The organism is Sulfuricaulis sp. (genome assembly GCF_041499725.1).
Classification (GTDB): Bacteria; Pseudomonadota; Gammaproteobacteria; order Acidiferrobacterales; family Sulfurifustaceae; genus Sulfuricaulis.
On the sequence record NZ_JBGQKW010000012.1, the window covers coordinates 1 to 45,744 of the forward strand.

The window sequence follows — 45,744 nt, forward strand, 5'->3', positions numbered from 1 at the left end:
CAAGCCACCTCCGTAACAGACCGGCCCGTTTAATAGGGCCTATTTTGCGAGGGGAACAATGCCTTCAGTCCGGGTTAAAGATAACGAACCGTTTGAGATGGCCCTGCGCCGTTTCCGCCGCTCGTGCGAAAAGGCGGGCGTATTCACCGAAATGCGTCGCCGCGAGCACTACGAAAAGCCGACCGAAATCCGCAAGCGCAAGGCCGCCGCCGCACGCAAACGCGAACTGAAGAAGCTCATGCGTCGGAACAATCCGCGTCCTCCCGCACCCGCCGCTGCCACCGGCTCCCGCCCCTGATTTTCATCCTTCCCTTGGGCGATGAGCCTTAAGGAAAAAATCAAAGACGACATCAAGCAGGCCATGCGCGACAAGAACGAGTCGCGCGTGACCACGCTGCGCATGTTGAGTGCCGCCATCCAGCGACGCGAGGTGGATGAGCGCATCCAACTCGACGACGCGCAGATCATGGCCGTGATCGAAAAGCTCGTGAAGCAAGGCCGTGAGTCGATCGAGCAGTATATGAAAGGCGGGCGCCCGGAACTGGCCGACAAGGAATCCGGTGAGATCGCCCTCTTTCAGGCCTATCTGCCGCAGCAATTGAGCGAGGCCGAGATCGACAAGCTTATCGGCGAGGCCGTTGCCGCCACCGGGGCGAGTTCGGTCAAGGACATGGGCAAGGTCATGGGCGCGCTCAAACCCAAGCTCCAGGGCCGGGCCGACATGGGGCAAGTTGGAAGTAAAGTGAAGAATAAACTCGGTGCTGCCTGAGAGACATCGCATAATTTCCCGGTAAAAACGCTTCTCGCTTAAGATTCGTTTCCGCGCCTTACCGGCCTGTTTAGAATACCCGCATGGCCGGCCGCATCCCCAAGCAGTTCATTGACGAGTTGCTGACGCGCAGCGACATCGTCGATGTCATCGATTCTTACGTGCCACTCAAGAAGGCCGGCAAGGACTACAAGGCCTGTTGTCCGTTCCACGAGGAGAAGACCCCGTCGTTTACCGTCAGCGTCGACAAGCAGTTCTACCACTGCTTCGGTTGCGGCGCGCATGGTTCGGCCATTGGTTTTCTCATGGATTACGAACACATGAGCTTCGTGGAAGCGGTCGAGGATCTCGCCGCACGCGCGGGGCTCAAGGTTCCCAAGGAAGCGGGAGTGTTCTCGGGACCGGACAAGGACACCGGCACGGACCTGCTCGAGATTCTGCGTGAAGCGTCGCGCCTCTACCGGCAGCAACTGCGCGAGCATCCGCAGGCCGGCCGCGTGGTGGAGTATCTCAAGGGTCGCGGCATCACCGGCGAAATCGCTCACGAATTCGGACTGGGTTTCGCCCCCGACGGTTGGGACAACCTGCTGCGGGCGCTGGGCAAAGATGACGCGAGCCGCGAGGCGCTGGCACGTGCCGGACTCGTTGTGAAGAAAGAAGGCGGCGGCTATTACGACCGCTTCCGTGACCGCGTCATGTTTCCGATCGAGGACCACCGCGGGCGGGTCGTGGCCTTCGGCGGGCGGGTGATCGACAAGGGCGAACCCAAATACCTCAACTCACCCGAGACGCCGTTGTTCCACAAGGGGCGCGAGCTCTACGGCCTGTTTCATGCGCGCGAGGCGATCAAGCGCGAGAACCGGGTGCTGGTGGTCGAGGGCTACATGGACGTGGTGGCGCTGGCCCAGTTCGGCGTGGATTTCGCCGTGGCTACGCTGGGCACGGCGACCACGCGCGACCATCTCGAGCGCCTGTTCCGCCATGCCCCGGAGGTTATTTTCTGTTTTGATGGAGACCGCGCCGGCCGCGAGGCCGCTTGGCGCGCCCTGGATAACGCGCTGCCGGCACTGCGCGAGGGGTGGCAGGCGAGTTTCCTGTTCCTGCCGGAAGGGGAGGACCCGGACACGCTGGTGCGCAAGGAGGGCAAGGATGTGTTTCTAGCCCGCCTGAAGACCGCGATTCCACTGCCGGAATACCTGTTCGACAACCTCATGCGTCAGGTGGACATGAATCGCATGGACGGCCGCGCCCGGCTGGTGGAACTTGCCCGTCCGCTCCTGTCCAAGATGCCGCAGGGCGTATTGCGCCAGATGATGCTGGACCGCCTGGCGGAATTGAGCCGCATGGATGTGGGCAAGCTCCCGGTGCCGTCAGGCAATACGGAACCGGCCAGTTCTTTCAGACCGGCAATGCGCGGATCCGGGCCACAGGAGCCGCCTTCCATCGTGCGCCGGGCGATTGCCCTGATGTTGCAGCATCCTGCTCTGGCAGAAAAACTGAGCAATGTAAGCGAACTTGTTGACCTTGATCTGCCGGGGATGACGCTGTTTTTGGAGCTGTACGGCATGCTCAAGAATTCGCCAACGATGAATACAGCCTCTATTATTGAGAGTTTTAGTGATAGTGAATACCAACATCATCTCTCCAGACTGGCTGTCTGGGACTATCCGACTCTGGCCGAGAATGTGGAAATGGAATTTAGCGTGGTGATAAATCGTCTTTGCGATGCCTCATCCAAGCAGAGAACGGAACGACTTTTGCAAAAACAGCATGCCCAAGGTTTGAACCAGCCGGAAAAAGACGAATTGGCACGGTTATTGAGTGTAAAGAGAGACAACTCGCGTCTATCTCCTTCTCGCCATTGAAAAATTTGGGGCGAGCAACCACTTAAGCTATACTTTCGCGTTTTGCGCGGTTCTATATTCCAACACAGACTATTTTCAGGCGGCTAAACCCGCCAGACGGTATTTTAATGGATCAGGAAACACAACGTTCGCAGCTGAAAAAGCTGATCATTCAGGGTAAAGCCCAAGGTTTTCTCACGTATCGTGAGATCAACGACCATTTGCCCGAGGATGTTCACGACACCGACCAGATCGAGGCGGTGGTGAACATGATCAACGACATGGGGATCGCGGTTTACGACGAAGCGCCCGATCCGGATACCCTGTTGCTCAAAACCACGGAAACCCCGCCGCCGGCGGAAGACGAAGAAGAGGCCGCGGAAGAGGCCGAGCAGGTGGTGACCTCCGCTGTCGACAGCGAATTCGGACGCACCACCGATCCGGTGCGCATGTACATGCGCGAGATGGGCACGGTGGAACTGCTCACGCGCGAAGGCGAAATCGACCTCGCCAAGCGCATCGAAGACGGCGTACGTCAGACGACCGAAGCCATTGCCGCCTGCCCGGCCGCGATCGCCGAAGTCGTGCGCATGATGGACCTGGTTGAGATCGACCAGATGCGTCTGACCGACCTGGTGGTGGATTTTGTCGATCCCAATGCGACCGACCTGCCTCTGCCTGAAGTCCCGAGCGAGAAGGCCGCCGCCGATGTCGATGACGACGAGGAAAACGGCTCCGCCGACGGCGCCAGCGAAGAGGAGGAAACCGGACCGAACCGCGAGGAGGCGCTGATCCGCTTCGCGCGCATCCGCAAGCTGCACACCAACCTGCTCAAGGCCATCGAGAAGAAGGGTTATGACAGCCCGGAAGTGAAGCGGGTTCAGGCCAAGCTCGCCGACGAATTCATGCAAACCAAATTCGTCGCGAAACAGATCAATCGCCTGGTGGAATATGTCCGTTCGCTGGTGGAATACGCGCGCGAACAGGAAAAAGTCATTATGGACATCTGCGTGAACAAGGCGCGGATGCCGCGCAAGACGTTCATCAAGATTTTCCCCAGTCACGAAACCAACAAGCGCTGGGTCAAAAAGGCGATGAAGTGCGGTGAAGGCAACGCCGCGGTAATCGAGAGCAATACCGATACGATTCACGCGGTGCAGGACAAGCTCAAGCACCTCGAGGAACGTACCGGCCTGCCGATTGCCGAGCTCAAGGAAGTCAATCGCCGCATGTCGATCGGCGAGGCCAAGGCGCGCCGCGCCAAGAAGGAAATGGTCGAGGCCAACCTGCGCCTCGTGATTTCGATCGCCAAGAAATACACCAACCGCGGCCTGCAGTTCCTCGACTTGATCCAGGAAGGCAATATCGGCCTGATGAAGGCGGTGGACAAGTTCGAGTACCGCCGCGGTTACAAGTTCTCGACCTACGCGACGTGGTGGATCCGCCAGGCCATCACGCGCTCGATCGCCGATCAGGCACGCACCATCCGTATCCCGGTGCACATGATCGAGACGATCAACAAGCTCAACCGCATCTCCCGCCAGATGTTGCAGGAAATGGGCCGCGAGGCCACGCCGGAAGAGCTGGCGAGCCGCATGGACATGCCGGAAGACAAGATCCGCAAGGTGCTCAAGATCGCCAAGGAACCGATCTCCATGGAGACGCCGATCGGCGACGATGAAGATTCGCATCTCGGGGACTTCGTCGAGGACGCCAATTCCATTGCGCCACCCGACGCCGCGACCGGCAGCGGGCTGAAATTTGCGACTTCGGAAATCCTCGAGACGCTCACCCCGCGTGAGGCGAAAGTGCTGCGCATGCGCTTCGGCATCGGCATGAACACCGACCACACCCTCGAAGAGGTCGGCAAGCAGTTCGACGTGACCCGCGAGCGCATCCGCCAGATCGAAGCCAAGGCGCTGCGCAAGCTGCGGCATCCGAGCCGTTCCGAGCATCTGCGCAGCTTCCTCGACTAAGTCGTCGCTGTTCTATTCACACCCGCAACGGGCCGGTACAATACCGGCCCGTTGTCATTTAGGGCCTGTAGCTCAGTTGGGTGAGCGGCGACAATAGGAGCCGCGAACGCGAGGCATGGATGCCGAGCTGGGCGGTCCACCAGGGATGGTTGCAAAATTGTACAGCTTTAAATTGGGCCTGTAGCTCAGTTGGTTAGAGCAGGGGACTCATCGTAATGGTGCGCTCATGCTGAGAGGCATGAGATGAACGGGATGAATTCAGGGAAACCGTAGCGCCTGATCGATTTTGATCGGGGTTGCCGGCAATCCTGAGCCAAGCCGGGAGTACACTTCCGGAAGGTGCAGAGACTACCTGGGGACTTAAGCGTCCTTGATCACAGGCTTCGAGCGTCCCGCGCCCTAACTTCTCTTGCTGAATAGAGACGTGGGCGGTGAGATAGTCCACTCCTGCTGGAAACAGCGGGGCAGAGTGAATCCCTTGGTCCTAGGTTCGAGTCCTAGCGGGCCCACCAACATTACGCCCTAGGTTACTTTGTAGTATTGTCTCCGGTTAAATGGTGACTGTTTACCACCGGACTCGAACCTACGGTTCGCTTTCTCGCTGCGCGGTCTTGCTCCGCGAGAAAGCCAGGGTGCGCCTTGCGTGCTGCGCAGTCCTGCTGCGCACGCAAGTCCAGGGCGCACCTACCTGTGCGCCCGTTCACCGGGCAAACGGTCCACCGGACCGTTTGCTGAAACCGGTTCACCCATGGCGCACCTGTTCGCCGGCGCAGAGGTCCACAGGACCTCTGCGAATACCCCGCCTCACCCTAGCGGGCCCACCATTTAGAATCCAGAGATGTCCCCAATATGCTGGATACCATTAATACCCCTGGGCTGAACTCCACGTTGATCGACGATCTGTTGGAACTGCCGGTGGAAGAGATGACGACGCTTTCCAAAGTAGTGTCACGCGAACAACGTTCGCGGGCAGCGTGGGTCAGGCCCTAGCCGCTGCCTCGCTTTTCGCCTTCTCAATACATCCCCAAGCTATTACGGGATGACTAAAGGGTCCATTTGAAACGATCCTGACTTGGGTTGGATACGGAGGACATGGAGTCCCGTGCTGAGCGGGAACGACGCCGTGACCGACGCTGTCTGGCCCGCGGATACATTCCAGGTTTCGGTGACGACGTCGGAGTCGATCAAAAGCTCCGCCGTGGCGCCGCTGGTGCTTGAGATACGCGTCACGAATGAGTACGTACCGGGCGCGGGCGCGTTCACGAGATACATGACGAACGATGTATTGTCATTCCAGCCTTGCTGATTACCGACGGTGAAGACGTTATTCAAGACGTTCGCGTCGAGCGGGAAAAGCGTCGCGGGCAGTGTCTTGCCGACGTTCACTTGCGGCCACGGGCTTGCGTTGATTTGCGATATTGCCTCCCACTTGGGCCCCGTCGGCTGCGTGATGTCGTCGCTCAAACCCCACGATCCGGAGTTCCCCCACTTGCTCGCCAGGCCGACGTACAGGAACAGGTTGCCACCGGCCGAAAACCAATCGTTATAAAGCTGAACGATGAGGTTCTTCATGCGCGGGTCGCGATTGGCAGCGAGCTTGGCGTTCAGACTTTCGCTGCCTGCCAGCCCGGGCCCGCCTTCGTAAGCCATGTTTTTCAGCTTGTAATACTGTGCCCAGACAGTGTGCAGAAGCACATCGTTCTTCAGCGCCGCGACCTGCGCGGGCAGTTCGGCGAAAATCTGATCCACGGTGAGATCGGTTCGCGTAGTGTTGTCGATGTCGAAGTACACGGCCGGCGCAATCGCGTAAAAATACCGGTTCGGCGGACCGAAAACGTTGGCGATGAATTCGAGTCCCTGGGTAATCACGACCGGGCGCCCGAGTTGGCCCGCCAGCACCGGGCGCACGCGCGTCATCATCGCGCTGTTGCCGAACACTGAGCGAAAAATGTCGCTGACCTCCTTCGCCCGCCGCGCCGTGCGACGCCAGGCGAGATAGACCGGGTTGGTCTCGCCATCGTAGTTGAGATTCGACCCGCCGGTCGCGATCTCGGCATTGGTCGCGTCATAATTGCGATGCGTCTGGTCGAAAATATCGTTCCACACCTCGTTGCTCCACTCGACGTACAGCTTGCGTTCGGGCGCGAGATTGTCCTTGAACAGCGTGGCGAGCTGTCGGATGTAATCGTCGGTCGCCTGATCGGGGATATTTATCCACGGATCTTTGCCCGTCAGGTTCGCGAGTTCGATCGCATATTCCCACGCCGCGCCGGCCGGGCGATGCTGTGTTGCGTGGGTGGGCAGCGTGCGATCCGACCAGTTCACTTGTGGATTGTCGATGGTGTTCGAATAACCCACGAAACGCAGCACTTGGAACATCGCAAGCCGATCGAGGAAGGGTTTGGAGAAGGTATCCGTCGGAAGGTATCCGGGGCGCATCAGCTTGACGTTCTTGACGCCGCCCGAGGTCCCGGTAAATGTAAGGAAGATCTGCGTCTCATCCGGCCCGGGCACGAAGTCCGCTGTGCTGGTATTGGTGCCGGCGTCGTAAACCATGTTTTGCACGCGAGTCGTGAGATCGTTGCGCGCGATGGGCGCCACGGTCGCGTGGCCGGTGAATGAAAGTTTATAAGTCCCCTCCATGTGCGGGACACCGATCATGATCACCACGCCGGTGTCGCCGGTCGGCCAGCCATCGGCGTCGACAGGCGCTTGCTCGTCATTCGGTGCATTCACGCTGCCCCAATGGCGCGCGTGCTTCATCGCGTCCGCAAACATGATCGAACGGCCCCAATCCACCACGCCTTCGAGATTAACACCCAGCGGGACCACCGAGGTTGACGGGCTAGAGGTCATTTCATCACCGGCACCACCGCCGCAACCGGCAACGACTGACAACGCGATAAGGAAAACGAACGATAGACGACGGAAAAGCGACTCCATGCTTTCAAACTCCTCCCAACTGCTCATACGCAAAGCCGATGAATCGGCTTGCTGTAAGCAATACTCTTAAACTAGACTGCAAATATTTTTCGGACAAGCCGAAACAGACTGACGGCTGAGTTATCGCGATGTGAGGCATCGAGATTTTTCTGAAGAAAATGACTAATAATTTTTGAGTAATACTTTCATAGCCAGTTTACGTAGGCAGACTTGCTTTCGAGGTCGATGAATAACACTCAGCATCCATGTCACGCACTACTCTGATCCTCTACGCCACCACCGAAGGTCACACCGCGCGCATTGCGGAACGGATCGCTCAACGTCTCCGGGGCAAGGGGCGCAGGGTAGAAATACACCGTACTGATGCGGTTCCAGCAAGTCTGGAGCCGGCTGGCTATGACGGGGTGATCGTCGGCTCCTCTATTCACTACGGGCATCATCCCAATTTTCTACGTGCGCTGGTGCGCCGCTTCCGCGCTGCGCTGACGGCGCAACCCAGCGCCTTCTTCTCGGTGAGCTTGAGCGCCGGCGGTCCGGGCGCGAAGCCCGAAGCGGCACGGCGTTATCTGGAGACTTTTCTGCGCCAAGTCGACTGGCACCCGCTACAGACGGCGACCTTCGCTGGCGCTTTGCAGTACAGCAAGTACGGGGCGTTCAAGCGATTACTGATGCGCATGATCGTCGGCATCGCCGGCGGCGATACCGATCCCACACGCGACTACGAGTATACGGACTGGAATGCCGTTGATCGTTTCGCGGATGAGTTTGCGCAGCGGCTTAAGCAGGCGTGAGGGGAATCCTGGGCCCGGAATTTTTTCTCCCCGGATCAGGATTACGCGAGGAACTGAGGCCGGTTATTTTTTGCCGCCGGCGGGTTGAAAGCCAGCCGGCAGCTTGCCCATATCGCCTTCGCCGAACAGGAACCCGAGCATGTGCTGCTCGATAACCTGGATGCTCCCCGGGTCGGCGGTGCTGAGTTTGTTCTCGTTGATAATCGTGGCCAGGCGTTGCAGCCACTGTTTCCAGCCTTCTTTCGATACGTTTTCAAAAATGCGCTGGCCCAAGGCCCCCGGGTGCGGCGGGCGCTCCAAACCTTCGGCCTCGCGTTTCATTACGGCGCAGCGAACAGTGCGTGCCATGCGATCCTCTCAAATGTGTATCGAATGGCACATTGTATTACGGAATAACGGCCCACGGCTCATTGCCACATGAATTGCGGTGATTTAGCTGCCGGTGGTTTCTTGAATTCGACCAAATCGAGTACCATTCCTAGCATCAGTAATCATGAATGAGGAGTAATGTCATGGGATCAATCGAATATTCCACCCGCATCGGCGATGCCGAGATGCGGCTCACCCCGGCGGCGCAGGCCAAGTTCGCCGAATTACTGAAGGAAGCCGACAGCGACATCGCCGGCATCCGCGTGTTCGTCTCGGGCGGCGGTTGCAGCGGCATGACCTACGACATGACCTACGCCAACAGCGTGGACAGCGCTTACGACAGCGTGCTCGAAGGCCCGGGCTTCAAGGTCTTCGTCGATCCGGTCGCGCTCAATTATCTGCAAGGCAGCGAGATCGATTTTACCAATTCGAGCTTTGTATTTAACAAGGTGTTCCAGGCGGTGGGCGGCAAAGGCACCTGTGGCGGATGCGGCGGCGGCGGTTTCTAGTCCGGTAACGGCTCCCGACCGGAATGCGGCCCCACGCCGCGTTCTGCTGATCGCTCCGCACGACAGTTACCGCACCGCGCCATTCCTGGTGGCGGCCAAGGCCCGCGGCATTGAAGTATTAATCGCGTCCGAGGCCAAATATTCCCTGGTGAGCGCCTATGCCCAGGGACTGCATCTCGACCTCGGCGATACGCAAGCCTCCCTGCAAACCATCCTGCGCGAAGCGCAACGGCGGCCGTTCGCGGCCGTGCTCGGCAGCGACGACGCCAGCACCGAACTCGCCGCGCTTGCGGCCGCCGAACTCGGCCTCCCCCACAATCCCACCGCGGCGGTGCACCTCGCGCGGCGCAAGGACCTGGCGCGCGCGCGGCTGGCGCAGGCCGGGGTGCCGGTGCCGCGTCACTGGCGGCTCGATCTCACGCGCCCCTTAGCCGCGCAGACCGGAGACATTCGTTTTCCCTGCGTGCTCAAGCCGGTGGCGCTCGCGGCCAGCCGCGGCGTGATCCGCGCCGATAATCTAGATCAACTCACACAGGCGGCGGCACGCATTCAGGTATTGCTGGCGCGCGCCGAACTGCGCGAGGCAGAAGAACGCGAGACCATTTTGGTGGAGGAATTCATACCGGGCTTCGAGGTGGCGGTGGAAGGCCTGTTGACGCAGGGCCAGCTCGAAATCCTGACGATCTTCGACAAACCCGATCCGCTGGACGGCCCATATTTCGAGGAGACGTATTACATCACGCCGTCACGGCTGGATGCGGCAACTCAACAAGTCTTGCGCGAAACGATCTCCAGCGCGAGCGCGGCCTACGGGTTGCGCGAAGGGCCGATCCACGCCGAATGCCGTATCAACGACCGGGGTGTGTGGATACTGGAAGTCGCCGCGCGCACCATCGGCGGATTGTGCGGACGCCTGCTGCGCTTCGGTACCGGTTCCAGTCTCGAGGAACTGGTGTTGATGCATGCCTTGGGTGAACGCCCGGAGTTAAACAGCGAAACCGGCGGCGCCGGGGTGCTGATGATCCCGATCCCGCAGGCCGGCATCCTGCGGCGCGTCGAGGGCGTGCTGGCCGCCGGGAAAGTATCGTACATAGATGAAGTGATGATTAATGTGCGTGAAGGCTATGAACTGGTGCCCCTGCCGGAGGGCTCCAGTTATCTGGGATTTATTTTCGCGCGCGCACCCAGCGCCGCGCTGGCGGAGGCGGCGTTGCGTGCGGCGCACGCCTGTCTGCGTGTGGTGGTGATGCCGTTGTGGAAGGGTGTGAGTATATAACGGTTCAACAACTCTGACTCCTTAGATCTACCTTGATCTTAATGCCGGCCTTTCCCCTTCCCGGCCGGGTAGCTCAGTTGGTAGAGTAGCGGACTGAAAATCCGCGTGTCGTTGGTTCGATTCTGGCCCCGGCCACCATTCTTCTTTCAGGTACCATGAAACCATCCTCTGCGCTATGCTACACATAAGACAGGAAGGTAGCTTTTATGGGACATGTTTTGACTTCGACTAGACCCGATCCTCGCGAGGTTCCCACCTATGGCCTTGCAGAAGCAGCTCATTACCTCGGGATTCCCTTCGCAACACTACGCTCATGGGTGGCGGGAAGACCTTATCCAGTCGCTGATGGTCAGAATTTCTTCCATCCTGTAATCGATATCGCTGATAAGAAGGGCAAACGATTATCCTTTATCAATCTCGTTGAAGCTCATGTCCTAGATGCCATCCGTCGTCGCGAGCACAAGATTCAGTTGCCGAAGATTAGGAAAGCGATTGGTTATCTTAAAAAGGAATTTCAATCCAAGCATCCCCTTGCTGATCAACAGCTAGAAACCGACGGTCTCGACCTATTTGTCCAGAAGTACGGACAACTAATCGACATTTCCCACGAAGGTCAACTCGCCATGCGCGAAATGCTTGAGGCGTTTCTAAAGCGAGTCCAGCGTGACCCACGAGGCGTACCGATCAAGCTATATCTCTTCACGCGTCGCGGCGAGATTGATGAACCCCTCAACGTAGTCGTCGACCCCACGATCTCTTTCGGGCGTCCGACTTTGGTAGGCACCAATATCCCCACTTCCGTGCTGGCTGAGCGCTTCAAGGCTGGCGATTCCCCGGAGGAACTCGCGGAGGACTATGGACGGCCCAAAAAAGAAATTGAAGAAGCCATCCGTTACGAACTCAAAGCCGCCTGATGAAGTAACTTTTTTTATCGATGCATCTCTCGGTGGGAAGGTCGTTGCACAAGCACTGCGCGACGCGAGTGCCAAAGTAGAAATACACAACGACCACTTCGCTCAAGGAACGCCGGATCATGAATGGCTCGCGGCGGTCGGAGACAAGGGTTGGGTGGTACTCACCAAAGATGAACGCATCCGCTATCATGAACTCGAACGGCTTGCCCTAATGGATGCTGGGGTACGCGCCTTTGTATTGACTGCGAAGGGGCTGCGCGGAACTGAGAATGCCGAGATACTCGTTAAGGCACAGCCTTCGATGCGCCGCTTGCTTAAAAAACAAGCAGGCCCATTTATTGCGAAAGTTACTCGTGGTATCGAAGTGACGTTAATCGTGTCCGGTTATAAAAAGAAACGCAAAAAGAAATAGTTTCAGAAACCCCGGCTAATCTGCTTCAATCAATGCCACATCTGTAGGCGTCGGCATCCCAGCGTAAGGTTTTTAAAAACTTTGCAGTTGCTGGTGGGTCAGCTCGGCGCAGCAATACCAAATTCGATTAATTGTGTGATCGTGCTACTGCACCGCGCGGTGCACGGCCTCGCCGATCTTTGACGGGTTGCGCACGACGTGCGCGCCGAGTGCCTCGATGCGCTCCATCTTGGCCGCCGCCGTGTCGGCCGGGCCGGCGATGACAGCGCCGGCGTGGCCCATGCGTCGCCGTGACGGTGCTGTAAGCCCCGCGATGAAACAAACCAGCGGCTTGCCCAGGTGGTCCTTCGCCCACGCGGCGGCCTCGATCTCTTGGCTGCCGCCGATCTCGCCGATCATTACCACGGCCTCAGTGTCCGGGTCGTCCTTGAAGGCGCGCATAACGGTGAGAAAATCCGTGCCGGTGACCGTATCTCCGCCGATGCCGACGCAGGTGGACTGTCCCAGCTTGTATTCGGCCATTTGTTCGACCGCTTCGTAATTGAGCGTGCCGGAGCGCGAGACCACGCCGATCTTTCCGGGTTTATAGATATGGGCCGGCATGATACCGACCTTGCATTCATTGGGCGTGATCAGGCCCGGCGTGTTGGGGCCGACGATCACCACGTCGCGCCCGGCGGAGTAACGCTTGACGCGCACCATGTCCTGCACCGGGATGCCATCGGCGACGACCACGATAATGCGGATGCCGGTGTCGATGGCTTCCATGATGGCGTCGGCGGCAAACGGCGGCGGCACGAAAATGCCGGCGACATCGGCCCCGGTGCGCGCCACCGCCTCGTGCACGGTGTCGAACAGGGGGATACCGAGATGCGTCGTGCCGCCCTTGCCGGGTGTCACGCCGGCAACGACCTGGGTGCCGATCTTGATCGATTCCTCGGCGTGGAAACTCCCGTGCTGGCCGGTCAGGCCCTGGATCACGACGCGCGAGGATTTATTAACAAAGATGCTCATGGGCGATAGCTCCGCTGGTGGCGCGCACGGCCATGGCCGCGGCATCGTCGAGATTGTTGGCAGTGAGGAATTTCAGACCGGACTGGGCCAGGACGGCGCGCCCCTGTTCCACGTTGGTGCCGGCGAGGCGCACGACCACCGGCACTTTTACGTTGAGTTCACGCATCGCGCGCACGATGCCTTCCGCCACCCAGTCACAACGGTTGATGCCGGCGAAGATATTAACGAGCACCGCCTTGACGTTCTTGTCCAGCAGCACGATGCGAAACGCGTTTGTCACTTTTTCCGGCGAGGCGCCTCCGCCCACGTCGAGAAAATTCGCCGGCCGCCCGCCGTGCAGGGCGATGGCGTCCATCGTGGCCATGGCGAGTCCGGCGCCATTGACGATGCAACCGACATTGCCCTCCAGCGCGATGTAATTGAGGCCATGCGCGTCGGCTTCGACTTCCTTGGGGTCTTCCTCGTCGAAATCACGCAGGTTGCTGATATGCGGCCGGCGGTAGATGGCGTTATCGTCGAACTGCATCTTCGCGTCCAGCGCGAGCAATTGGCCGTCCAGGGTGACGGCCAGCGGATTGACTTCAATCAGCACGGCGTCGTTGTCGCGAAAGCAGCGGTACAGAGACTTCATCAGCTTCACCGCGGCCGGCAGCTGTTTGCCGCCCAGTTTCAGATGCGCGGCGACCTTGCGGCACTGGAATTCGAGCAATCCCACCGCGGGGTCCACCGCTTCGCGCAGGATACGCGCCGGTTCATGGCGCGCCGTCTCTTCGATCTCGACCCCGCCGCCGTCGCAGGCGATGATTGTGATGCGCTGGCTGGCGCGGTCGATGACCAGGCCGAAATAGGCCTCGCGTGCGATGTCCACGGCCTGCTCGATCAGCACGCGCTGCACGCGTTGCCCCTGCGGACCGGTCTGAGCGGTGATCAGGGATCGGCCGATCATTTCATCGGTCGCCGCGCGCACTTCTTCAACGGTGTGGGCCAGCTTTACGCCGCCGGCCTTGCCGCGACCGCCGGCGTGGATCTGCGCCTTTATCACGAAGCGGCTGACACCGAGCTCTTCGGCCACGGCCTCCGCCTGTTCCACGCTGTGCGCCACGCTGCCCGCGGGCACCGGCACGCCGTATTGACGCATCAATTCCTTTGCTTGGAATTCGTGGATATTCATGCCGGCTGCTCCTGACCCATTTTGATTCGTAGCATCTTCTCCATGACGACCTCGGCCTGACGGATCGAAGCGGCATCGAGCATGCGGCCATCGAGCGTCACCGCCCCCTGGCCGCGTTTGGCGGCGTCCGCCATGGCCGCAATAATCCGCTCGGCGCGCGTGACTTCGGCATCGGTGGGCGTGAACACCTCGTTCGCGAGCGCGATTTGCGAGGGATGAATCGCCCACTTGCCTTCGATACCGAGCGCCGCCGCCGAGCGCGCCGCGGAACGATAACCCTCCGCGTCCTGGATGTCGCTGAACGGCCCGTCGATCGGGCGCAGGCCGTAGGCGCGGCAGGCCACCACGAGGCGCGCCTGCGCGTAGTGCCATTGATCGTTCCAGTGGCGCTCCCGCTTGCCGCCCTCCGGATGCGTGAGCACGGCATAATCCGCGTTGGCCCCGCCCATGTGCGTGACGCGCGCCTGGGTCGAGGCCGCGAAGTCGGCCACGCCGAAGACCAGCGCCTCCATGCGTTCGGGGCAGGTCGCGGCAATATCCTCGACGTTGGCCATGCCGCGCGCGGTTTCGATCAGCGCGTGAATGCCGATGGGTTTAAGGCCCTTGGATGCCTCGATCTGCGACAGCAATGTCGCCACGAAATAAATGTCTTCGGGAGTATTGATCTTGGGGACCAGCAGCGTGTCGAGATGTTTGCCGGCCTGCTCCACGATATCCACGATGTCGCGGTAACAGTAGTGCGTATCGAGCGCGTTGATGCGCACGGAAACGGCGCATCGCGACCAATCGTGATGCAGCAGCGCGTGGATGACATTCTTGCGCGCCTGTTCCTTGTCGGCTGGCGCCACGGCGTCCTCGAGATCCATGAACACGATATCGGCGCCGAGCGTGGGGGCCTTCTCGAGCATGCGCGGATTGCTCCCGGGGACGGCAAGCTCACTTCGATGGAGACGGTCCTTGATGGGCATTAAGGTCCTTTCTTGTGTCGGTAGTAATTGTGGCCCGACTCCCATGGAGCTGCTTTAAGCGCTCAATCGCCGAGCTGCCTAGCGAGATTTCACCGTGGTTATTTGGAGTCAGACTCGATTATTAAGTTACTCTCGCAGTTTTGTATTAACACATCGCTTTTTGTGATCTTTAATAGCTAACCAATACACCGCTTTATGGTTTTTTTTATTACGCCATCATGGCGTCAAGTAGCCCTACCGTCAATCTCCTTCATGTGACGACTTCGGCTTCCCCGACGTTTTCGCAATGTGCCCGGACAATCGCGATGAAGTCCGCGCCGTAGGCCGCGAGCTTGCGCTCGCCGACGCCGGAGATGTGGGCGAGATCGCTCAAGGTCTGGGGGCGACGCTCGACCATTTCTGCCAGCGTGGCGTCATGGAAGACGACGTAGGGCGGGACGCCCTGTTTCCGCGCGAGTTCGAGGCGGCGGACGCGCAGGGCTTCCCACAGGCGGCGGTCGGCGTCTTGGATGAAGGCGCTGCGCGCTGCGCGCATGGTCTTGGTCTTTTTCGTCTTTTCGGGTTTGGCGTCGCGGCGCAGCATCAGGGGCTCTTCGCCGCGCAGCACCGGGCGGCTCAAGTCGGTGAGGCGCAGGCCGCCGTGGCCTTCAAGGTCCACGGCCAGCAGGCCGCGACTGATGAGCTGGCGGAAGACCCCGCGCCATTCTTGTTGGCCAAGCTCCTTGCCGATACCGGAGGTGGTGAGCCGGTCGTGGCCGAAACGCTTGATGCGATCGTCGTCCTTGCCGAGGAGCACATCGATCAAATAATTCACGCCGAATCTTTGCCCGGTGCGATGCACGCACGATAGCGCCTTTTGCGCGGGGACGGTGGCGTCCCAGGCTTCGGGCGGTTCGAGGCAGGTGTCGCAGTTGCCGCAGGGTTTGGACAGCGTCTCGCTGAAATAGGTGAGCAACGCCTGGCGGCGGCAAGTGCTGAGTTCGCACAGGCCGAGCATGGCGTCGAGCTTGTGGCGCTCGACGCGCTTGTGGGCGTCGTCAGAATCGCTGGCTTCGAGCATCTGGCGCAGGGTGATGACATCCTGCAGGCCATAGATCATCCACGCGTCGGCCGGCAACCCGTCGCGTCCGGCGCGGCCGGTTTCCTGGTAATAGGCCTCGACACTCTTCGGCAGGTTGAGATGCGCGACGAAGCGCACGTTCGGTTTGTCGATGCCCATGCCGAAGGCGATGGTGGCAACGATGATGACGCCTTCTTCGTTGAGGAAACGCGACTGGTTGGCCGTGCGCGCGTCCGATCCGAGGCCGGCGTGATACGGCAACGCGGTGAGGCCCTGCGCGGCAAGCCAGGCGGCGATTTCGTCCACGCGCTTGCGCGACAGGCAATAGACGATGCCGGCGTCGTTGGCGTGCTCGTCGCGGATGAAGCGCAACAGTCGGTCGCGGGCGCTGGGACCGTTGCCCGATTGGCTGATGCGATAGCGGATGTTGGGGCGGTCGAAGCTGCTGATGAACACGCGCGCGTCTTCGAGCTTGAGGCGCTCGATGATCTCGCGGCGCGTCGGTTCGTCGGCGGTGGCGGTGAGTGCGATGCGCGGCACCTCGGGGAAACGCTGGTGCAGCACCGAGAGCTGGATGTATTCGGGACGGAAGTCGTGGCCCCACTGCGAGACGCAATGCGCCTCATCGATGGCGAACAACGCGAGCTTGGTGCGCGCCAGCAGATCGAGCGTGCGTTCGAGCATGAGGCGCTCGGGGGCGACATAGAGCAGATCGAGCTCGCCGCGCAGCAGTTGGGTTTCGATCGCGCGCGCTTGGCCGGCATCGAGCGTGGAATTGAGAAACGCCGCGCGCACCCCGGCCTGGGTGAGCGCCGCCACCTGGTCCTGCATGAGCGCGATCAGCGGCGAGACCACGATGCCGGTGCCGGAGCGGGCGATGGCCGGGATCTGGAAGCACAGCGACTTGCCGCCGCCGGTGGGCATGAGGACCAGCGCATCGCCGCCGGCCATGAGCGTGCCGATCACTTCTTCTTGCGGCGCGCGGAAACGCTCGTAGCCGAATACGCTGTGCAGAATCTTCAGGGGCTGGTTGTCCATGTGGCGGCTGTCGGGCTTCCTGATGTGGGGTGAGGATGGTGTCTAGTTCTTATCGCACCGTCAATCTCTGTAAGATACCGCCTAGGGAAGGTCTGAATAAGTCCACCGTTCGTGGTGAGCCCGTCGAACCATGAGCGGAGGACGGCGTCGAATCAACGCCTTGTGCCGTTCACCCTTCGACAAGCTCAGGGCGAACAGCACTTGTTCAGAGTTTCCCTAGATAGTCACCAAAGAAACCTACATGAGCGCGGGGCACACCCAAATCCTGTCTTGGGTCAGAGACGGGGCAGGATTTGGCTCAAACACTCTAGCCTTCGCACCGGGCGACCACGACAAGAAGGCATTGCGAAAAACGAAAGCCGCTTATTGTTTCGTCGCGACGACCCGGCCCTCGGTGTTCAGAAATACGCGGTAGCGGTTGCCGTCCTGACATGTGGCAATGTGATCGTTATCGCCTTTCTTGATCACGCTGACGACCTGACCGCAGGGCAGACCCAGGAGCGCGATCACGGATGTCATGTCCTTAAGGAGCGCTGCGTCCTCAGCCGCCCGCAACGGTCCAATGAAAAATGTCATCATCACCATTGTCAATGTCCAAGCCTTTACACCTTTGTTCATCGCTGTTCTCCTGCTGTCAGTTAGAGAGTGGCAAACTTGGCCGGATCGGCCAGGATGCCCCAGATCGCTTCGCGTGAGGCCACGATCGCGCGCGCCAGCTCCGGGTCGCCGTCCTGCAATAGCGAGAGCACCTTGAGGAGCAGCATATCGTACGGTTGCCGAAGCTCGGCGAGGGTGGTTTTGACCCGTCCCTGGTAATACGCCCGGAATTGACTCAGCAGGTCATCGACCTGATTCTTGAGCGTGATCTTGGTGAACACGCCGATGGCCTTGGTCTCCTTGAGCCGGGTTTCCAGCGCCGTCAGGTCCAGCGGTGGCGTCCCCGGCTTTCCAGAACTTGGCGTGGCGCTTTGCTTTCGGGGCTGCTCCGCGGGTAGCTTTGCCGGAGTCTTGGCGTTCTGCGATTCGACCTTGGCGACGCCCTGCCCTGTGGAACCGATCTTGGACGGCTCGACCGCAGCTGCCTCTGCCGGCGGCGCGCCGGTCGGCGGAGGTGCGCGCTCCACGCCGACGCATCCTGCTGCCAGGAGGAAGAATAAGAGCCCGACGAGACGCATGACATGCATCAACTACTCCTCAGCAAGACTTTCGACTGCATTGTTGCTCATGCACTTCCCTATCTGGGGAAATTTATTCTGCCATCATAGTGTCTATTTCTTAGTGCACCGTCAATCTCGTTAAATACTGCGCCACACGCTCGCCAACCACGGCTGCCGTTCACGCGGCACGCCGGTGGGGCGGTAGTAGTGAGTCAGCTCAACGAAGTCCGCGGCTGACAGATAGCGGCGCCAGGTTTCCAGATCGTAAAACGCGCCGTAGCGTCCGCGGTTCCAGCCTTCCTCGTTATGGCCGTGCGGGTTCGAGCTGAACAGCACGCCACGCGGTTTCAGTGTCGCGTGCAATTCCCGCAACACGCGCGGCAACTCCTGGCTGGGGACATGAAACAGCGCGGCGTTGGCAAACACGCCATCGAAATGGTTATCCGGCAGATCGAGCTTGAGGAAATCCTGCTGCCACACTTCACCGCTGCCGTGGGCGCGCGCCATGTCGACGAAGCGCACGGCGCCTTCCAGACCGACGGCGATGTGCCCGAGTTCGGCAAACGCCTTGAGGTCACGCCCCGGCCCGCAGCCGAAATCGAGTAGGGTGAACGGCGCTTCACCCTCGATGTATTTTAATAGCGCCGCGATGTTCTGGCTGACGTCGTGATCGTGCGTGCCTTCGTGAAAATCCTCGGCATTCTGGTTGTAGTGTTCTAGCGTGCGGCCGGCGATTGTCTTCAGGTCTTGCGGAGTCAGTTTCATGAAAACACTTCAGCTACTCGCAACAAAAGGTATCTCTTACGCTTGTTTGAGACGCTGTGCAAAAGCATCCGCGAAGCATTCAACACCCTGTATCACAGTTCCTAATCCACCGGACATGACTAGGGTGGGGATACGGACAAAACTACACCGCATGCCTATAAAAGCATGTCTCACTTCAAGGCCGAACGTACGGTGATCTCGCCTAGACGACACTTCCGAAACTTTTATCGGTTGCCCCCGCCGGTGCCTTGAGTCCCGCAATCCGGCAACCCTGCGCCACCGGCCCGCCCGGAAAAAGCTTATAGAGGTACTTGATGCCGCCCTTAGCGTGGAAGTTCTCATCGAGCGCATCGTGCAGTTCACGCATGCTGAGAGCGATCTCCTGATGCTTGGTGTAATACTCCTGCAGCGCGCGCACTGCTTCCCAGTGATCCGGGCCGAGCACCAGCCCTTCTTGCCGTGCGGTCTTAATGGCCATCTCCTTCGTCCAGTCGGCCGGTGCATGTGGGAACTTGGGATCCGTATTCGACACGCCTCCATCTGTCTTGATCGATTCTAATAAGCTCATGGGTCGTTCCTCCTTTCTTCAATATCCAGATGATACATGTTTTACTTGCTTAGTTTTCCACGCGTTTTGATGGACATCAACTAGATGATTTTGTATGGCATCAAACCCTGACTATTCCAGCCAATTATGAGGCTTCCATTATCTCGTGAAAAATATTCCCGCCCAGCCACTACGTAGCTATCGCTAATCCCAGCGGTCGTCGCGGATCTGGATCGTGCCGTCCTGCACGCGTAGCGGGAATTTGTATACCGGCTCATAGGCGGGCGGCGCCGTCACGGCGCCAGTCTTGATATTGAACCGGGCACCGTGGCGCGGGCATACGATCTCTTCGCCTTCGACCGTACCGCTCGCGAGTTCCCCACCGTCGTGCGTGCAGATGTCTTCGATCGCGTGGCATTCGCTGCCGAGATTGAATACCGCGACCTTGACGCCATCCAGATACACCAGCTTCGATCCACCCGGCGGGATTTCACCGACCTTGGCGATATCCGCCCAGTCTGACATGGCAGGGTTCCGGTTTTGTGCCGTTCAGACCAGGCCGAGCTGAAGCTTGGCCGCTTCCGACAGGGTGTCCATGCTCCACGGCGGGTCCCACACCAACTCCACCCGCGCCTCTTTAACGCCAGGCACCTGTTTAATGGCGCATTCCACCGTGCACGGGAAGGTCTGGGCCACCGGGCAAGCGGGGCTCGTCAACGTCATGCGGATATGCGCCTTGCCTTCGCGCTCATCCACGTCGAGAGCGTAAATCAGCCCGAGGTCATAAATGTTGAGTGGGATCTCGGGGTCATGAATTTTTCGCAGCGCGTCGATGACCTGCTGTTTCAGACCAGTTTCGGTCCCGGCCTGTTCGCGCGCCAGCTTTATCAGGTCGAGATTCATCGTCCATCACTCCGTGCACACCGTGCCGCTCTCGTCATGCAGCGCCGCACGCAAGGTATGCCACGGTAATGTGGCGCATTTGACGCGGGCGGGGTACTCATGCACGCCCGCCAGTACCTTGAGCTTGCCGACTTCGCCGCTCTCGCCTTCTTGCGTCAGCAGGTTGTGCACGTTCTTGAACAGCGTCTCCGCCTCCTGCACGGTCTTGCCTTGCAGGGCTTCGGTCATCAGCGAAGCGGAAGCCGTGGAGATGGCGCAGCCGGCGCCTTCGAAACCCACGTCTTTGATAACGCCGTCCTCCACTTTGAGATGAACGGTGAAATCATCGCCGCACACCGGGTTGTAGCCGTGCGCGTGATGGTTACTGCCCGCCGGCCGCTTCTGAAAGTTCCGCGGACGGCGGTTATGGTCGAGCACCACTTCCTCGTACAAGACGCGCAGATCCGACATCATTGAAACACCTCCTTGGCTTGGTGCAGCGCCGTCACCCTCAATTTGGCGGCAAGATTGCGTTCCAGTTGCGCCCGCACCGGCTCGAGACGCAGGCGGCTCAGCACATCCCGCGCAAAGGCATAGGTCAGCAGGTCGCGCGCCGCGGCTTCATCCACAGCGCGCGACCGCAGGTAAAACAGCGCATCCGGGTCCAGTTGTCCGACCGTGGCGCCGTGAGAGCATTTCACGTCGTCGGCATAGATTTCGAGCTGCGGTTTGGTGTCCGCCTCGGCGTCGCGCGACAGCAGCAGGTTGTTGTTCACCTGCTGGGCGTCGGTGTGCTGGGCATCGGGCCGCACCACGACGCGGCCGTGAAACACGGCGCGCGAGCGGCCGTCGAGCACACCCTTGTAGAATTCGCGGCTGGTGCCGCGCGGCTTGGCATGGTCGATGTGCGTGTAGTTGTCCACGTGCTGGCGGCCGCCGATCACATACAGCCCATTCAGGTGGCATTCCGCGCCTTCGGCATCCAGCACGCTGCGCAGATCGTTGCGCACCAGCCGCCCACCGAGATCGATGCCGTGCGCCGTAAACCGGCCGTCGCGGTCGAGATGCGCGTGTAAGCCGCCGATGTGGTACGCCTTCGCGCTCTCTTCCTGCAGCCGGTAGTGTTCAATCACGGCATGTGGACCGACCACCACTTCAGTCAGCGCATTCGTGAAATAAGACGCCTCGCCGACGGCCACATAGTTCTCGATCAGGACCGCCTGGCTGTTCTCTTCGGCCACCACCAGGTTGCGCGGCTGGGAGAGCAGGGGGTCGGCCGCGCCGGCGCTGACGTACAACAGGTGTATCGGCTTCGCCAGACGCGTACCACGGCCAAGATGGACGTAGGCGCCGTCGGTGAACAGCGCCGTATTCAATGCGGCAAAGCCGTGGATCTTTTCCGGGACGTAATGGCCGAGATAAGGCTCGAGCCTGTGCGCCTTATCGCGCAGCGCTTCGGCCAGACTCATCACCGTGACACCCTTGGGCCACGCACCCGGCGTCGACAATTTTTCGGAATAATGGCCGTTTACGAAAACCAGGCGATGCGACGGCAGATTTTCAAACCAGAATCCTTCGAGCCGTGCCGGGTCGATGCCATTCACGTCCTCGGCTACCGGTTTGAATTCGGTCTGAACGATCGGCGTGACGTCGGTGTATTTCCACGCCTCATCCCGCGGCGTTGGAAATCCGATCTCCGCGAAACGCGAAGCACCGTCTCGGCGCAGCTCGCGCAGCCAGGACGGCGCTTTAGCGAGTCCTTTCTCCGCCACACCCATGGCGTCGAGATAGGTTTCTTTGGCGGTGCTGTTTGGATTCATATAAACCTTTGTTTCAGGCGATCGCCGGCGCGACTTCCTGGGTGATCCACCCGTAACCTTGCTTCTCGAGTTCGTAAGCCAGGGTCTTGTCGCCGGATTTGGCGATCCGCCCATCCACGAGCACATGCACCTGATCCGGCTCGATGTAGTTGAGCAGGCGCTGATAATGGGTAACCAGGATAATCGCGTGTTCCGGACTGCGCAGGACGTTGACGCCGCGCGCCACGACCTGCAGCGCATCGATATCGAGTCCCGAGTCGGTTTCATCCAGGATGGCGAGCTTCGGCTCCAGCACCGCCATCTGCAGGATCTCGTTGCGTTTCTTCTCGCCACCGGAAAAGCCTTCGTTGACCGAGCGGTACAATAATTCCTCCGGCATCTCCACGAGTTTCATCCGGTCCTTGACCAGCGCGAGAAAATCCATGGCATCGAGTTCCACATGGCCCTGGGACTTGCGGATGGCATTGAGCGCCGACTTGAGCAGATAGATGTTGCTCACGCCGGGAATCTCCACCGGGTACTGGAACGCGAGGAACATCCCCTGCCGCGCGCGCTCCTCGGGCGCAAGCTCAAACAGGTTTCGGCCCTGGTAAATCACCTCTCCTGCCGTCACCTCATACTGTTCACGCCCGGCCAGCACATTGGCGAGCGTGCTCTTGCCGGAGCCGTTCGGCCCCATAATGGCGTGTACCTCACCGGCTTTCACATCCAGGTTGACACCCTTGAGGATCGGCTTGCCGTCAACACTTACGTGCAGATTTTTGATGGACAGCATGGTGTGGTCCTCGATATTCGTAATCAGTTACCCAATCGCGCCTTCCAGGCTCACGCCCAGAAGCTTCTGCGCCTCGACGGCGAATTCCATGGGCAGCTCCTTGAATACCGCCTTGCAGAAACCGTTCACGACCATGGACACGGCGTCCTCGGTGGACAACCCCCGGCTCTGCAAGTAGAACAGTTGATCGTCGCTGATCTTGGACGTCGTCGCCTCATGCTCGACCCTGGCCGTGGGGTTCTTCACCTCGATGTACGGGAAGGTATGCGCGCTGCATTTGTCGCCCATGAGCAGCGAATCGCACTGCGTGTAGTTGCGCGCGTTTTCCGCGCCCTTCAGGATTTTCACCAGCCCGCGATAGGCGTTGCTCCCGCGGCCCGCGGCGATGCCCTTGGAGATGATGGTGCTCTTCGTGTTCTTGCCGATGTGGATCATCTTGGTGCCGGTGTCGGCCTGCTGATAGTGGTTGGTCACCGCCACCGAATAAAACTCGCCCACGCTGTTGTCGCCTTCGAGGATCACGCTCGGGTATTTCCAGGTGATGGCTGAGCCGGTTTCGACTTGGGTCCAGGAAATCCTGGCGTTCGGACCGCGGCAGGCGCCGCGCTTGGTCACGAAGTTATAAATGCCGCCGCGGCCCTGCTCGTCGCCGGGGTACCAGTTCTGCACCGTGGAATATTTGATGCGCGCGTCCCTGAGGGCGACGAGCTCCACCACCGCCGCGTGCAGCTGGTTCTCGTCGCGCATGGGCGCGGAGCAGCCTTCGAGATAACTCACGTACGCGCCTTCGTCGGCGATGATCAGCGTGCGTTCGAACTGGCCAGTCTTGGAGGCGTTGATGCGGAAATACGTGGACAGCTCCATCGGGCAACGCACGCCCTTGGGCACGTACACAAACGAGCCGTCGGTGAACACCGCAGAGTTCAGCGTGGCGTAGAAATTGTCAGTGTAGGGCACGACCGAACCGAGATACTTCTGCACCAGCTCCGGGTGGTTCTGCACCGCCTCGGAGAATGAACAGAAGATGATCCCAAGACTCCCGAGCTTCTCCCTGAACGTGGTCGCCACGGACACGCTGTCGAACACCGCGTCCACCGCCACCCCGGCGAGCAGTGCGCGCTCCTTGAGCGGAATGCCGAGCTTCTCGTAGGTTTCGAGCAGTTTCGGGTCGACCTCATCAAGACTCTTGGGCCCATCCTTCCCGGTCTTGGGCGCGGAGTAATAGACGATGGCCTGATAATCAATCGGGGGGTAATGCACATGGGCCCAGATCGGCTTGGCCATGGTCAGCCAGTGCCGGTAGGCCTTGAGCCGCCACTCGCGCATGAATTCCGGCTCGTTTTTCTTGGCCGAGATCAGGCAAATGACATCTTCATTGAGACCGGGCGGAACCGAATCCGCCTCGACGTCCGTGATGAAACCCGCCTTGTATTCCCGCTTGAGCAGGGTGTCGATCTGTTGCGTCGATGTGGACATAACCACCTCCGGATGCCGGCGGTAACGCGGTATAGAAATACCCGCGCTCCGGGTAATGAATAACATACTAAAATAGTCAGGTATTAAAATACTATTGTTGATATATCCAGTCAACTATTGTTTGGTCAGATAACCATGGTAAAGCAGGGGTTTAGCATCACTGCGTGACATAGCAAATAGATCGTCCCGTGACTGCGCGCACTAAGCAACAAACCATGACCCCGGCAAAGTTCGGCGTGCCGGGCGGATCGGTGGAAGGGCTGTGCCGTGGCCTCGAGCAGACCGCCAAATCCAATGCGGCGGTGCAGTGCGTGTACGATAAACAAAAGACCTGGTTCGCCTGAACAATGCTTTTCCAGGTTCGTGCAGGAGTAACACGAACCCTGAAATGAAAGCGGATACTAAACGGAGCAAGCGGGGGAAATGGTGGCCGGGGTCGGAATCGAACCAACGACACGCGGATTTTCTAAACGGCTGGAAGATGATCCAGAAAAACCTGTCGACACCGATTCAAACATTTAGACGCGATGGTTGCCGCCGTGGATCACGGTGAATCATGCCGGATTCGCTCAGGTTGGTAGCAAAGTGGTAGCAAACGGTAACATCATGGTGACTAACAGGGTGGATGCCATAGCAACTGCAACGTTATCCCGATGCAGCAGGTTGTGACTAAGTAGAGTAAGAAGCAAGTTTATTGATGAAATACGCGCCGCAAGGAATCTGCGAAACAAAGCGGATCGTACTGTTGTCTCATGGCAACGAAGTCACCTCGGACGATATGTTGCAGTAGAGTTCAGTAGGTCTCGGGCCAAAAGAAAAGAATTGCACCCCAGTTCGTAACCTATATCGTCGCGGCCACGCCAGATCAGCCCGCAAGACCTTGCCGCAAGGTCTCTTAGCGACCATGATAGATTCATGCGATGGAACAAAGATAAGACCCAATTCTTGGCATGCCTACTTTTCGCAAGGTAAACAGCCATGGATGCAAACACTGAAACGTCAGCCACCTTTATTTTGCAAGCATAACTCAGACATGGTTGCTATGCCAAAAATAAGTCAGCGCTGGATTGTTTTTATTACCGTGATCCTAATAATATCGTGGAATACATCGGTTTGGTTCATTGCAGATCAATATTATCTGGCCAGAACCAATCGCTTGATTGAGCGAGAAACCATAATCTCCCAACAACGCGCAAATGACTTGGCCGACAGCGTCCGAAGAAACCTGCATTACCTGGACGGCATACCTGACATATTTACCAACATGGTGCCCGTTAAACGGGCAGTCTCTCGATTTGGCGCAGATATTGTCCCTTCAGCCCTGCCGCTCGAAGTGCGCATTAAACAGTGGACGGCCGACCCGGCCTTAAAAGATGTAGACCAGTACCTGGCTATTGTCGGGAAGAGTCTGAATGTCGACATTATTTACGTAGCTAACGCAGCGGGCGATGCGATAGCGTCTAGCAATTGGAATGAAGCGGGAGTCACCGTCGGCACTAATTTTGCCGAACGTGATTATTTTAAAGAAAATAAAATCGGTCAGCGAGGTATGCAATTTGCGGTTGGTAAAACCACCCATATTCCCGGACTGTTTTTTTCAAGCCCCGTTATCGTGGATGGCAAATTCATGGGGGCGGTGGTTGCCAAGTTTGACGTGCCGAAGCTGTCTTTTCTGATCAACCAATTGGACGCATTTGTAACGGACGGCAATGGGGTCATCATCCTTGCGCGAAACAAAGAGATAGAAATGCATGCGCTTCCGAATGCGGAAATCGCCAGAGTAACTGAGGAGGAAAGATTCGCGCGCTACCGGAGAAAAAGTTTTCCCATGCTGAAAATCGAGTACTGGGAAGACAAGGAATTTCCTTCATTGATGAGGATTGAAAACGGAATTATCCCACACATTTTAGTTACCAAAGTACTGCCCGAGTATGGCATCACGGTTCATGTTGCGAACGAATTGCCCACGATTCCCTCGTGGAAAACGGACCGTTACTGGTTTGCGTCGCTGCTTGGAGCAATCGGAAGTTTGTTGATTCTGGTGGCTGGCGGCACGGTGCTTTATTTCCTGGAGATAACGCGATCGAAAGCGCTGCTCTGGAAGAAAGCCAATTTCGACACGCTTACCAGCCTGCCCAACCGCGATTTGTTCCGCGACCGCTTGGCGCAGGAAATAAAAAAATCCGATCGAACCAGTGAGCCGCTGGCACTGCTGTTAATCGACATCGATCTATTCAAGCAGGTGAATGACACGCTTGGGCATGATTTCGGAGACCGCCTGTTGCAAGAGGTGGCACGCCGCATTATGGACTCCGTACGCAAATCCGATACGGTGGCACGCTTGGGCGGCGATGAGTTCGCCGTTGTACTGCCTCAGATTTCCGATGCCCATGACGCTGAAAAAATCGCGCAAAAGGTAATCCTCAAAGTAGCAGAACCCTTTCATCTGAGTGGTACAGTCACCTATGTAACGGCCAGCGTTGGTATTACCTTGTATCCGAATGACACCACCAACATTGATAATGTGATGAAAAATGCAGACCAAGCGATGTATGCCGCCAAGGACACTGGCCGCAACCGCTTCAGTCATTTCACCATTTCGTTGCAGGAAGCAGCACTGGAACGCTTGCATCTGACCAATGACTTGCGCGGTGCCTTGGCGGCAAACCAATTCAGGGTCTATTTTCAACCAATTGTTGAGTTGTCGACTGGGCGCGTCCAAAAGGCAGAAGCGTTGCTGCGTTGGCTGCATCCGGTGCGTGGCATGGTCGGCCCGCTGGAGTTCATCCCGCTGGCCGAAGAAACCAGATTCATCATCGATATTGGTAAATGGGTACGAAAAGAGTCGGCGGTCTGGTGCAAGCACTGGAATGAGGTCAGGCCGGAAGGATTCCAAATCAGCGTGAACCAGTCCCCCATCGAGTTCATGGACGAAAGGGAAGGTAATAGCCTGAAATCGTTGCTTGCCACATTGCATGAACATGGTCTGTCTGGGAAAAACCTTGTCATCGAAATCACCGAAGGGTTGTTGCTGAAAGAGGAACCAAGCATCACAAAGAAACTAACGGAACTCCGTGAAGCCGGTATCGAGATGGCAATCGATGATTTTGGCACGGGTTATTCGTCGCTTTCCTACCTCAAACATTTCAACATCGACTACCTCAAAATCGACCAATCTTTCATTCGCAATATGGAGAGTGGCTCCAATGACATGGTGTTGTGTGAAGCGATCATCGTCATGGCCCATAAGCTCAAGTTGAAGGTGATCGCCGAAGGAGTGGAAACGGAACAGCAGCGTGAGCTGCTGGCCCGTGCCGGCTGCGACTATGCACAAGGCTACCTCTTCTCCAAGCCCTTGCCGCCTGAAGAAATTGATGAATGGTTAAAAGGACGCGGTTAGGAATAAATCGGGGATTGCTCAATTGTATATATCAGCCGTGCCGGCCTTCATCTCCGCACCATTGTTGACGGAATGAGGCAGGCTGAAAAAAAGGAGTACGACGTTTCTATAAAATGTAAAATTGCCTACTAAACAACGTTTCTTCAAGTCTTGTCTTATCCTAATCTGTTAGCCTGCCCCTGGCGAATTTCCCGTCACGCTGCCAGGGGTCTTTGAGACAATCCGCGACCGTGATGTAGCGCATCGTGTAATCCATGGTTTGCCGGCACTGCAGGTATAGTTCTTATATGGATCAAGTGCCGCTGATGTGTAGGACAGAAATGCCTTAAAAAAATATGGTGGCCGGGGTCGGAATCGAACCAACGACACGCGGATTTTCAATCCGCTGCTCTACCAACTGAGCTACCCGGCCTTAAAAGAGCGCCGCATTATAGTGAACTTGACGGGGGTTGTACAAACGGCTGAATTCGCGCACTTGGCTCGCCAAAAAACCACCGGCAGCGCGAGCCAACAGCCATAATTTTTAGCGGGTTGAACTATTCGCGGCCAGGACTTAAGGTCAGGCCTCGCCGTTACCCGCGCCCGCTCGCATGAAAGTCGTCCTGATCAATCCCTACGAAATCGGTCGCCAGCCGTTCGGTCTGGCCGAACCGGCCGCTTGGCTCAAACGCGCCGGTTGTGAGGTGCATTGCCTCGATCTCACGCTGCAACGTCTGGAACCCGAGGTGTTGCATGCTGCCCGCGTGGTGGCGATTTACGTCGCCATGCACACCGCCACGCGTATTGCGGTGGAAGCGATACCGCGCATACAGGCGCTCGCACCCCAGGCGCATCTGTGCGTGTATGGCCTGTACGCGCCGATGAACGAAAAGCGGTTGCGCGACTTGGGCGTTCATACCGTGCTGGGCGGTGAAGTCGAGCCAGCCTTGGTGTCGCTGGTGGAACGGCTGCGCGCCGGCGACGGCCAGGTGCAAACCGAGCCGGTGGTGAATCTTTCCAAGATTGAATTCATGACGCCCGACCGCCGCGCACTGCCGCCGCTGGCGCACTACGCGCATTTGCAATTGCCGGACGGCGGCCGCAAGACCGTCGGTTTCGTCGAGGGCAGCCGCGGCTGCAAACATCTGTGCCGCCATTGCCCGGTGGTGCCGGTGTATCACGGCATGTTCCGTATCATTCCGGTGGATGTCGCGATGGCCGACGTGCGCCAGCAAGTGGCGGCCGGTGCGCAACATATTTCCTTCGGCGACCCGGATTTCCTGAACGGCCCGACCCATGCGCTCAAGCTGGTACAAGCTCTGCACGCTGAATTTCCGGATATTACTTACGACGCCACGATCAAGATCCAGCACATCATTGACCACGCCGAGATGTTGCCGGAATTGAAAGCCACCGGCTGTTTGTTCATCACCGCCGCGGTGGAATCGGTCGATGATCGCGTGCTCGATCTGCTCGCCAAGAACCATACGAACGAGGATTTCGCGCGCGCCGTGGCGCTGTGCCGCGCGGCCGGCATCGCGCTCGCGCCGACGTTCGTGGCATTCACGCCCTGGACCACGCTGGAGGGTTATATCGCGCTGCTCGAACGCCTGCTCGAACTCGATCTGGTCGAAAGCGTGCCGCCGATTCAATTGGCGATCCGCCTGCTCATCCCGCAGGGGTCGCTGCTGTTAGAGCTGCCGGGGTTTCAGGCGCACATCGGCGAATTCGACCCCAAGCTCCTGGGCTTCCCGTGGGAAAATCCCGATGCGCGCGTCGATCGCTTGCAACACGCAATACAGGAACTGGTGGCGCAGGCCGAAGCCCAAGGCTTGAGCCGGCGCGAGATATTCGCGCGCATCTGGGGATTAGCGCATGTGGCTTTGGGCGTGGAGACACCGTCGCTGGCGGATAGCGGCATGGGCACGCCGATCCCGCGCCTGTCCGAGCCCTGGTATTGCTGCGCCGAACCAACCCACCAGCAATTGCAAAGTTTTTAAAATCCGACACCAACATACCGCGTTGACCTCAATTCATTCCTCCGATTAGGTCATGATTTTTTTCGGATAAATTATGTTGTATATCTATTTGATAACTCGATGAATTAGGGAAATAAATACCTGCTATACGGATAGCGGATTTGGCGATACGAGTTGGCTTGATTAGTGTTTAGCTGCCAAAAGGCGCAAGATAATTAGGCAGGATAATTAGAAAAGATGGGGGAGATAGGTCATGAATCGACTCGCTTATATCGCTCTTGGCTGTCTGTGGTTATCGGTTTTTTTAATTCGGTGTATTTGTTTTTCGGTCCGTGCTCTCGGGCAATCTTCCCGATTCGATCAAGACGACTGGCGCGACTAAGAAAAAATGGTGGTCGGGGTTGGGAAAATCTGTTGGGAACAGATTTGAACACGCGTAGCGCGGCTCGAAAACGAGGTCAGCGATCTGGGTGCGCGTCTAGACGACGGAGTCACCCATGATGCGCGAGGTTACCTCGCACTTTGGAAAAAAAGGAGAAATCTGACATGAAAACGAAGAAACTCATCCCGCTGCTGCTCCTTCTATGCTTGTCCGCCTGGGCGCAAGGTGCGAGCGGCGACTGCACGGACAACTGCATCTTCACCGGCACGACGACCGTCACCACGCTGAGCGGAGCAGGCGCGGTCGGCACAAACACGCTAGCGAACTCCGCCGTCACGTACGCCAAGATCCAGAACGAGACTAATAACACGTTGCTCGGGAATATGAGTGGTGGTGCTGCTGCCCCCAGGGAGATTCCCATCATGCCATTCAACGGGACTCCATTTTCTCCGCAAGGAGTAGTCACGAATGGTCCCGCCTTTTATACTGTAATGAACTCCGCAGCGGATTTACGCCAGATTGTTAATGCTGGATTCGTCATAAATTCCGGTGGTACAAACGCATCGCCGGGTTATGCACCGACCATGATTAACGACACGGGTTCGGCTGGATTCTATTTCCTGATTTCACCGCAGAGCGCCGGTTTTTACTTTGAACCGGGAGATATGTCTCTCGTTGAAACCGCCCCCGGAACAACCGCGCTGCCTGTCACTTTTACACGGCTCCGTGCTGTTAATACTTTAGATGTAACCGATGCAACTGCTGGGTATGGGGCATATTCCAGGTCCTATATGTATGGGTCTATAAATAATTCCAGCATCCCGTTCGGTCCTGGTGCTACCGTCGATAAGCCTGTCCAGTATTGGCTCGGCTCCGTCCCTCGAACATCAGGAGGCGTATTCACGGGTGGCCCTGCGGGGGCACAGTCTTTCCTTGGGTTCAAGAACGGCCCGCTGACAATCGGGCTAGACGCCGATAACAGTGGAACCTACTTTGGGCAGATAGACGACGTCACCGGCGTACTCCATTGGACCGTCCCCATAGTCGAGACCTCCGAACAGGTCATCACTACGACCAGCGCGACGGTCTCCAACAACGTGAGCACCGTTTACCTGAACGGGTCCAGCTCCCCGAGCATCACCGTCACTTTTCCCGCGACACCAATCGCTGGTCAGGAACTGACGCTCACGCTCGGGACCGCGTACACGGAGATCACGCTGGACGGGAACGGCAAGACGCTGGTAGCAGGGACGATAGGTGTTACCGTTGGTTCGTTCGGCAGGTGGAAGTACCGCGCCGCCGACACGACTTGGTACCGAGTCGGATAAAGTCTAATGCCTACCGGTCGGCTTGACCGGGAACACCGAAGAAGAAGCCGTAGGGGTTTGTAAAAACGCGTCCGGCGAAACTGAATTCCGGTCAAAACACCGGCGCTATGCGAAAAAGATGGTGTTTATTTACTGGACGGCGGCACGTAACCGGCCGGCAACTGCGAGCCTTCGCCGAAGAAAAATTTTTCCATCTCGCCCTCGAGCATCTTGCGTGCCTTGGGGTCCATGGGGTTGATGCGGTACTCGTTCATCAACATGGTCTGGTGGCCGAGCCACAGCTTCCACGCCTCCTTCGAGACGCTCTCCCAGATGCGCTTGCCGAGTTCACCGGGGTAGGTCGGGTAATCCAGTCCTTCGGCCTCTTTGCCGAGTTTGACGCACTTCACCATGCGGGCCATTAACTTTTCCTCAATTGTTCGAGCAGACGTTTTACCGGCGCGCTGAATCCGCGCTGATCCGGTCGGCGCACGTTATACCAGACTGTTTCTCCATTCTCCATCGCCTGATCCGTTCCCCCCACCACTTGCGCGGGTATCGGCGTGATGTCGAGATGAAAGTGGCTGAAGGAATGACGCAGCGTCGGCCACGGTGCATCGGTCTGGATATTAAGGCCGAGTTGCTTGCGGCACCATAGTCGTGCATTGCCGTTGGTGCATTCGGGAAATCCCCACAGGCCGCCCCATAGTCCCGTCGGTGGGCGCCGTTGCAGCAAGATGCGTCCGCGTTGGTCGCGGATCATGAGCATGCGGGTCGCCTTGACCGGGGTTTTTCGTGAGGCAACGCGCACTGGATAATCCTGCGGCGCGCCGAGCCGACAGGCATGGCAGGCGGTACGCAGCGGACAGGCCGTGCATCGCGGTTTGGCGCGGGTGCACACGGTCGCGCCCAGATCCATGATTGCCTGCGTGTAGTTGGCCACGCGTTTTCGTGGCGTGTGTTTTTCGGCCAGTTGCCACAGGCGATTATCCGTGTCGCGCTTGTTGAGCGGCGTATCGACGGCGTAATAGCGCGCCAGCACGCGCTTGACGTTGCCGTCGAGTATCGGATGGCGCTGGTCAAAGGCCAGCGCCAGGATGGCGCCCGCGGTGGAACGGCCGATGCCGGGTAAATCCGTCACCGCCTCGAAGCGACGGGGGAATATACTGGCATGCTCCTCCGCAATGTGCCGCGCCGCTTTGTGCAGGTTGCGTGCGCGGGCATAGTACCCGAGACCGGTCCAGAGATGCAGCACCTCGTCCAGATTTGCGCGCGCGAGCGCCTTAATGTCAGGAAACCGCGCGATGAAGCGATTGAAATAAGGAATCACGGTGGCCACCTGCGTCTGCTGCAGCATGATTTCCGAGACCCAGATGCGGTACGGATCGCGCCTGCGTTTCCACGGCAGGGTCTTGCGCCCGTGGCGGTCGTACCACGCGAGCACCCGCCGGCTGAGAGAAGGGCTACTCATGGCCGGCCAGCACCTCCACCTGGATCGCGGTGGCCTTGATTTCCTTCTGCAGGAAAGATTTCATCAGCCACGGGCCGATCAGCGGCGGGATAAAAAAGTCCGGCACCATCTCTGCCGAATAATACAGCCGCGTTTTCGCACCCTCCGCGACTACTCGCCAGCGTTCGACGGAATAGCTGAAGTCGCTCAGTGCTGGGTCGCCGATCACGACGATGTCATTCCGTGGCCAGGCTTGGATGTCGACGACCTTTTTCATGGTTTTGCAGAAGATCAGGACGCAGGCGTGTAAGGTGACGCCCACGCGATGCCGGTTCTCGTCCTCCTTCTTCAGGATACGGCTCTCGACAATGACCTTAGAAACCCGCGTCAGTCGATCGTAGTCAGTCATGATCTGCCAGACCCTGTCGCGAGCGGCGTCGAGAACTACTTCGAAGGACACCGTGTAGCGGCCATCGTCATGTACGGCCTCGGTGCGCAGTATGGTGGCGGGGGCCGCGAGGGTCGGAAGCAGCAGGCCGGTGACCAGCAAAACCGATGTACTGCGCTGCGCATTCAACATGTCAGCTAACGCAACTTAAATCTTTCTTTCAGCTTTTCCTGGAACTTTTCTTTTACCTCGGTTTTCTTTTCTTCGGCTTTGCCTTTGAGGATGGCATTCCAGTCTGGCCTGAATCTGAGTTTCGCAAATGGCCCGTCAATGATGATGGGGTATGAACTCACCGAGACGATGTAGTCGAGGGTTTCCTTGGGTAAATCGGCTGAACCCTTGCCGCTGATGCTTAGCAAATTCGGACTCTGAATTTTCAGATCGTTGTTCTGAACGATGCCATTTTTGATCTGTGCCGTTCCGCCCAGCTGGGAAAAGCGGGTTTCATCACCGGACTGGGGCGAGAGCTCGGTCAGCTTCTGATAGGTTTTATCACGCTTGGCGGCCTCGATGGTGGCGGTCATTTTCTTCAGGTCGATGCCCTTGATGGCGCCGTTCAGAACTGCGAACGCGGCCGTGCCGTTGAGCGTTTCCTTGATCTGTCGTGCATCCAGACCCTGGGCCGTGACCTTGGTGCCCAGATTGGCGGTGCCGGTGAATTTGTCGAACTGCAAGGCGTCCTTCAGCATCGGCGCCAGATCCACGCCACTGACCGATTCGTCGATAGCTAGCGTCGGGGTCTTGCCACGCACATCGAGTGTGGTGCGGCCGGCGTATTTGCCGCTGTAGAGCTTGGCCTGATTGGGCCCGAGCGTGATCAGGCCGTTGTCCGCCGCCACCTGTACCACGACGTCGCTCGAATGCAAATTCATGGCCTTGAGTTTCTGAATGTGGAATTTTCCTTGCACGGCCAGTGAGCGCAGCGTCGACAGCGGGACTTCCACCGGTTGGGTGGGCGCGGCCGTACCCGGTTTGGGACCGGAAGCGGCGGCCGGCGCCGCCGGCGGGAGATAACCGTCCAGGTCGATCTGATCGAGCGCGAGATCGAACTGATAGGAAGGTTTGGTGAAGTGACGCACCGCCAGCGAGCCGTTCAAGCGGCTGTCATCGAGGTTGATTGCCAGGTCTTTCAGCTCGATGCTGTCAGCCGTCGCGGAAAATTTTGTCTTGAGCGAAAGTTTGGTGAGCGCAGTCTTGCCGGCCGTTTCAACTTTCACGCCCAGTTTGTCCATGAGTGAGCGTGGGTTGAAAGGACTGATTTCGAGCGTACCACTGACGGCCGGCGCGTCGAAAATATGCGTAGCCTTGAAATTGGTTTGCAGGGTGAGATCCCCCAACGCCAGCGTGAGGCTGTCGACATCCAGTGCCTGGGCCTCGAGGTCGAAATTCATCCGGGACTTCAGATCCACGCGCGTGCGCAGCGGCGGCTGGCCGCTCTCCAGATCGAACGCAAGCTGGACATCGACCGGCTTGCTCGCGACGATCTTGCCGGTCTTGAAGTCGAGGTTGTGCACGGCGTAGTGCGCGCCGTTTTTCTGATCTTTCCAGGTGACGTCCGCCTTGCGGATATCGATCTTGTTGATGCTGACGCCGCCGATGCCGGACTCCTTGCCGGGGGCGGGTTTCTCGGCGGTTTGTTCCGCCGTGGGCGGCTTGACCAGGTCGTCCCAGTTGGTTTTGCCCGCGGCGTTGCGCGCGAGGTTGAGTTTCAGGCCGTCGAGAAAAACGGTATCGACGACCACTTGCTTGCGCAGCAGCGGCAGCAGTTCAACTTTGGCGCCGGCAGCGTCGATGTGTGCAAAGGGGTCGGTGCCAAAGCCGGGTGCGTTGCCCAGCTCGAGCTTGCCGGTTTCAATACCGATCCAGGGAAAAAATGACCAGCCGAGTTTTCCATCGATACGCAGTTCCCGGCCGGTCTTGTCCTTGACCATCTCGATGATTTTCCCCTTGTATTCGTTGGGATCGAAGACCAGTGTCAGGGTGACGGCGAGTATTGCCAGCAGGGCCAACAACCCGCCCAGCAGTATCGCCAAGATTTTTAAGGGTTTTTTCATGGCTTTACTCCGGGTGAAAATGGGGTGGAGCGGGTGATGGGAATCGAACCCACGCTACTTGCTTGGGAAGCAAGAGTTCTACCATTGAACTACACCCGCGATTGGCCCAGCTTATGCATAGATGAAGCAACATACCAGCCGAATCGACCGGTAGGAGAGAGATTCTACCTTGACAGCTCAATACATCAAGCCGCGCCCGCAAAACGACGCTGATCCGTTATTGATCAGTTATCTCGATGCAATTGTGGCGCTGACATGCCAACGGGAGGCGCTGGGATTGACCACGTCCCTGATCGATTCTTTGTGCCAGCACGTGCGCGCGGAACGCTTCCGGCTGCTGGCGATTTCAAATTTCAACAAAGATGACGAATTGGATGGAAGCAACTTCCAGGGTGTCGTCGTGCGCGATTGGCTCGAACCTTTGTCCGTCCCGGTGCCCATACGGTATGACCAGGACCTGCTTGCCTGCGCACGCACGAGAGATCGCGTCAGCCGCAAACTGCCGGGCATGAAAGGTCGCCGACTGATACTGCCCATCATCGGTGCGGGTCAGGCCACGGCGATGCTGGTGATCGAAGGCATGCGGGAGGTGGGCGGTGAAGACGAGGTGCTCGCGCGGCTTCTCCAGATCTTCAGCAACCAGCTGTACCTGCTCTCGCGCAACGAACTGGACGGACTGACCGGCCTGCATAACCGTCAGTCTTTCGACGAACGCATCAAGCATTTGGTGCTCAATGCCGGTCATCGGGAACGCCGCGCGCAGCCGAATGTGACCGCGCAGCAGAACTGTCTGGCGTTGCTGGACATTGATTACTTTAAAATGGTAAACGACAAGTACGGGCACCTGTACGGCGACGAGGTGCTGGTGCAATTCGCGCGACTCATGAGTCGCGCGTTTCGTCATCAGGACATGATGTTCCGTTATGGCGGCGAAGAGTTTGCCGTGGTGCTGGTTAGCATGACCCCCGAGGCTTGCGTGCCGGTGCTGGAATCTTTTCGGCGGACATTGGAGGCTTACGAGTTCCCGCAGATAGGCTGTAGGACCGTGAGTATCGGCGTGGCGTGTATTGCCTCCGGTGAGAGCGTGGACACGATCATCAACCGGGCCGACAAGGCGATGTACCACGCCAAGCTTAATGGCCGCAATCAGGTATGTTGCTACGAGGCGCTGGTGGCGGAAGGAAAACTTGCTCCGGTGACGGTGGCCACGGGCGACATCGAGCTTTTTTGATCGCGCGCCGTGCCGGCGTGCGTTATTCCAGAACCGGGATTACAATAACCGGGCCGACAGCGCGGATATACCTGTTTTTCGAATGTTTATTCACCGTCATGAAGATCATGCTCAACGGTCAGGAAAAGAGTCTCACGGCGCCGCTGACAATCTCGGCGCTGTTGCAGGACATGGGCCTTGGCGAACGGCGCGTGGCGGTTGAGGTCAATCGGGAAATCGTGCCGCGCAGCCAACATGAGGGTTTTCAGTTGCAGGACAATGATCGTGTCGAAGTCGTGTTTGCAATCGGAGGAGGTAGTGGCATGAGCCGCAGAGCAGGGGCCCCACGAAGTGGGGATGCGACCGGCGAAGGCCACAGGCCGCCGACAACGGGAGATATGGTCTTGCAGCGCACTTTATGGAGGCGGCGCGTGTGGCGGTAACTGCTGAAACAATCCGCTCCCCGTCGAAAGATCCGCTGGTCATCGCGGGTCGGACATACTCGTCGCGACTGCTGGTGGGCACTGGCAAGTACAAGGATCTCGAGGAAACCCGACGCGCGGTGGAGGCGAGCGGGGCGCAGATCATCACCATCGCGGTGCGGCGCACCAATATCGGCCAGAACCCGAACGAGCCGAGCCTGACCGACATATTACCGCCGACAAAATATACCTACCTGCCCAATACCGCGGGCTGTTACTCTGCCTCCGATGCCATCCGCACCTGCCGGCTCGCGCGTGAACTGCTCGATGGGCATGATCTCGTGAAGCTCGAGGTGCTGGGGAGCGAAAAGACCCTGTACCCGGATATTCCCCAGACCTTGAATGCCGCCGAGACACTGATCAAGGACGGCTTCAAGGTCATGGTGTACACCAACGACGATCCGATCGTGGCGCGGCGTTTTGCCGAGATGGGTTGCGTGGCGGTAATGCCGCTCGCGGCGCCGATCGGTTCGGGGCTGGGCATCCGCAATCCGTACAACATCCGCTTCATCGTCGAGGAGGCCACGGTGCCGGTCCTGGTGGACGCGGGTGTGGGCACGGCGAGTGACGCCGCCATTGCGATGGAGCTGGGTTGCGACGGCGTGCTCATGAACACCGCCATTGCCGCGGCGCAGAACCCGGTGCTCATGGCGCAGGCGATGCGCAAGGCGGTCGAAGCCGGGCGCGAGGCCTACCTCGCCGGGCGCATGCCGCGTAAGCAGTACGGGTCGCCGTCCTCGCCCCTCGGCGGGACGTTTTTCTGAAAAACTTTTATAGATAGGATTAACAAATTAAAGCTTTAAAGAATTAATCCTGTTAATCCCGTGAACTCGCTTTTTTCTTTCTGTGTCCGAGCCTGACAAGCGCCGGTCGATCCGTAGTTTCGTGCGTCGCGAGAGACGCATCACGCCGGCGCAACGGCGTGCGCTCAAAGATTTGTGGCCGCGCTACGGTTTTGAGACAGGTGAAGCGCTGCTCGACTTCGCCGCTGTTTTTGGCCGCCGCGCGTCGGTGATACTCGAGATCGGTTTTGGCAACGGCGATGCGCTGGTTGCCGAGGCGGGACCACATCCGGAAAATAATTATATTGGTATTGAAGTGCATCGACCCGGTGTCGGCAACCTGCTGCGCAAGCTCGATTCATCGGAATTGAAAAACGTGCGGGTGATACTCGCCGATGCCAAGGAAGTTCTGGCCGCGCAGATCCCGGAGGCATCGCTTTTCGGTGTACATCTTTTTTTCCCCGACCCGTGGCCGAAGAAACGGCACCACAAGCGCCGCCTGGTGCAGCCCGATTTTGCCGCGCTGGTGATGCGCAAGCTCGTACCGGGCGGCTATATCCATCTTGCCACGGATTGGAAGGATTACGCTGAACACATGGTTTCAGTACTGTCCCGCACGCCGGGGTTAGTCGAGGTGAGCGGGCTGGATCAATTCACGACAATGATGGCGTCACGGGGGCAGACCCGTTTTGAGCAGCGTGGACGCAAACTGGGTAACCCGATATGGGATCTGGTGTTTCAGCGAACAATTTAGCGGAATCCGCTCCCGGCGTGTTTACCGCCCGCGCTTGACGAGCTCTTCTTTTTCCTTGCGCGAGAGCAATCGCAGCGAGCATTCGCGGATCAGCGCCTGGGATCGGCTGCCGCAGAGTTCCTGATAGCGAAGCATGACTGGACGGCGGCTGCGGGTGTACCGCGAGGCCGTGCCGTCGTTGTGCTGATCCTGACGGCGCTCGAGATTGTTGGTGACGCCGGTGTAGAACGAGCCGTCGCGGCATTCCAGGATATAGACAAACCAGGGCAGTTCCGCAGCGGCAGCGCCATCCCGGGTGGGTTCGGGTCGGTCATCCATGGCGTGGCAATCAGTTGAGGTTGGCGACGATTTGCTTCAGTTCGGCGATGCGTCGGTGTGCATCGGGCGCATCGCCCGCGCTGGGCCGCAGCGTCAGATAGGATTGATAGTCCTCCAGCGCCGCGCGGAAGCACTCCAGGTGCTCATAGATGCGGCCGCGGTCGCGGATCTCGTCCGGTTGATCTGGCTGAATCAATAGAATCTGGTCGATGACAGTGAGTGCTTTTTCATATCGCTCACGTCGCAAATACGCGCCTTTGAGATTGCGCAACATGCGCACCAGAATTTCCTTCTTGCCAGCCGCAGTGAGTAGACGCTCAAGCGGTGCGCTCGCGGTGTCGGCCGCCGTTCCGTAGGTTTCCTCGAGCATTTCCACCAGGTCTTCCTTGCTCATCAGGCTGCCGCCGGAAAAGGGGTCCAGCACCACTTCGCCTTCACGAGTGGAAAACTTGACCAGAAAATGGCCGGGGAAAGATACGCCCTTGAGCGGCAAGCCCAGGCGCCGTCCGACTTCCATGTAAAGGATGGAGAGTGTGATCGGGATACCGCGCTTGCGGTCCAGCACTTCGTTGAGAAAGCTGTTGCGCGGATCGTCGTAATCGTCGGTATCCCCGGAAAAACCCTGCTCCACGAACAGGAACTGATTGAGGGTCACCAAGGTATCTTCGAGACCGGCCTGCGCTGGCAGCCGCTGCTGCACGCTCGTGGCCAGTTCATCGAGTTGCCGCAGATAGGCGTCGACATCCAGGCCGGGATATTCATCCATCGCAATAAGCAGTGCAGCTTCCGCCAGATTCATCTCCTGCTCGGAGGTTTTGGCGAGTTTGACCAGACGTTCGTGCATTCGTGATTCCATGATCGGCCGTTCCGTGACGGCGGGATTGCTCTGACACTCAGGCTAAGAGTAGCAGACGCATGCAAGAGTAAGCGGCGCACTGGCCGGTGGAGAAACGCACGGCCATTCATGGAGTTGAACGTGTTTCCTGGCGTGAAACCGAAAAGGCGATGTGACGGAAACGTTTATCCGGGACGCGCCGGGACGATGGCGATTTCTGTTGTATTGTCTATCGAGGTTTCCGGCGCGGCGAACTGGCGATTGACGGTTACTCGTACCATGTGTTCCATCAGCGCTGTTTCCCAGTTCCCGCCGCGTGCGCGCAGCCAGGCGAGCAGCGCACGCACGTCAGTGATGGATGCGGGCAGGCTTACTTCCTCGGAGGAAGATCCGAGTTTATCCACGAGATTTGCGAAATAAAGAATTTTTGCCACTGGGTATTTCAGGACGTCATCAGTCCAATGTCGTTGTGCCGCAATTTTGTCAGGAAACCCGCCGAATGGTGTCGCGATACGGCAACTTTCACCGGCGGCCCGCGGAATTTTTCAGGCCGAAACAAGGACCTGCGGATTGGCATATAAAATGCACGCCTAATCAAGCAATTATAACAAGAAAGCACTGGAGCAAGTGGTAAAGTTTGTGACAAGCCGGCAAGTCCGGCGGCATGAAGTGGGGCACCTGGCGGCATTCAAGCGGCCGGGCGATTCGTCTTTCAATCAGGATAGGGATGTTCCGAGGTAAGAATGAAGTGCGCCCTGTTCTGATCATCGAGATGTCCGCGACGCTGCAGCATGCCGTGCGTCGGCTGCTGAAGGCGAGTGGGCATACCGTCACCACCGTAAGAACCTACGAAGAAGGTTTGGAGCGGCTGAAGGACCGTAATGCCGTGCGCCACGCGGCGGTGATCTTCGGTCATCCTGCCGAACCCAACCGGCATGCCAACGAACTGCTGATGCGCTTGCGCCTGCCGGATTGCCGCGATCTTCCCGTGCTCGTGCTGGCACACGCCACCGATACCTCGATACTCGACTGGACGAGCCGACGCGCACGCACGGCGTTGCTGTTGTGGGACGATCATGCCGATTGCGTCGATTGTCTTTCGAAGTTGCTGACTGCCTCCGCGAAACGCGAGCGGCTGGAATCCGATACCCAGCATATCCGTGTGCTGTTTGCCGATGACTCGCCCACGGTGCGGGCTTCCTTCAAACGGCTGATGATGCGGCACGGCTATGAAGTCGACACGGCCACGTCCGCCGCCGAGGCCATGGAGAAGGCGAAACAGCATCCGTACGATATTGTCATAGCCGATTACTCCCTGCCCGACAGGAAAGGCGATGTCCTGTGCCGGCAATTGCGCGAGCATCCTCTGACGGCGGATATCACCGTCGCCATTATCACCGGCAGCTATCGGGAGGAAGTGATTCGGGACTCGCTCGAGGCCGGGGCTATGGAGTGCATGTTCAAGACCGAGGCCAGCGCCCTGTTTCTGGCGCGCCTCGCCGCCATGAGCCGCGCGGTGCGTGTGCGCAAGCGGATGGCGGCGGAACATCAGCGGCTGGCGGGTATCCTGGGTTCCGTGGGCGACGGCGTCTACGGCGTCAACCGCTCCGGGCAGATTACATTCATCAATCCCGCTGCGCGCAATATCCTGGGTTATGGCGATGAAGACCCACTCATCGGTTATTCGGCGCACAAGATGTTTCATCACACGCATGAAGACAGGACGGCTAATCCTTCGGAGAATTGTCTGCTGCAGCAGGCCTACAGTGCCGGTAATGAGCTGCGCGCCTGGTCAACGGTGTTCTGGCACAAGTCCGGTATGCCGATCCCGGTGGAATGCACGGTGTATCCGATGCAGATCAAGGGGCTGCTCGAGGGCTCAGTGGTGGCGTTCCGCGATATCACCGAGCGACGCATTCTTGAGCGTGAGTTGCTGTGGCAAGCCAACCATGACCCGCTGACCAAGCTGTACAATCGCAGCTGTTTCGAAAAGCAGCTGGAAAGCGAGGTCAGTCGGTTGAAGCGCAGCGAGGAGGTGAGCACGCTCGTCTACCTCGACCTCGACCGCTTCAAGTACATCAACGACACTGCCGGACACGCGGCCGGAGACCGGCTGCTCATGGAGATCAGCCAGCAGTTGCAATCGCGCATACGCGATTCCGACATGCTTGCGCGCCTCGGCGGCGACGAGTTCGCCATCCTGATGCACAACGTGGACCGGGAAAGGGTTTTTGCCACCGCGGAGAGCTTCCGCGAGATTCTCGACCAGTACACCTTCATGTACGGCAACCGCAACTACAAGGTCAACGGCAGCGTTGGGGTGGCGCTGATCGACCGCAACACGCCCTCACCCGGCGATGCCCTCGCCAACGCCGACATCGCCTGTTACATCGCCAAGGGCAAGGGCCGTAACCAGACGCACCTGTACTGCGCGGAGAACGACCAGAAAGTGGCGATGAACCTCGAGCTCGGCTGGTCGGCGCGCCTGCAGGATGCCCTGCGCGACGACAACTTCGTGCTGCACTATCAGCCGATCCTGGCGCTTGCCGGTCTGGACAGGAGGGAAGTCACGGACCAGACGGACAACCTCTGGCGGCAGATGTCGCGGGCATCCCCGCATGCCGCGCCGCACTACGAAGTGCTGGTCCGGCTGGTGAATCCGCGCGGCGAGATCGTCTATCCAGGCGCCTTTCTGCCGACCGCGGAGCGTTTCGGTCTCATGCACCAGATCGACACCTGGGTGCTGACAAATGCCGTGAAAAAGCTTTCGGAACTGAACAAGCTCGGCGGTGGCGCGACCTTCACCATTAATATATCCGGCCATTCGCTGGATGCTGAAAACCTGGCGCCGCTGTTGCGTACCCTGCTCGAGAAATATCAGCTCGCAGCTACCTCACTCGTTTTCGAGATTACCGAGGCGAGCGCCATCGCCAACATCGATGCGGCCAAGAAATTAATCAATGAATTGCGCAGTATCGGCTGCCGCTTCGCGCTTGACGATTTCGGCAGCGGTTTCAGCTCCTTCTTCCACCTCAAGCACCTGCCGGTGGATTTCGTGAAGATCGACGGCCAGTTCGTACAGGGCATGGGAACCAATCCCGCCGACCGCGCGATTGTCGCCTCGATCAACGATATCGCGCATTCCTTCGGCAAGCGCACCGTCGCCGAATTCGTCGAGAGCGCCGACGTCCTGAAGATGTTGCAGGACTCCGGTGTCGATTACGTGCAGGGTTACTATATTTCACCGCCCTCGAGCGACCTGCCGACGATCGACCTGCGCCGTCCGGACGCCGTCGGCCACGCCTGAGAACGCCCGGTTAGGGCGTGAAGCACTCGAGGTCGCTGGCGAACGCCACGGGTCCGGCGAAGTGTTTTTTGATGTATTCCAATACTTCTGTTTCATTTTCCGATGCGCGCGGCGTCAGCACGAGCTGCTTCACCCCCGCCGCCTGAGCGAGCCGAGCCACGACCGAGGACGGCATGGTTGCCGGCACGGAAAGATTCACGATCAGCAAGTCCGCGTTCTTGATCAATCGTTCCAGACCGCCACCCCCGCTGTCTTCGCTGAAGGCGATGCTTTTGGTTCCCGCGTCCACGCGCCAGGCAAGCGCCGGCGCCGATCCATGTGCGACGTAAACCGCCGATGTGCGCAGTCGTTCGTTGGCGAAGACGGAAAGGATATCCGGATCCGGCGCGCGCCGGGCGCCGAGACCGCGGCGCTCCTCCCCGACATCGTTGGGCCGAAGCTTGTAGGTATCCTTGGCCAGCGGATTCAGGAAATTCCCGAGATAGCGGTACGCGCCGCGAGTGTTGTCAAACAACGTGCGCACGAACGTCACGGTCGAGGGCATGAACTTGTTGCCTGAAGGACCGTACAGCGGAAGCGGCCGGTCGCGGTTCTCCGCCAGTGAGGAATCGACCAAGGCCGGCAGGTCGGCGGTACGGTCGACGTGCAGGCGCGTCAGCAGGATGACGTCGAGATCGGCGACGTTCGCCCCGGCCTCGCGGAAACGCAGCGCGGCGCCGGCACCGATATCGATCAACGCGCGCGGCTTGCCGTCGAGCCAGACGAGGTAGGCGCCTGCAGCGCGCTTGCCGAGCCCCGGCCCGCCCGGGCCCAATGTCTGGACCTGCACCGGCGCCATGCCGCAAGCCGGGGTGGCGACGGCGGGTATCCATGCGCCGCTCAGCAGCACAATGACGATGCGCGCGATCAAGCCGGCTCCAGGCGCTGGATGTGGTCGAGGCGGATGGTCAGGGTTTCGCCCGTGGCGGTGCGACAGACGAGAAATTCTTCATGATTGACCGTTTTGAGATCGAGCGGCAATACCACCCGATCGTAGTGCACGTTGGCGTCGTGCCAACGCAGATGCAGTTTCTGCCGATGCAGGATGGCGATCTCGTATTCCGAATAGCGCGCGCAGGCGATGGGCGCGTACGGGTCTTGATCGTGCGACTCAGTCATTGTCGCGTTGCGTCTCCAGTCCCGTCAGTTCGCCATCCGCGCCGACCTCGATCCGGAACACGATCGGGCGGCAGCAGACATAGCAGTCCTCGATGTATTCCTGGCTGCCGCCCGAGACATCGATTTCGGTCTCGAACGTCTCGCCGCAGTACGGGCACCGCACGCTCTGCTGATTGTTCACCGCGCGAGTTTATCAGTGTTTGCCCGGCTCCCGGACAGGTCCCGCGCGCCCGCTTGCTTCGGGTCGGGGGAGGGCTTATGCTGGGTGAGAACAAAAGGAGAACATAAATTGGGTGAGACGAACGAGCGAAGCGAGTAGGGCGTTATGCCAACCGACCGTTCCCGCCAGGTGTATGACTTCGTCCGCGCTTACACCGCGCACTACGGCTATGCGCCCAAGCTGCGGGAGATCGCCGACCATCTCGGCATTGCCTCGCGCGGCGTGGTGCATCGCCACCTGCGCGCGCTGGAGGCGGAAGGGCTGATCCGCATCGAACCGGATCGCGCGCGCGGCATCCGTCTGTCCAAGGGTCGGGCGGCCGCGACGCGGCCGTTTGGCGTCCCCGGCTCCGTAAGCGCGCCGTCCCTGGCGCACTTCTCGTTGCCCTTGCTCGGACGCATCGCCGCCGGACGTCCGATCGAGGCCATTCCCGGCGAGGACGAAATCGATCTCTCCGAATTCTTCGTCAACCGCGACCGCTTCGTCCTGCGGGTGCAGGGCGATTCCATGATCGAGGACGGCATTCTCGACGGTGACATGGTGATCGTGGAAAAGCGCGAGACGGCGGAAAACGGCGAGATTGTCGTGGCGCTCATCGACGGTATCGAAGCCACGCTCAAGCGCCTGCAGAAGAACCGCGACGGCAGCGTGACCCTGCGACCGGCGAACAGCCAGATGCCGCCCATGCGTTACCCCGCCGCGCGCGTACGTATTCAAGGAGTGGTGGTGGGGCAATTCCGCTCTTACCGATGAGCCATGGTTCCGCTTACTTGTTACTGGCCGCGGGCCATCATTCATATAGACATGAACGCCTTCTTCGCGTCGGTCGAGCAGCGTGATTTTCCGGAACTGCGTGGCAAGCCCGTCGGCGTCACCAACGGCGAGGTCGGCACCACTTTGATTACCTGTTCGTATGAGGCGCGTGCCTTGGGCGTGAAAACCGGCATGCGCGTGTACGACGCGCGCCGGCTGTGCCCTGGTCTGATCCAGCGCCCGGCGCGACCCAAGGTTTATGCCGGGATTTCCACGCGCATCATGCACACGCTCCAGGACATCAGCCCTGACGTGGAGGTGTTCAGCGTGGACGAGGCGTTCATCGACGTCACGCATTGCCAGCGTCTGCACGGCAGCCCCGAGCATATCGCGCATCTGGCGCGACAACGCATCCACGAGATCAGCGGCGGACTGCCCTGTTCCATCGGC

At 58.8% G+C, this 45,744-nt stretch carries 44 protein-coding genes, 3 tRNA genes and 2 pseudogenes; 21 read left to right on the forward strand and 28 right to left on the reverse strand.

What is annotated here, in order from left to right; all coding sequences use genetic code 11:
* Nucleotides 1-58 precede the first annotated feature (58 nt).
* From rpsU to rpoD, 4 genes are all read left to right on the forward strand, one after another.
* Nucleotides 59-298 (forward strand): 30S ribosomal protein S21, encoded by a 240-nt coding sequence (rpsU, locus tag ACC569_RS03620; protein WP_372522136.1) that lies wholly within the window; start codon nucleotides 59-61, stop codon nucleotides 296-298.
* A gap of 21 nt (nucleotides 299-319) precedes the next feature.
* Complete coding sequence (locus ACC569_RS03625) at nucleotides 320-769, forward strand: GatB/YqeY domain-containing protein (protein ID WP_372522137.1); 450 nt, start codon at nucleotides 320-322, stop codon at nucleotides 767-769.
* 83 nt (nucleotides 770-852) lie between these two features.
* On the forward strand, nucleotides 853-2,634 hold the full coding sequence (gene dnaG, locus ACC569_RS03630) for a DNA primase (RefSeq protein ID WP_372522138.1): 1,782 nt from the start codon (nucleotides 853-855) through the stop codon (nucleotides 2,632-2,634).
* A gap of 107 nt (nucleotides 2,635-2,741) precedes the next feature.
* Nucleotides 2,742-4,589, forward strand: a complete 1,848-nt coding sequence (gene rpoD, locus ACC569_RS03635; protein WP_372522139.1) for an RNA polymerase sigma factor RpoD — start codon at nucleotides 2,742-2,744, stop codon at nucleotides 4,587-4,589.
* 1,032 nt (nucleotides 4,590-5,621) lie between these two features.
* On the opposite strand, the gene ACC569_RS03640 is transcribed toward rpoD, so the two are convergent.
* Nucleotides 5,622-7,532 (reverse strand): hypothetical protein, encoded by a 1,911-nt coding sequence (locus ACC569_RS03640; RefSeq protein WP_372522140.1) that lies wholly within the window; start codon nucleotides 7,530-7,532, stop codon nucleotides 5,622-5,624.
* Between the two features lie 245 nt (nucleotides 7,533-7,777).
* Here ACC569_RS03640 and hemG point away from each other — a divergent pair, with 245 nt between their 5' ends.
* The gene (gene hemG / locus ACC569_RS03645; RefSeq protein WP_372522141.1) at nucleotides 7,778-8,323 is read left to right on the forward strand and encodes a menaquinone-dependent protoporphyrinogen IX dehydrogenase; all 546 of its coding nucleotides are present in this window, start codon (nucleotides 7,778-7,780) and stop codon (nucleotides 8,321-8,323) included.
* Between the two features lie 63 nt (nucleotides 8,324-8,386).
* Here the strand turns inward: hemG and ACC569_RS03650 are convergent, their stop codons facing one another.
* Nucleotides 8,387-8,671, reverse strand: coding sequence for an oxidative damage protection protein (locus tag ACC569_RS03650; protein ID WP_372522142.1), 285 nt, complete (start codon nucleotides 8,669-8,671; stop codon nucleotides 8,387-8,389).
* 164 nt (nucleotides 8,672-8,835) lie between these two features.
* Here ACC569_RS03650 and ACC569_RS03655 point away from each other — a divergent pair, with 164 nt between their 5' ends.
* The 5 genes from ACC569_RS03655 (at nucleotide 8,836) to ACC569_RS03675 (ending at nucleotide 11,803) form a co-directional block, all read left to right on the forward strand.
* Nucleotides 8,836-9,201 (forward strand): HesB/IscA family protein, encoded by a 366-nt coding sequence (locus tag ACC569_RS03655; RefSeq protein WP_372522143.1) that lies wholly within the window; start codon nucleotides 8,836-8,838, stop codon nucleotides 9,199-9,201.
* Nucleotides 9,173-10,477 carry an ATP-grasp domain-containing protein gene (locus ACC569_RS03660; RefSeq protein WP_372522144.1) on the forward strand — a complete coding sequence of 435 codons (1,305 nt, stop codon included), beginning with the start codon at nucleotides 9,173-9,175 and terminating at the stop codon, nucleotides 10,475-10,477. The genes ACC569_RS03655 and ACC569_RS03660 overlap by 29 nt, the downstream gene beginning before the upstream one ends.
* 62 nt (nucleotides 10,478-10,539) lie before the next feature.
* Nucleotides 10,540-10,615: transfer RNA gene (locus ACC569_RS03665), tRNA-Phe, on the forward strand.
* Between the two features lie 68 nt (nucleotides 10,616-10,683).
* On the forward strand, nucleotides 10,684-11,391 hold the full coding sequence (locus ACC569_RS03670; protein WP_372522145.1) for a DUF433 domain-containing protein: 708 nt from the start codon (nucleotides 10,684-10,686) through the stop codon (nucleotides 11,389-11,391).
* On the forward strand, nucleotides 11,354-11,803 hold the full coding sequence (locus tag ACC569_RS03675) for a hypothetical protein (RefSeq protein ID WP_372522146.1): 450 nt from the start codon (nucleotides 11,354-11,356) through the stop codon (nucleotides 11,801-11,803). Before ACC569_RS03670 ends, ACC569_RS03675 begins: the two co-directional genes overlap by 38 nt.
* Nucleotides 11,804-11,947: 144 nt before the next feature.
* On the opposite strand, the gene sucD is transcribed toward ACC569_RS03675, so the two are convergent.
* The 14 genes from sucD to sufB form a co-directional block, all read right to left on the reverse strand.
* Nucleotides 11,948-12,817, reverse strand: coding sequence for a succinate--CoA ligase subunit alpha (gene sucD / locus ACC569_RS03680; protein ID WP_372522147.1), 870 nt, complete (start codon nucleotides 12,815-12,817; stop codon nucleotides 11,948-11,950).
* Nucleotides 12,801-13,988, reverse strand: coding sequence for an ADP-forming succinate--CoA ligase subunit beta (sucC, locus tag ACC569_RS03685; protein WP_372522148.1), 1,188 nt, complete (start codon nucleotides 13,986-13,988; stop codon nucleotides 12,801-12,803). The genes sucD and sucC overlap by 17 nt, the downstream gene beginning before the upstream one ends.
* A complete protein-coding gene (locus tag ACC569_RS03690; protein WP_372522149.1) occupies nucleotides 13,985-14,956 on the reverse strand; it encodes a CoA ester lyase in 972 nt (323 codons plus the stop codon). The genes sucC and ACC569_RS03690 overlap by 4 nt, the downstream gene beginning before the upstream one ends.
* A 250-nt stretch (nucleotides 14,957-15,206) precedes the next feature.
* Nucleotides 15,207-17,054 (reverse strand): DNA helicase RecQ, encoded by a 1,848-nt coding sequence (gene recQ, locus ACC569_RS03695; protein ID WP_372522150.1) that lies wholly within the window; start codon nucleotides 17,052-17,054, stop codon nucleotides 15,207-15,209.
* Nucleotides 17,055-17,417: 363 nt separating this feature from the next.
* Nucleotides 17,418-17,672 carry a hypothetical protein gene (locus ACC569_RS03700; protein ID WP_372522151.1) on the reverse strand — a complete coding sequence of 85 codons (255 nt, stop codon included), beginning with the start codon at nucleotides 17,670-17,672 and terminating at the stop codon, nucleotides 17,418-17,420.
* 20 nt (nucleotides 17,673-17,692) lie between these two features.
* Nucleotides 17,693-18,238: a hypothetical protein gene (locus ACC569_RS03705; RefSeq protein WP_372522152.1), complete on the reverse strand. Its 546-nt coding sequence runs from the start codon at nucleotides 18,236-18,238 to the stop codon at nucleotides 17,693-17,695.
* A 111-nt stretch (nucleotides 18,239-18,349) separates the two neighbouring features.
* On the reverse strand, nucleotides 18,350-18,976 hold the full coding sequence (locus ACC569_RS03710) for a class I SAM-dependent methyltransferase (RefSeq protein WP_372522153.1): 627 nt from the start codon (nucleotides 18,974-18,976) through the stop codon (nucleotides 18,350-18,352).
* Between the two features lie 202 nt (nucleotides 18,977-19,178).
* On the reverse strand, nucleotides 19,179-19,544 hold the full coding sequence (locus ACC569_RS03715) for a TusE/DsrC/DsvC family sulfur relay protein (RefSeq protein WP_372522154.1): 366 nt from the start codon (nucleotides 19,542-19,544) through the stop codon (nucleotides 19,179-19,181).
* A 183-nt stretch (nucleotides 19,545-19,727) separates the two neighbouring features.
* Entirely contained in the window at nucleotides 19,728-20,048 is a 321-nt protein-coding gene (locus tag ACC569_RS03720) for a Rieske (2Fe-2S) protein (RefSeq protein ID WP_372522155.1), read from the reverse strand.
* Between the two features lie 24 nt (nucleotides 20,049-20,072).
* Nucleotides 20,073-20,426, reverse strand: coding sequence for a DUF59 domain-containing protein (locus ACC569_RS03725; RefSeq protein ID WP_372522156.1), 354 nt, complete (start codon nucleotides 20,424-20,426; stop codon nucleotides 20,073-20,075).
* Nucleotides 20,427-20,432: 6 nt separating this feature from the next.
* On the reverse strand, nucleotides 20,433-20,876 hold the full coding sequence (sufU, locus tag ACC569_RS03730) for a Fe-S cluster assembly sulfur transfer protein SufU (protein WP_372522178.1): 444 nt from the start codon (nucleotides 20,874-20,876) through the stop codon (nucleotides 20,433-20,435).
* Nucleotides 20,876-22,225 (reverse strand): Fe-S cluster assembly protein SufD, encoded by a 1,350-nt coding sequence (gene sufD, locus ACC569_RS03735; RefSeq protein WP_372522157.1) that lies wholly within the window; start codon nucleotides 22,223-22,225, stop codon nucleotides 20,876-20,878. Before sufD ends, sufU begins: the two co-directional genes overlap by 1 nt.
* A gap of 13 nt (nucleotides 22,226-22,238) precedes the next feature.
* Nucleotides 22,239-23,000 carry a Fe-S cluster assembly ATPase SufC gene (gene sufC / locus ACC569_RS03740; protein ID WP_372522158.1) on the reverse strand — a complete coding sequence of 254 codons (762 nt, stop codon included), beginning with the start codon at nucleotides 22,998-23,000 and terminating at the stop codon, nucleotides 22,239-22,241.
* A 27-nt stretch (nucleotides 23,001-23,027) separates the two neighbouring features.
* Nucleotides 23,028-24,476 (reverse strand): Fe-S cluster assembly protein SufB, encoded by a 1,449-nt coding sequence (gene sufB, locus ACC569_RS03745; RefSeq protein WP_372522159.1) that lies wholly within the window; start codon nucleotides 24,474-24,476, stop codon nucleotides 23,028-23,030.
* A 188-nt stretch (nucleotides 24,477-24,664) separates the two neighbouring features.
* On the opposite strand from sufB, the gene ACC569_RS03750 reads away from it, so the two are divergent.
* Together ACC569_RS03750 and ACC569_RS03755 are read left to right on the forward strand one after the other, a co-directional pair.
* Nucleotides 24,665-24,820, forward strand: a complete 156-nt coding sequence (locus ACC569_RS03750; RefSeq protein ID WP_372522160.1) for a hypothetical protein — start codon at nucleotides 24,665-24,667, stop codon at nucleotides 24,818-24,820.
* Between the two features lie 638 nt (nucleotides 24,821-25,458).
* The gene (locus tag ACC569_RS03755; protein ID WP_372522161.1) at nucleotides 25,459-27,876 is read left to right on the forward strand and encodes an EAL domain-containing protein; all 2,418 of its coding nucleotides are present in this window, start codon (nucleotides 25,459-25,461) and stop codon (nucleotides 27,874-27,876) included.
* A 336-nt stretch (nucleotides 27,877-28,212) separates the two neighbouring features.
* On the opposite strand, the gene ACC569_RS03760 is transcribed toward ACC569_RS03755, so the two are convergent.
* Nucleotides 28,213-28,288, reverse strand: a tRNA-Phe gene (locus ACC569_RS03760).
* A gap of 178 nt (nucleotides 28,289-28,466) precedes the next feature.
* Here ACC569_RS03760 and ACC569_RS03765 point away from each other — a divergent pair.
* Complete coding sequence (locus ACC569_RS03765) at nucleotides 28,467-29,855, forward strand: CUAEP/CCAEP-tail radical SAM (seleno)protein (RefSeq protein WP_372522162.1); 1,389 nt, start codon at nucleotides 28,467-28,469, stop codon at nucleotides 29,853-29,855.
* Between the two features lie 525 nt (nucleotides 29,856-30,380).
* Nucleotides 30,381-31,544, forward strand: a complete 1,164-nt coding sequence (locus ACC569_RS03770) for a hypothetical protein (RefSeq protein ID WP_372522163.1) — start codon at nucleotides 30,381-30,383, stop codon at nucleotides 31,542-31,544.
* Between the two features lie 125 nt (nucleotides 31,545-31,669).
* Here the strand turns inward: ACC569_RS03770 and ACC569_RS03775 are convergent, their stop codons facing one another.
* The 5 genes from ACC569_RS03775 to ACC569_RS03795 form a co-directional block, all read right to left on the reverse strand.
* Nucleotides 31,670-31,945: an oxidative damage protection protein gene (locus ACC569_RS03775; protein ID WP_372522164.1), complete on the reverse strand. Its 276-nt coding sequence runs from the start codon at nucleotides 31,943-31,945 to the stop codon at nucleotides 31,670-31,672.
* Entirely contained in the window at nucleotides 31,945-32,994 is a 1,050-nt protein-coding gene (gene mutY / locus ACC569_RS03780; RefSeq protein WP_372522165.1) for an A/G-specific adenine glycosylase, read from the reverse strand. Before mutY ends, ACC569_RS03775 begins: the two co-directional genes overlap by 1 nt.
* A complete protein-coding gene (locus tag ACC569_RS03785) occupies nucleotides 32,987-33,553 on the reverse strand; it encodes an SRPBCC family protein (RefSeq protein ID WP_372522166.1) in 567 nt (188 codons plus the stop codon). Before ACC569_RS03785 ends, mutY begins: the two co-directional genes overlap by 8 nt.
* Nucleotides 33,554-33,558: 5 nt before the next feature.
* Nucleotides 33,559-35,475, reverse strand: coding sequence for an AsmA family protein (locus tag ACC569_RS03790; protein WP_372522167.1), 1,917 nt, complete (start codon nucleotides 35,473-35,475; stop codon nucleotides 33,559-33,561).
* Nucleotides 35,476-35,500: 25 nt separating this feature from the next.
* A tRNA-Gly gene (locus tag ACC569_RS03795) sits at nucleotides 35,501-35,574 on the reverse strand.
* 70 nt (nucleotides 35,575-35,644) lie between these two features.
* On the opposite strand from ACC569_RS03795, the gene ACC569_RS03800 reads away from it, so the two are divergent.
* The 4 genes and pseudogenes from ACC569_RS03800 to trmB all read left to right on the forward strand — a co-directional run bounded on the left by ACC569_RS03800 (nucleotide 35,645) and on the right by trmB (nucleotide 38,703).
* The gene (locus tag ACC569_RS03800; protein WP_372522168.1) at nucleotides 35,645-36,706 is read left to right on the forward strand and encodes a diguanylate cyclase; all 1,062 of its coding nucleotides are present in this window, start codon (nucleotides 35,645-35,647) and stop codon (nucleotides 36,704-36,706) included.
* 98 nt (nucleotides 36,707-36,804) lie between these two features.
* Nucleotides 36,805-37,002 (forward strand): annotated as a pseudogene (thiS, locus tag ACC569_RS03805) (sulfur carrier protein ThiS); the annotation flags it as partial.
* 137 nt (nucleotides 37,003-37,139) lie between these two features.
* Entirely contained in the window at nucleotides 37,140-37,931 is a 792-nt protein-coding gene (locus ACC569_RS03810) for a thiazole synthase (protein ID WP_372522179.1), read from the forward strand.
* 82 nt (nucleotides 37,932-38,013) lie between these two features.
* Entirely contained in the window at nucleotides 38,014-38,703 is a 690-nt protein-coding gene (trmB, locus tag ACC569_RS03815) for a tRNA (guanosine(46)-N7)-methyltransferase TrmB (protein WP_372522169.1), read from the forward strand.
* Between the two features lie 21 nt (nucleotides 38,704-38,724).
* On the opposite strand, the gene ACC569_RS03820 is transcribed toward trmB, so the two are convergent.
* The 3 genes from ACC569_RS03820 to ACC569_RS03830 form a co-directional block, all read right to left on the reverse strand.
* A complete protein-coding gene (locus tag ACC569_RS03820; RefSeq protein WP_372522170.1) occupies nucleotides 38,725-39,021 on the reverse strand; it encodes a GIY-YIG nuclease family protein in 297 nt (98 codons plus the stop codon).
* 10 nt (nucleotides 39,022-39,031) lie between these two features.
* Nucleotides 39,032-39,877 carry a SirB1 family protein gene (locus tag ACC569_RS03825; protein WP_372522171.1) on the reverse strand — a complete coding sequence of 282 codons (846 nt, stop codon included), beginning with the start codon at nucleotides 39,875-39,877 and terminating at the stop codon, nucleotides 39,032-39,034.
* A gap of 164 nt (nucleotides 39,878-40,041) precedes the next feature.
* Nucleotides 40,042-40,290, reverse strand: a complete 249-nt coding sequence (locus ACC569_RS03830; protein WP_372522172.1) for a MoaD/ThiS family protein — start codon at nucleotides 40,288-40,290, stop codon at nucleotides 40,042-40,044.
* Between the two features lie 293 nt (nucleotides 40,291-40,583).
* On the opposite strand from ACC569_RS03830, the gene ACC569_RS03835 reads away from it, so the two are divergent.
* Nucleotides 40,584-43,163 carry an EAL domain-containing protein gene (locus ACC569_RS03835; RefSeq protein ID WP_372522173.1) on the forward strand — a complete coding sequence of 860 codons (2,580 nt, stop codon included), beginning with the start codon at nucleotides 40,584-40,586 and terminating at the stop codon, nucleotides 43,161-43,163.
* A gap of 10 nt (nucleotides 43,164-43,173) precedes the next feature.
* On the opposite strand, the gene ACC569_RS03840 is transcribed toward ACC569_RS03835, so the two are convergent.
* Genes ACC569_RS03840 through ACC569_RS03850 form a run of 3 tightly spaced genes read right to left on the reverse strand, consistent with a single transcriptional unit; the run spans nucleotide 43,174 to nucleotide 44,502 of the window.
* Nucleotides 43,174-44,073, reverse strand: coding sequence for an MBL fold metallo-hydrolase (locus ACC569_RS03840; RefSeq protein WP_372522174.1), 900 nt, complete (start codon nucleotides 44,071-44,073; stop codon nucleotides 43,174-43,176).
* On the reverse strand, nucleotides 44,070-44,321 hold the full coding sequence (locus ACC569_RS03845; RefSeq protein ID WP_372522175.1) for a Rho-binding antiterminator: 252 nt from the start codon (nucleotides 44,319-44,321) through the stop codon (nucleotides 44,070-44,072). The genes ACC569_RS03840 and ACC569_RS03845 overlap by 4 nt, the downstream gene beginning before the upstream one ends.
* The gene (locus ACC569_RS03850) at nucleotides 44,314-44,502 is read right to left on the reverse strand and encodes a CPXCG motif-containing cysteine-rich protein (RefSeq protein WP_372522176.1); all 189 of its coding nucleotides are present in this window, start codon (nucleotides 44,500-44,502) and stop codon (nucleotides 44,314-44,316) included. Before ACC569_RS03850 ends, ACC569_RS03845 begins: the two co-directional genes overlap by 8 nt.
* A gap of 144 nt (nucleotides 44,503-44,646) precedes the next feature.
* Here ACC569_RS03850 and lexA point away from each other — a divergent pair, with 144 nt between their 5' ends.
* Both lexA and ACC569_RS03860 read left to right on the forward strand, forming a co-directional pair.
* Nucleotides 44,647-45,294 (forward strand): transcriptional repressor LexA, encoded by a 648-nt coding sequence (gene lexA, locus ACC569_RS03855; RefSeq protein ID WP_372522177.1) that lies wholly within the window; start codon nucleotides 44,647-44,649, stop codon nucleotides 45,292-45,294.
* A 51-nt stretch (nucleotides 45,295-45,345) separates the two neighbouring features.
* Nucleotides 45,346-45,744: pseudogene (locus ACC569_RS03860) on the forward strand (DNA polymerase IV); the annotation flags it as partial.

Excerpts from the sequence above, each read along its gene's own strand:
- rpsU (WP_372522136.1), top strand. The coding sequence starts at position 59 with ATGCCTTCAGTCCGGGTTAAAGATAACGAACCGTTTGAGATGGCCCTG.
- ACC569_RS03625 (WP_372522137.1), top strand. The coding sequence starts at position 320 with ATGAGCCTTAAGGAAAAAATCAAAGACGACATCAAGCAGGCCATGCGC.
- dnaG (WP_372522138.1), top strand. The coding sequence starts at position 853 with ATGGCCGGCCGCATCCCCAAGCAGTTCATTGACGAGTTGCTGACGCGC.
- rpoD (WP_372522139.1), top strand. The coding sequence starts at position 2,742 with ATGGATCAGGAAACACAACGTTCGCAGCTGAAAAAGCTGATCATTCAG.
- ACC569_RS03640 (WP_372522140.1), bottom strand. The coding sequence starts at position 7,532 with ATGGAGTCGCTTTTCCGTCGTCTATCGTTCGTTTTCCTTATCGCGTTG.
- hemG (WP_372522141.1), top strand. The coding sequence starts at position 7,778 with ATGTCACGCACTACTCTGATCCTCTACGCCACCACCGAAGGTCACACC.
- ACC569_RS03650 (WP_372522142.1), bottom strand. The coding sequence starts at position 8,671 with ATGGCACGCACTGTTCGCTGCGCCGTAATGAAACGCGAGGCCGAAGGT.
- ACC569_RS03655 (WP_372522143.1), top strand. The coding sequence starts at position 8,836 with ATGGGATCAATCGAATATTCCACCCGCATCGGCGATGCCGAGATGCGG.
- ACC569_RS03670 (WP_372522145.1), top strand. The coding sequence starts at position 10,684 with ATGGGACATGTTTTGACTTCGACTAGACCCGATCCTCGCGAGGTTCCC.
- sucD (WP_372522147.1), bottom strand. The coding sequence starts at position 12,817 with ATGAGCATCTTTGTTAATAAATCCTCGCGCGTCGTGATCCAGGGCCTG.
- sucC (WP_372522148.1), bottom strand. The coding sequence starts at position 13,988 with ATGAATATCCACGAATTCCAAGCAAAGGAATTGATGCGTCAATACGGC.
- ACC569_RS03690 (WP_372522149.1), bottom strand. The coding sequence starts at position 14,956 with ATGCCCATCAAGGACCGTCTCCATCGAAGTGAGCTTGCCGTCCCCGGG.
- recQ (WP_372522150.1), bottom strand. The coding sequence starts at position 17,054 with ATGGACAACCAGCCCCTGAAGATTCTGCACAGCGTATTCGGCTACGAG.
- ACC569_RS03700 (WP_372522151.1), bottom strand. The coding sequence starts at position 17,672 with ATGAACAAAGGTGTAAAGGCTTGGACATTGACAATGGTGATGATGACA.
- ACC569_RS03705 (WP_372522152.1), bottom strand. The coding sequence starts at position 18,238 with ATGCATGTCATGCGTCTCGTCGGGCTCTTATTCTTCCTCCTGGCAGCA.
- ACC569_RS03710 (WP_372522153.1), bottom strand. The coding sequence starts at position 18,976 with ATGAAACTGACTCCGCAAGACCTGAAGACAATCGCCGGCCGCACGCTA.
- ACC569_RS03715 (WP_372522154.1), bottom strand. The coding sequence starts at position 19,544 with ATGAGCTTATTAGAATCGATCAAGACAGATGGAGGCGTGTCGAATACG.
- ACC569_RS03720 (WP_372522155.1), bottom strand. The coding sequence starts at position 20,048 with ATGTCAGACTGGGCGGATATCGCCAAGGTCGGTGAAATCCCGCCGGGT.
- ACC569_RS03725 (WP_372522156.1), bottom strand. The coding sequence starts at position 20,426 with ATGAATCTCGACCTGATAAAGCTGGCGCGCGAACAGGCCGGGACCGAA.
- sufU (WP_372522178.1), bottom strand. The coding sequence starts at position 20,876 with ATGTCGGATCTGCGCGTCTTGTACGAGGAAGTGGTGCTCGACCATAAC.
- sufD (WP_372522157.1), bottom strand. The coding sequence starts at position 22,225 with ATGAATCCAAACAGCACCGCCAAAGAAACCTATCTCGACGCCATGGGT.
- sufC (WP_372522158.1), bottom strand. The coding sequence starts at position 23,000 with ATGCTGTCCATCAAAAATCTGCACGTAAGTGTTGACGGCAAGCCGATC.
- sufB (WP_372522159.1), bottom strand. The coding sequence starts at position 24,476 with ATGTCCACATCGACGCAACAGATCGACACCCTGCTCAAGCGGGAATAC.
- ACC569_RS03755 (WP_372522161.1), top strand. The coding sequence starts at position 25,459 with ATGCAAACACTGAAACGTCAGCCACCTTTATTTTGCAAGCATAACTCA.
- ACC569_RS03765 (WP_372522162.1), top strand. The coding sequence starts at position 28,467 with ATGAAAGTCGTCCTGATCAATCCCTACGAAATCGGTCGCCAGCCGTTC.
- ACC569_RS03770 (WP_372522163.1), top strand. The coding sequence starts at position 30,381 with ATGAAAACGAAGAAACTCATCCCGCTGCTGCTCCTTCTATGCTTGTCC.
- ACC569_RS03775 (WP_372522164.1), bottom strand. The coding sequence starts at position 31,945 with ATGGCCCGCATGGTGAAGTGCGTCAAACTCGGCAAAGAGGCCGAAGGA.
- mutY (WP_372522165.1), bottom strand. The coding sequence starts at position 32,994 with ATGAGTAGCCCTTCTCTCAGCCGGCGGGTGCTCGCGTGGTACGACCGC.
- ACC569_RS03785 (WP_372522166.1), bottom strand. The coding sequence starts at position 33,553 with ATGTTGAATGCGCAGCGCAGTACATCGGTTTTGCTGGTCACCGGCCTG.
- ACC569_RS03790 (WP_372522167.1), bottom strand. The coding sequence starts at position 35,475 with ATGAAAAAACCCTTAAAAATCTTGGCGATACTGCTGGGCGGGTTGTTG.
- ACC569_RS03820 (WP_372522170.1), bottom strand. The coding sequence starts at position 39,021 with ATGGATGACCGACCCGAACCCACCCGGGATGGCGCTGCCGCTGCGGAA.
- ACC569_RS03825 (WP_372522171.1), bottom strand. The coding sequence starts at position 39,877 with ATGGAATCACGAATGCACGAACGTCTGGTCAAACTCGCCAAAACCTCC.
- ACC569_RS03835 (WP_372522173.1), top strand. The coding sequence starts at position 40,584 with ATGTTCCGAGGTAAGAATGAAGTGCGCCCTGTTCTGATCATCGAGATG.
- ACC569_RS03845 (WP_372522175.1), bottom strand. The coding sequence starts at position 44,321 with ATGACTGAGTCGCACGATCAAGACCCGTACGCGCCCATCGCCTGCGCG.
- lexA (WP_372522177.1), top strand. The coding sequence starts at position 44,647 with ATGCCAACCGACCGTTCCCGCCAGGTGTATGACTTCGTCCGCGCTTAC.